The sequence below is a fragment of the Actinomadura mexicana genome (assembly GCF_900188105.1).
GTDB classification, from domain to species: domain Bacteria; phylum Actinomycetota; class Actinomycetes; order Streptosporangiales; family Streptosporangiaceae; genus Spirillospora; species Spirillospora mexicana.
In genome coordinates, this window is record NZ_FZNP01000030.1 from 1 (window position 1) to 47,957 (window position 47,957).

Annotated in this window: 47 protein-coding genes, 1 tRNA gene and 3 pseudogenes; 23 read left to right on the forward strand and 28 right to left on the reverse strand. The window is 71.3% G+C overall.

Annotation, left to right across the window (positions count from 1 at the left end; translation table 11 throughout):
* From CHC11_RS38850 to CHC11_RS38895, 10 genes are all read right to left on the reverse strand, one after another.
* A partial coding sequence (locus CHC11_RS38850) for a right-handed parallel beta-helix repeat-containing protein (RefSeq protein ID WP_179279229.1) occupies positions 1 to 1,336 on the reverse strand: 1,336 nt, incomplete at its 3' end.
* A gap of 106 nt (positions 1,337 to 1,442) precedes the next feature.
* A complete protein-coding gene (locus CHC11_RS38855; RefSeq protein ID WP_089316910.1) occupies positions 1,443 to 2,060 on the reverse strand; it encodes an alpha-ketoglutarate-dependent dioxygenase AlkB in 618 nt (205 codons plus the stop codon).
* Between the two features lie 60 nt (positions 2,061 to 2,120).
* Positions 2,121 to 4,055, reverse strand: coding sequence for an ABC1 kinase family protein (locus tag CHC11_RS38860; RefSeq protein ID WP_089316911.1), 1,935 nt, complete (start codon positions 4,053 to 4,055; stop codon positions 2,121 to 2,123).
* A 104-nt stretch (positions 4,056 to 4,159) separates the two neighbouring features.
* Positions 4,160 to 5,026 (reverse strand): helix-turn-helix domain-containing protein, encoded by an 867-nt coding sequence (locus CHC11_RS38865; protein WP_245920292.1) that lies wholly within the window; start codon positions 5,024 to 5,026, stop codon positions 4,160 to 4,162.
* 164 nt (positions 5,027 to 5,190) lie between these two features.
* Positions 5,191 to 6,228 (reverse strand): XRE family transcriptional regulator, encoded by a 1,038-nt coding sequence (locus CHC11_RS38870; protein WP_089316913.1) that lies wholly within the window; start codon positions 6,226 to 6,228, stop codon positions 5,191 to 5,193.
* A 16-nt stretch (positions 6,229 to 6,244) separates the two neighbouring features.
* Entirely contained in the window at positions 6,245 to 6,886 is a 642-nt protein-coding gene (locus CHC11_RS38875; protein WP_089316914.1) for a hypothetical protein, read from the reverse strand.
* 28 nt (positions 6,887 to 6,914) lie between these two features.
* Positions 6,915 to 7,247, reverse strand: a complete 333-nt coding sequence (locus tag CHC11_RS38880; protein ID WP_342750037.1) for a transporter substrate-binding domain-containing protein — start codon at positions 7,245 to 7,247, stop codon at positions 6,915 to 6,917.
* A 102-nt stretch (positions 7,248 to 7,349) separates the two neighbouring features.
* Complete coding sequence (locus CHC11_RS38885; RefSeq protein WP_089316916.1) at positions 7,350 to 8,024, reverse strand: hypothetical protein; 675 nt, start codon at positions 8,022 to 8,024, stop codon at positions 7,350 to 7,352.
* 130 nt (positions 8,025 to 8,154) lie between these two features.
* Positions 8,155 to 8,490: a hypothetical protein gene (locus CHC11_RS38890; protein WP_143227471.1), complete on the reverse strand. Its 336-nt coding sequence runs from the start codon at positions 8,488 to 8,490 to the stop codon at positions 8,155 to 8,157.
* 150 nt (positions 8,491 to 8,640) lie between these two features.
* The gene (locus CHC11_RS38895) at positions 8,641 to 10,275 is read right to left on the reverse strand and encodes an NAD(P)/FAD-dependent oxidoreductase (RefSeq protein ID WP_089316918.1); all 1,635 of its coding nucleotides are present in this window, start codon (positions 10,273 to 10,275) and stop codon (positions 8,641 to 8,643) included.
* A 321-nt stretch (positions 10,276 to 10,596) separates the two neighbouring features.
* Here CHC11_RS38895 and CHC11_RS38900 point away from each other — a divergent pair, with 321 nt between their 5' ends.
* The 4 genes from CHC11_RS38900 (at position 10,597) to CHC11_RS38915 (ending at position 14,324) form a co-directional block, all read left to right on the forward strand.
* Complete coding sequence (locus CHC11_RS38900) at positions 10,597 to 11,055, forward strand: nuclear transport factor 2 family protein (RefSeq protein WP_089316919.1); 459 nt, start codon at positions 10,597 to 10,599, stop codon at positions 11,053 to 11,055.
* Between the two features lie 92 nt (positions 11,056 to 11,147).
* Positions 11,148 to 12,368 carry a hypothetical protein gene (locus CHC11_RS38905; RefSeq protein ID WP_089316920.1) on the forward strand — a complete coding sequence of 407 codons (1,221 nt, stop codon included), beginning with the start codon at positions 11,148 to 11,150 and terminating at the stop codon, positions 12,366 to 12,368.
* A complete protein-coding gene (locus CHC11_RS38910) occupies positions 12,368 to 13,153 on the forward strand; it encodes an SDR family oxidoreductase (protein WP_089316921.1) in 786 nt (261 codons plus the stop codon). Before CHC11_RS38905 ends, CHC11_RS38910 begins: the two co-directional genes overlap by 1 nt.
* A 13-nt stretch (positions 13,154 to 13,166) precedes the next feature.
* Positions 13,167 to 14,324, forward strand: a complete 1,158-nt coding sequence (locus CHC11_RS38915; protein WP_089316922.1) for a sulfotransferase family protein — start codon at positions 13,167 to 13,169, stop codon at positions 14,322 to 14,324.
* Between the two features lie 38 nt (positions 14,325 to 14,362).
* Here the strand turns inward: CHC11_RS38915 and CHC11_RS38920 are convergent, their stop codons facing one another.
* Positions 14,363 to 15,784, reverse strand: a complete 1,422-nt coding sequence (locus CHC11_RS38920) for a DHA2 family efflux MFS transporter permease subunit (RefSeq protein WP_089316923.1) — start codon at positions 15,782 to 15,784, stop codon at positions 14,363 to 14,365.
* Positions 15,785 to 15,916: 132 nt separating this feature from the next.
* Between CHC11_RS38920 and CHC11_RS38925 the strand changes: the two genes are divergently transcribed.
* The 4 genes from CHC11_RS38925 (at position 15,917) to CHC11_RS38940 (ending at position 19,469) form a co-directional block, all read left to right on the forward strand.
* Positions 15,917 to 16,900: a sigma-70 family RNA polymerase sigma factor gene (locus tag CHC11_RS38925; protein WP_089316924.1), complete on the forward strand. Its 984-nt coding sequence runs from the start codon at positions 15,917 to 15,919 to the stop codon at positions 16,898 to 16,900.
* A 99-nt stretch (positions 16,901 to 16,999) separates the two neighbouring features.
* Positions 17,000 to 17,776: a class I SAM-dependent methyltransferase gene (locus CHC11_RS38930; protein WP_089316925.1), complete on the forward strand. Its 777-nt coding sequence runs from the start codon at positions 17,000 to 17,002 to the stop codon at positions 17,774 to 17,776.
* 124 nt (positions 17,777 to 17,900) lie between these two features.
* The gene (locus tag CHC11_RS38935) at positions 17,901 to 18,452 is read left to right on the forward strand and encodes a copper chaperone PCu(A)C (protein WP_089316926.1); all 552 of its coding nucleotides are present in this window, start codon (positions 17,901 to 17,903) and stop codon (positions 18,450 to 18,452) included.
* A 135-nt stretch (positions 18,453 to 18,587) separates the two neighbouring features.
* Complete coding sequence (locus tag CHC11_RS38940) at positions 18,588 to 19,469, forward strand: diacylglycerol/lipid kinase family protein (protein ID WP_143227472.1); 882 nt, start codon at positions 18,588 to 18,590, stop codon at positions 19,467 to 19,469.
* A 34-nt stretch (positions 19,470 to 19,503) separates the two neighbouring features.
* On the opposite strand, the gene CHC11_RS38945 is transcribed toward CHC11_RS38940, so the two are convergent.
* The 3 genes from CHC11_RS38945 to CHC11_RS38955 all read right to left on the reverse strand — a co-directional run bounded on the left by CHC11_RS38945 (position 19,504) and on the right by CHC11_RS38955 (position 21,894).
* Positions 19,504 to 20,352, reverse strand: a complete 849-nt coding sequence (locus CHC11_RS38945; RefSeq protein WP_218826441.1) for a class II glutamine amidotransferase — start codon at positions 20,350 to 20,352, stop codon at positions 19,504 to 19,506.
* Between the two features lie 229 nt (positions 20,353 to 20,581).
* Positions 20,582 to 21,139 (reverse strand): snapalysin family zinc-dependent metalloprotease, encoded by a 558-nt coding sequence (locus CHC11_RS38950; RefSeq protein WP_089316929.1) that lies wholly within the window; start codon positions 21,137 to 21,139, stop codon positions 20,582 to 20,584.
* Positions 21,140 to 21,171: 32 nt separating this feature from the next.
* Complete coding sequence (locus CHC11_RS38955; RefSeq protein ID WP_089316930.1) at positions 21,172 to 21,894, reverse strand: S1 family peptidase; 723 nt, start codon at positions 21,892 to 21,894, stop codon at positions 21,172 to 21,174.
* Positions 21,895 to 22,600: 706 nt separating this feature from the next.
* Between CHC11_RS38955 and CHC11_RS38960 the strand changes: the two genes are divergently transcribed.
* The gene (locus CHC11_RS38960; protein WP_179279230.1) at positions 22,601 to 23,467 is read left to right on the forward strand and encodes an isocitrate lyase/PEP mutase family protein; all 867 of its coding nucleotides are present in this window, start codon (positions 22,601 to 22,603) and stop codon (positions 23,465 to 23,467) included.
* A gap of 139 nt (positions 23,468 to 23,606) precedes the next feature.
* Positions 23,607 to 23,882: a hypothetical protein gene (locus CHC11_RS41850; protein WP_089316932.1), complete on the forward strand. Its 276-nt coding sequence runs from the start codon at positions 23,607 to 23,609 to the stop codon at positions 23,880 to 23,882.
* A 17-nt stretch (positions 23,883 to 23,899) separates the two neighbouring features.
* Here CHC11_RS41850 and CHC11_RS38970 read toward each other — a convergent pair whose 3' ends face one another.
* Positions 23,900 to 24,475: a hypothetical protein gene (locus CHC11_RS38970; RefSeq protein ID WP_089316933.1), complete on the reverse strand. Its 576-nt coding sequence runs from the start codon at positions 24,473 to 24,475 to the stop codon at positions 23,900 to 23,902.
* 154 nt (positions 24,476 to 24,629) lie between these two features.
* Between CHC11_RS38970 and CHC11_RS38975 the strand changes: the two genes are divergently transcribed.
* The 5 genes from CHC11_RS38975 (at position 24,630) to CHC11_RS38995 (ending at position 28,395) form a co-directional block, all read left to right on the forward strand.
* Complete coding sequence (locus CHC11_RS38975; protein ID WP_245920293.1) at positions 24,630 to 25,796, forward strand: sensor histidine kinase; 1,167 nt, start codon at positions 24,630 to 24,632, stop codon at positions 25,794 to 25,796.
* Positions 25,793 to 26,395 carry a response regulator transcription factor gene (locus CHC11_RS38980; protein ID WP_089316935.1) on the forward strand — a complete coding sequence of 201 codons (603 nt, stop codon included), beginning with the start codon at positions 25,793 to 25,795 and terminating at the stop codon, positions 26,393 to 26,395. Before CHC11_RS38975 ends, CHC11_RS38980 begins: the two co-directional genes overlap by 4 nt.
* A gap of 417 nt (positions 26,396 to 26,812) precedes the next feature.
* A complete protein-coding gene (locus CHC11_RS38985) occupies positions 26,813 to 27,478 on the forward strand; it encodes a response regulator (protein ID WP_089316936.1) in 666 nt (221 codons plus the stop codon).
* A gap of 106 nt (positions 27,479 to 27,584) precedes the next feature.
* Complete coding sequence (locus CHC11_RS38990) at positions 27,585 to 27,806, forward strand: DUF7489 domain-containing protein (protein WP_089316937.1); 222 nt, start codon at positions 27,585 to 27,587, stop codon at positions 27,804 to 27,806.
* Positions 27,807 to 27,864: 58 nt separating this feature from the next.
* Positions 27,865 to 28,395, forward strand: coding sequence for a dihydrofolate reductase family protein (locus tag CHC11_RS38995; protein WP_089316938.1), 531 nt, complete (start codon positions 27,865 to 27,867; stop codon positions 28,393 to 28,395).
* On the opposite strand, the gene CHC11_RS39000 is transcribed toward CHC11_RS38995, so the two are convergent.
* The 5 genes from CHC11_RS39000 to CHC11_RS39020 form a co-directional block, all read right to left on the reverse strand.
* Positions 28,383 to 29,132, reverse strand: a complete 750-nt coding sequence (locus CHC11_RS39000) for a YwaF family protein (RefSeq protein WP_089316939.1) — start codon at positions 29,130 to 29,132, stop codon at positions 28,383 to 28,385. The genes CHC11_RS38995 and CHC11_RS39000 overlap by 13 nt on opposite strands.
* A gap of 49 nt (positions 29,133 to 29,181) precedes the next feature.
* Complete coding sequence (gene ppk2 / locus CHC11_RS39005; protein ID WP_089316940.1) at positions 29,182 to 29,982, reverse strand: polyphosphate kinase 2; 801 nt, start codon at positions 29,980 to 29,982, stop codon at positions 29,182 to 29,184.
* A gap of 118 nt (positions 29,983 to 30,100) precedes the next feature.
* Positions 30,101 to 30,772: a shikimate kinase gene (locus CHC11_RS39010; RefSeq protein WP_089316941.1), complete on the reverse strand. Its 672-nt coding sequence runs from the start codon at positions 30,770 to 30,772 to the stop codon at positions 30,101 to 30,103.
* Between the two features lie 174 nt (positions 30,773 to 30,946).
* Positions 30,947 to 32,458, reverse strand: coding sequence for an RtcB family protein (locus CHC11_RS39015; RefSeq protein ID WP_179279231.1), 1,512 nt, complete (start codon positions 32,456 to 32,458; stop codon positions 30,947 to 30,949).
* 285 nt (positions 32,459 to 32,743) lie between these two features.
* Entirely contained in the window at positions 32,744 to 33,661 is a 918-nt protein-coding gene (locus CHC11_RS39020) for a hypothetical protein (protein ID WP_179279232.1), read from the reverse strand.
* 396 nt (positions 33,662 to 34,057) lie between these two features.
* Here CHC11_RS39020 and CHC11_RS43150 point away from each other — a divergent pair.
* Positions 34,058 to 34,336: pseudogene (locus CHC11_RS43150) on the forward strand (transposase); the annotation flags it as partial.
* Positions 34,337 to 34,920: 584 nt separating this feature from the next.
* On the opposite strand, the gene CHC11_RS39030 reads toward CHC11_RS43150, so the two are convergent.
* Complete coding sequence (locus tag CHC11_RS39030) at positions 34,921 to 35,646, reverse strand: Crp/Fnr family transcriptional regulator (protein WP_089316945.1); 726 nt, start codon at positions 35,644 to 35,646, stop codon at positions 34,921 to 34,923.
* A 753-nt stretch (positions 35,647 to 36,399) separates the two neighbouring features.
* Positions 36,400 to 37,029 carry a DUF2637 domain-containing protein gene (locus tag CHC11_RS39035; RefSeq protein WP_245920294.1) on the reverse strand — a complete coding sequence of 210 codons (630 nt, stop codon included), beginning with the start codon at positions 37,027 to 37,029 and terminating at the stop codon, positions 36,400 to 36,402.
* Between CHC11_RS39035 and CHC11_RS41855 the strand changes: the two genes are divergently transcribed.
* The 3 genes and pseudogenes from CHC11_RS41855 to CHC11_RS44025 form a co-directional block, all read left to right on the forward strand.
* On the forward strand, positions 37,010 to 37,312 hold the full coding sequence (locus CHC11_RS41855; RefSeq protein WP_179279228.1) for a hypothetical protein: 303 nt from the start codon (positions 37,010 to 37,012) through the stop codon (positions 37,310 to 37,312). The genes CHC11_RS39035 and CHC11_RS41855 overlap by 20 nt on opposite strands.
* Positions 37,313 to 37,323: 11 nt before the next feature.
* Positions 37,324 to 37,590, forward strand: a pseudogene (locus CHC11_RS44020) (recombinase family protein); the annotation flags it as partial.
* A gap of 173 nt (positions 37,591 to 37,763) precedes the next feature.
* Positions 37,764 to 37,811, forward strand: a pseudogene (locus tag CHC11_RS44025) (hypothetical protein); the annotation flags it as partial.
* Between the two features lie 605 nt (positions 37,812 to 38,416).
* Here CHC11_RS44025 and CHC11_RS39045 read toward each other — a convergent pair.
* A tRNA-Glu gene (locus tag CHC11_RS39045) sits at positions 38,417 to 38,489 on the reverse strand.
* A gap of 71 nt (positions 38,490 to 38,560) precedes the next feature.
* Complete coding sequence (locus CHC11_RS39050) at positions 38,561 to 40,213, reverse strand: metallophosphoesterase family protein (protein WP_245920296.1); 1,653 nt, start codon at positions 40,211 to 40,213, stop codon at positions 38,561 to 38,563.
* Positions 40,214 to 40,236: 23 nt separating this feature from the next.
* Between CHC11_RS39050 and CHC11_RS39055 the strand changes: the two genes are divergently transcribed.
* The gene (locus CHC11_RS39055; protein WP_425427384.1) at positions 40,237 to 40,587 is read left to right on the forward strand and encodes a metallopeptidase family protein; all 351 of its coding nucleotides are present in this window, start codon (positions 40,237 to 40,239) and stop codon (positions 40,585 to 40,587) included.
* Positions 40,588 to 40,682: 95 nt separating this feature from the next.
* Positions 40,683 to 42,011, forward strand: coding sequence for an MFS transporter (locus CHC11_RS39060; protein ID WP_089316946.1), 1,329 nt, complete (start codon positions 40,683 to 40,685; stop codon positions 42,009 to 42,011).
* On the opposite strand, the gene CHC11_RS39065 is transcribed toward CHC11_RS39060, so the two are convergent.
* Positions 42,008 to 42,322: a PspC domain-containing protein gene (locus CHC11_RS39065; RefSeq protein WP_089316947.1), complete on the reverse strand. Its 315-nt coding sequence runs from the start codon at positions 42,320 to 42,322 to the stop codon at positions 42,008 to 42,010. The genes CHC11_RS39060 and CHC11_RS39065 overlap by 4 nt on opposite strands.
* 138 nt (positions 42,323 to 42,460) lie before the next feature.
* On the opposite strand from CHC11_RS39065, the gene CHC11_RS39070 reads away from it, so the two are divergent.
* Positions 42,461 to 43,612 carry an acyl-CoA dehydrogenase family protein gene (locus tag CHC11_RS39070; RefSeq protein WP_089316948.1) on the forward strand — a complete coding sequence of 384 codons (1,152 nt, stop codon included), beginning with the start codon at positions 42,461 to 42,463 and terminating at the stop codon, positions 43,610 to 43,612.
* A 97-nt stretch (positions 43,613 to 43,709) separates the two neighbouring features.
* A complete protein-coding gene (locus tag CHC11_RS39075; RefSeq protein ID WP_089316949.1) occupies positions 43,710 to 44,732 on the forward strand; it encodes an aspartate-semialdehyde dehydrogenase in 1,023 nt (340 codons plus the stop codon).
* On the opposite strand, the gene CHC11_RS39080 is transcribed toward CHC11_RS39075, so the two are convergent.
* The 3 genes from CHC11_RS39080 to CHC11_RS43160 all read right to left on the reverse strand — a co-directional run.
* Complete coding sequence (locus CHC11_RS39080) at positions 44,729 to 44,941, reverse strand: DUF2277 domain-containing protein (RefSeq protein WP_089316950.1); 213 nt, start codon at positions 44,939 to 44,941, stop codon at positions 44,729 to 44,731. The genes CHC11_RS39075 and CHC11_RS39080 overlap by 4 nt on opposite strands.
* A 332-nt stretch (positions 44,942 to 45,273) precedes the next feature.
* The gene (locus CHC11_RS39085) at positions 45,274 to 46,794 is read right to left on the reverse strand and encodes a M28 family peptidase (protein WP_218826444.1); all 1,521 of its coding nucleotides are present in this window, start codon (positions 46,792 to 46,794) and stop codon (positions 45,274 to 45,276) included.
* A 71-nt stretch (positions 46,795 to 46,865) separates the two neighbouring features.
* The coding region (locus tag CHC11_RS43160) for a M4 family metallopeptidase (protein WP_245920297.1) at positions 46,866 to 47,957 on the reverse strand (1,092 nt) is incomplete at its 5' end.

Sequence of the window (47,957 nt, forward strand, 5' to 3'; positions counted from 1 at the left end):
TCAACTTACGGATCTCGCGCTTGACCCCGGCCAGCCCGACCATCGCCTCCAACCGCGCGAGCAGCACGTCCGCCGAAGCCCCACCGGACCCCTCCCCGGTCGCCGGCGCCGCCGCGGGCTTCTTCGCGGCCTCGGGTTCTGGCTTCGCCTCGGGCGCTTCCGCGGGCGTCGGCTCGGTGACCTGCGTGGTCGTCCCGCCGCGCGGCCTGCCGTCCAGCCTGTCCGGCCTCTGGTTGCGCTCGCTGACCAGGTCGGTCACGTCCATTTCCGCGCCGTCGCCGGCGATGACGCCCGCGCCGCGGTTGTCCACCACCGTGCAGGTGCGGAGGGTGAGCCGGCCGCCCCCCTCCACGCTCACCCCGGCGAGCCCGCTGCCGCTGATCGTCGTCCCGTCCAGCACGACGCGGGCGCCGGAGCCGAGCCCCGCACCGATCTTCTCCGCACCGGTGATCCGGCCCCGGACGACCGTGACGTCCGCGTGCGCGACGAGGGACAGGCCGTTGGTGCCCGCCCCCTTGATCTCGCAGTCCTCCAGCAGCGCGACGCCCTTCTCGACGACCACGCCGGTCCGCTGCGGCGACTCCATCCTGACCCGCCGCGCGGTGAGCGTGCCGCCGGTCGCCACCCACAGCGCGTCGGCGCCCGCGTCCTCGATCAGGCAGTCCTCCGCGACCGCCCTGCCCTTCTCCAGGACGATCAGGGACGACTGGCCCGAGCCGTGGAACGCGCAGTTGCGGACCGCCGCGTCCGCGCGGTCGTCCACCCGGATCCCGGCGCTCGTCGGGCCGCTGATCGTGCACTGCTCGATCAGCGGGCGCGACCCCTCGGTCACCCAGATGCCGTGGCCGCCCGCGTCGCTGATCCGGCACTCCCGGAGGGTCACCGTGCTGCCGCTGCGGATCGCGATCGCGTTGCCTTCCGTCCCGCCGACCGCGGTGCCCTCCATGACCCCGGACGAGGCGCTGTACACGACCGCGCCGTCCTGCACCTGGCAGTCCTTCAGCGCCAGCTGCGCGCCGCGGGACGCGCGCACGGCCAGGTCGGAGCGGGTCGTGAACTCGCAGTGCTCCGCGAGGACGCTGCCTTCCGCGAGTTCGAGCGCGAGGCCCTCGGCGCTCCAGTTGCGGACGATGAGTCCCTGAAGCGTCACCTTCCCGGTGACCTCGACCGTCGCGTCCGTGGCGCCGTCCAGCGTGACCGAGCCCGGTCCGCCCACGGCCGTCATGACGAAGTCGCCCGTACTGCGGAACCCGGTGTTGGGATACAACCCCGGCTCGATCAGGATGTGCCGCCCGGCCGCGGCGTACGGCAGCGGCGCTTGAAGTGCCTCAAGCACCGTCCGATACGCCCGGGGGGAGGAGTGTGACACGACCAGACGCTGCAACGGGCCTCCTCACGAATCACCGTTCATGGTGCCATGAGGTGAGGTGTGCCCGCCTCGCTCAGCGGACCCCGCGCGGTCTGAACTGGACGCTGATCCGGGGGCCCGCCACGCGGGCGCTCTTCGGGATCGCGTGCTCCCATGTCCGCTGGCAGCTCCCGCCCATGACGATGAGGTCGCCGTGCCCGAGGTCGCGGCGGATCGCCGGCCCGCCGCCGCGCGGGCGGAGCAGCAGGCTCCTCGGGGTGCCGACCGACAGGATCGCCACCATCGTGTCGTGCGTGGCGCCGCGCCCGATGGTGTCGCCGTGCCACGCCACACTGTCGCGCCCGTCCCGGTAGAGGCAGAGACCGGCCGTCCGGAACGGCTCGCCGAGTTCCTCGGCGTAATGCTCGTCGAGCGCCGCCTTCGCCTCGTCCAGGACGGGATCGGGCAGGGCGGCCTCCTCGTCGTAGAACGCCAGGAGGCGCGGGACGTCCACCACCTTGTCGTACATGCGCCGCCGCTCGGCGCGCCACGGGACGGACGTGAGCAACCGCTCGAACAGCGCGTCCGCGTTGGGAATCCATCCGGGCAGGACGTCCACCCAGGCGCCGTGCTCCAGCAGCGTCCGCCGCGCCGCGCGCAGAGACCGCGGACCGCTCTCGTCCGTGCCGTCCAGCAACGACCCTTGGAACATCCCCCCACTGTATCCAGCGAGTCAAACACATGTTCGATCACGGCGGTCCGCGGGACCGGGTCAGCGGCGGAAGATCACCGTCAGGACGCGCAGCGAGAGGACCGAGCAGACGACCAGGCCGCAGTAGCCGAAGAACTGGAAGAGGGGCACGTCCCGGGTCATCGCGGGGCCGTCCTTCAGGCCCAGCAGCATCACCGCCATCACCCCGGCGGTCGACGCGAGGATGGTGAGCAGGACCTGCTGGAGGAGGCCGGTGACCGTGCGGCGGTCCGACTCGTCGGCGAACAGGCGGACGTTCAGGCTGAGGCGGCCCGCCTCCGCCGCGGCGGTGATGCGGTCCAGGCGGTGGGGGAGGCGGCGCAGCATCGGCAGCAGGTTGAGCAGTTCGTCGTTCGCGGCCTTGCGCAGCGAGCCGGGCTGGAGCCGTTCCCGCAGGTAGGACTCGCCGAACGCGTGCGCCTCGGCGACGATGCCGAAGCCGGGCGCGAGCTCGCTCAGGCCGCCCTCCAGCGTCGCGAGCGCCCGGAACACCGCCGCGATCTCGGCCGGGACGGCCAGGTCGAACCTCGCGACCAGGCGGAACAGGTCGGTGAACAGCGCCATGTCCGGATTGGTCCCCGGACCGAGGTGGCGGGCCATGAAGGCGCCGAGCGCGCGGGCGAGGCCCTGCTCGTCCAGTTCGTCCGGGCGGGCCACGACCTCCAGGAACGCGTCCGTCACCGCGACCGCGTCGCCCCGGTTCATGGCGATGAGCATGCGCTGGAGGCAGCCGCGCAGTTCGGTGTCGAGCCGTCCGACGGAGCCGAAGTCGATCAGGCCGAGGCGGCCGTCGTCGAGCAGGAGGATGTTGCCGGGGTGCGGGTCGGCGTGGAAGACGCCGTCCAGGACGATCTGGCGCAGCACCGTGTCGAGGAGGGTGCGCGCGAGGGCGGTCCGGTCCCGGCCGGCGGAGTCGATGCGCGGGCCGGCCTTGCGGAGCGCGACGCCGTCCAGGTGCTGCATGACGAGGACGCGGCTCGTGCAGAGGTCGTCGTGGGGACGGGGGATGACGACGTCGCCGTTGCGGGCGGTGGCCGCGACCGAGGCCATGTTGCGGGCCTCGACGCGGAAGTCGAGTTCCTCGCGCAGCGCGGCCGCGAAGCCGTGCGCGAGGTCGACGACGCCGAACGACCTGGCCCATCCGGCGCGGTCGTGGAGCGTCCGGGCCAGGCGGCCCACGATGTCGAGGTCGCGCTCGACCACCGCGCGGACGCCCGGCCGCTGGATCTTGACGACGACGTCCTCGCCGGACCGGAGGGTGGCCCGGTGCACCTGCGCGATGGACGCGGCGGCGAGGGGCGTCCGGTCGAAGGCGGCGAAGACGTCGTCCGGGTCGCCGAGCTCCTCGCGAAGGGCGCGCTCGATCTGCGGCCACGGGACGGGGGCGGCGCCGTCCTGGAGCCGCCCCAGTTCCTGGACGAACTCCGGCGGCAGGACGTCCCGCCGTGTCGACAGGACCTGGCCGAGCTTCACGAACACGACGCCGCCCTGTTCGAGTGCGTGCGTGAACGAGCGCGCGGTGTGTGCGCTCGGGCGGGCGCGGCCGCGCAGGTAGGGCCCGAGGCCGTGGCGCAGGAAGATGAACGAGATGCGCCGGTAGCGGCGGGTGCGCGCGAGCCGCGACCGCGCGTTGCCGAACCAGTGGAGCGGGGACGGCACCGTCCCGGTGGGGACGAACGCCTGCCACAGCACCAGGATCGTCATCGAGACGAGGAGGGCGCACGCGAAGCCGAGGCAGACGAAGAGCGCCAGCGGCCCGGGATCCTGGTTCGCGCTCAGGTCGCCGATCAGCGTGCTGATGATCGGGCTCGCTCCCGCCTGCCCGACCGCGCCCGCCACGAGCGTCCGGAACAGGGGGAACCGGGCGTCGAGCAGTCTCCTCGCCCCGTACGCCATGACCCAGGTGTTGATCGCCGTTCCGATGAGGAAAGCGATGACCGTCGCTGAACTGCCCATCTCTGCCGCCCGCGGAATCGTCCTGCTACGTCCCGGGGGACGCTACGGAGCGCTGGGGCGGCGATCTTCCCGCCGGAGGGGGAGCCGCTCGTCCTGACGGGGGATCAGAACTCGCCGAGCAGATCCCTGAGGAAGGTCGTGGTGCGGGCGGGGCGGGCCGCGCGGATGCCCAGCAGGTCCATGATCTTCTGGTAGCGGACGGCCTCCTGGCCCTCGGGGTAGCGGGCGCCGGTCAGCTGCTCCAGGTAGACCATGTCCTCCAGGTCGTGCTCGGCGAACCGCACGATCGTGATCGGCCCGCCCAGCGCCAGGTGCCCGCCCGCCGCGAACGGCAGGACCTGCACCTTCACGTTGGCCATGCCCTCCGACACCGCGATCAGGTGCTCGACCTGGCCGCGCATCGTCCCCGGCCCCCCGATCGGCCTCCGCAGCGCCGCCTCGTCGATCACCGCCCACAGCGTGGTCGCCCCGGTCGCGCGGTGCAGGACCTCCTGCCGCCGCATCCGGAGGGCGAGGCGCCGTTCGAGGCCGTCATAGGCCGCGTCGTGGTGTTCCAGGCCGATGACGGCGCGCGCGTAGTCGTGCGTTTGCAGAAGGCCGGGGATGTATTGCACCTCGTATGTGCGAATTGTCGCCGCCGACTGTTCCAGGCCGAGATACTGCTCGAACCAGCCCGGCACGATATCGCCATGGCCCTGCCACCAGCCGGGCTCCCTGGCCTCCCGGACGAGTTGGACGAAGCCATTCCGCTCGTCCTCGGCCTCGACGCCGTAGAGGGTGAGCAGGTCGAGGACGTCGCGGACCTTGAAGCCGTGCCGTCCGAGCTCCAGCCTGCTCATCTTGGACGCCGAGCCGCGGATCACCTCGCCGGCCTCCGCCCGGCTGAGACCGCTCTCCTCGCGCATCCGCCTCAACCGCGCTCCGAGCTGCATGCGCAACGCGGTGGGACTCGCCAGCCGATTGTCAAGCACCAGGTCTCCAGCGTTCCGTACGTGGTCCGGCAACTATCTCGGAGGGTCTCACAGGCAATGCTGAACGCGCAGGAAACCCCTCGACAGAGATACGTATCCGGCGCAGCCGCTTTACAAATCCCGCCATTGTGTTGAACTCGCGGGCGGGAGCGTTCCAGCAGCGGTCACCGCCGCGGGACGAGCAGGTCCAGATCGGCGCGCGTGACCCGGGCGTCTCCGGCGATCCGGTCGCGATCCGTGCCCGCGCCCTCCACGACCTCCAGCGCGCGGGTCAGCATCGTCGGCTGCTCCAGCGGACGGGCCGGGCCCGGCTCCTGGCGCCGCCAGCCGCGCGAGCTCAGCGCGCTCATCGCGTTGCGGTAGACGGACTCCGTCATGATCCCGAGCGTGCGGGCCCGGTAGAGCAGCGCCGCCATGCTGACGCCCCAGGACGCCTTCAGCTCCGCCAGCCGGTCCCAGTCGGGGCCCGCGGGCAGCTCGCCGGCGATGTCGGCCTCCGGCATGAGGAACTCCGCCGCGAACCGGTGCGCCTGGTCCTCGACGATCTTCTCGCCGGGCTCGGCGTCGGCGTGCATCACCAGGTGCCCCAGCTCGTGGGCCGCGTCGAACCGGTTGCGCCAGTAGTCGCCCTTGGCGGGGTTGAAGAACACCATGGGCCTCGGGTGGAGGCCGACGCTGAACGCGTCCACCCGCTCGGCCGCCCGCGGCAGCACGAGGACGATCACGCCGTGGGACTCCAGCAGCCGGACGACGTGCGGCACCGGCCCGGCCCGCTCGACCAGCGCCTTCCTGGTCAGCCTGGCCGCCTCGGCGGGCCCGGGGCCGGCGATCTCCTCCGGCGAGACCGGGTACTCGGGGAGGTCGACCTCGGGCAGGTCGACGAGCCGTTCGAGGACGGCGACGACGTCGGTGGCGATCCGCCCGTAGGCGAGCGCCTGGTCACGCTCGATCTGCGTCGTCGACCGGAGCGACCGGAAATGGGCCCCGTCCATGGAGACCGGGCTGCGGCCGCTCTGGAAGAACGCGACGGGCACGCCCAGCGCGATCGCCAGCCGCCGCACCGTCGGCTCCTCGGGCCTCTGCACGCCCGCCTCGTACTGCCCGATCGCCTTCGGCGTCGTCCCCACGGCCTGCGCGAGCTGGTTCTTGCGCAGGCCCCTGAGCCGCCGGGCGAGCGTCAGCCGCTCGCAGTCGAACAGCACCCCGCGCCACCTTCTGCTAGGCCGTCTTCGTCTCCCCGCGGAGCCGCATCGGGACGTCGTCCTCCCGGTCGTCCCACAGCGGCATCGTCCGCTCGACGAGCTTACGACGTGGATCGGGCCCGATGGTGTCGTCCAGGGGTCTGACCCAGTGCCAGGCGGTGCCGCCGTCGGCGTTCCACCGGGGGCGGCCCAGGAAGAGCTCCATCTCCAGCGGCGCCTCGGTGGCGCTGTGCGCGAGCACCAGCGTCACGACCCCGGGCGTGTCGCGGGCCTCGATGCCCAGCGGGAGGACGAGCTGCGGGTCCTCGACGTAGGTCTGCCGGGCCACGGCCTGCTTGGTGGGGCTGTCGCGGTCCCACCGGATGCCCCTGACGTTCCCGAACTCGTGGCGCTTGAGAAGGACGCGGTACGGCCCGTACCGCCAGCCGGGGGAGCCGTTCAGGTCGTCGCGGACGACCTGCGGTTCTGCCTCGAAGACCCGGTCGATCTGCGACGCGAGCGCGTCGAAGGCGCCGACCCCGTACGTCCGCTCCGTGAAGCCCGCCGCCCGGCTCAGCCCGCCGAAGACGGCCAGCGTCGCCTCGCGGTGGGCCTCCCGCAGGGCGTGCAGGAAGCCCGCCGCCAAGAGCTCGTCCCAAGCGTCCCTGTCCTCAGCCACGTCCCGACCATAGCCAGAGCCGCCGACATTACGAGCAGCCCTCGAACTCGGGGACCTCGCGGACGAGCGCGAGCCCGCTCTCGCCGAACCACTTGTCCAGCAGGCGGCCGGCCGTCCCGTCCTCGTACATCGTCGTGATGGCCCGGTTCACCGCCTCGCACCCGTCCGCGTCGTCCTTGCGCATCCCGACCCCGTACCGCTCGTCGGAGAAAGGCGCGTTGACGATTCTCCGGTCCGGGGCCGCGAACCCGGCGAGGACCAGGTCGCCGGTGGAGATGGCCTCCACGGCCCCGGACCGCGGCTTCGCCGCGCAGTCGCTGTAGGACGAGCCCGGGACGAGCCTTGCCTTGACCCCGACCACGATGACGTCCTGGCTGTTGCCGCCCGCGCCCAAGTCGCCAAATGGCCTGATGGCCGCCGAGGCGGTATGCCTTCGGCGGCCATCGGGCCCGTTTCTCGGAAGTCAGCCGTGGACTCGGTGCGTGCCCTGCGCCAGGCGGCCGGTGGCGACTCGCTTACCCCGGAGCGTGACGACGCCCATCATGAGGAGCCAGTAGCTGAGAATGGCGCCCAGGGAGGCGGTGGTGCCCCAGCCGTTGGCGGCGTAGAAGAACGACGGCTCGTTGCCGAAGAAGAGCGAGGGAATGAAGGCGAAGTTGACCGCGGCCAGCACGTAGGCGGACCTCCCGGTCCAGCGCGGCAGCGCGCCGGTCTTCGTCACCGCGTACCCCAGTGCGACCAGGAAGAACCCCAGCAGCATGCGACCGATGGACCCGTACAGGATGTAGGTCCCGCTGACAGAGATGGTCGGGTCGATCGGCCGGTCGGCGGCGATGACGGCCCCGGCCTCAAGCCCGCTGGAGATGAGGGTGACGAGAACGTAGGAGATCCCGGCGGCGAAGGCGAAGTTCCCTGCCCATTCGTACCGCGGGTCGACGCTCTTGACGAACTCGCGGAAACCCGTCACGAAGAGGAGCAGGAATCCGAGGGCCAGGATTCCGAGGAGAAGGCGGGAGAGGACGTTGGAGTCCGGCGGCGGGCCCGAGTAGACGAAGTACAGCGGGACCTCGACGATGAGGGCGACGGCGGCGGCGAGGCCCGTCCATCCGGTGAAGCGCCGGGCGAGAACTGTGTCCACGAGACTGCCTTTCTCAGGGGGCGAGTGCGAATCTGCGTCTGCGGAACACTTTGCCGGGCGGGGCACGGCCTGTCCGTGGGCGTGCCCCCCATATCGCGGTAGGGGTATGCCTACCTTCTGGGCGCCCGCCTCACTTCGCCTTGCGGCTCCTCCGCTCCCGGCTGCTCTTCACGGGCGCGGCCTTTCCGTCGGCGACGAGCCGCTCGTGCTGCTGCCATCCCTGCAGCCACTTCCACCCGGAGCCGAGCGCCGCGGTCATCGCGGCCACCATGAACGTCGTCACCTGCGTCTCATCGAGGTGAGCCCCGGGCACGAGCTGCGCCACGACTCCGGCGAGCCAGCCCGCCGCCACGGCGAACACGGGCGTGAACAACGCGACTCCGCGTCCGAGCCAGGACGCCTCCCCGCCCCGCCTTTCGGCGATCTCAGCCGTTTCCGACGGGACGTCCTCAACCGAACTGTCCACCACAGGACCACTCTCCATGACGAGCGGAAGGACGCCCCGCCGCCGCGCCCTCCAAGCGAATCCGACCGCCTCAGAGTGCCGCGCCGAACGCGCGTCCGTCCCCGGAACCCGCCAACATCCCCGAAACCCACCGATACCGGCGTGGGCGGCTCAGAGCGCCAGGTATTCGTGGACCGAGCGGACGGCCGTGGCGCCCTCGCCGACCGCCGAGGCGACCCGCTTGATCGAGTCCTTCCGCACGTCTCCCGCGGCGAAGACGCCGGGCATGCTCGTCTCCAGCGGCATCGGGTCCCGGTCGAGGGGCCAGCGGGGCGGGTCCTCGTCGTAGATCTCGCGCCCCGTGAGCAGGTAGCCGTGCTCGTCGCCGGCGATGCCGTCCGGGAGCCACCGCGTGTGCGGCTCCCCTCCGATCATGATGAAGAGCGCGGCGGCCGGCACGCGCTCGGTGGTGCCCGCGGCCCGGTCGGCGAGCGTCAGGAACCGCAGGCGTTCGCCGCCGCCGCACCCGACCACCTCGGTCCGCCGGCGGACGACGATGTTCGGCGTCGACTCGATGGCGCGCACCAGGTAGGTCGACGCCGACTTCGCCAGGCCGTCGCCCCGGACGACCAGCGTGACCGTGCGAGCGTGCTTGGCCAGGTGCAGCGCGCCCTGGCCCGCCGAGTTCGCGGCGCCCACGATGAAGACGTCCTGGCCCCGCATCGCGCGGCTCTCGCCCACGGCCATGCCGTAGAACACGCCGGCGCCGACGAGGGCCTCCAGGCCGGGGACGCCGAGCCGCCGCCAGTCGACGCCCGTGGAGATCAACACCGCGCGGGCGCTGACCTCGGAGCCGTCCACCATGCGGACCACCCGCCGGTCGCCGCGGCTCTCGAGGCCGACCGCCTGCTGGGCGAAGACGATGTGCGCGCCCATCAGCCACGCCTGCTCGCAGGTCCGCTCCATCAGGTAGCCGCCGGCGATGCCGTGGGGGAATCCCGGATAGTTCCTGATCATCGGGCTCGTCCCGGCCTGCCCGCCCGAGAAGGCCCGCTCCAGCAGCACGGTGTCGAGTCCCTCGGACGCCGCGTACACGGCCGCCGTCAGCCCGGCCGACCCGGCGCCGACGATGGCGACGTCGCAGACCTCCAGGTCGTTCACGACGCTGACACCGATCGCGCGCGCGAGATCGGGGATCTGCGGGTCCACGTACGCCCGGCCGTCGTAGCGGACCACCACCGGCAGCCGTGACGCGTCGACGCCGGCCTCCCGCAGCAGCCGCCGCCCGGTCTCCCCGCCGGGCGGGTGGACCACGAACGGCAGGTTGAAGCGCGCCATCACGTCGCGCAGCCGCAGCATCCGGGGGTCGTCCAGTTCGGCGACGACGCGGAACAGTTCGAACGTCGGTTCCTGCTCCTCCGTCCACGAGGACAGGAACTCGCTCACCGCGCGGTGCATCGTCTCGTCGTTCGTCCACGGCCGGACGAGGTGGTAGTCGGCGTACCCGAGGGCGAGCGCCTGGACGGCCGGGCTGGTCGAGGTGTAATCGCGGTCCACCATCAGCACGCGCCTGGCATTGGGATAGATCTCATGCGCGCGCGGAAGGACGTCGCCGCAGGCGTCGTCCACCATCAGCAGTGCGACGGCTTCCTTCGCGCGCGCCATCTCCCTCAGCGCGTCGCATGCTTCCTCGGGCGAACCCGCGCCCTGCACGGTGAACGCCTCGCCGAGCCGTCGCGTGAGGTCGGTGAGCAGTACACGCCGCGAACCAGCGTCGTGATCTACCACGAGTATGACCGGTGCCATCACCTCTACCAGCGTAATCGCCGCCGGCGGGCCGGCACGGCGCCCGTGGGCGGCCGGCCGCGGGGCGACCTTCGGAGACCGGGGTCCGCCCCCAGGGACACCGGTGCCCGTATCCCTTACCGGGCACTGGAATCCGGGCGCTCGGGACTTGGCGGACCCTGCCCGGTCCGCCGGCGCCGGTCCGGCGGGTACCGGTCGACGGGGCCCGACCTTTTGCCCGAAGTTTGGTCCGGCCGGAGAGGCGCGCCTCTTCCCGCCGGCCCGGCCCACTGGGTAGAACGTGTTCTTGTGTTTTCCGGGTGGAGCCAGCAGGCTGGGCGCATGGATCTGGTTGCGCTGGAAGAGATTCGGCGGCTCAAGTACCGGTACCTGCGGTGCGTCGACCTGAAGCTGTGGGACGAGTTCGCCGACGTGTTCACCGAGGACGCGGTGGCGGAGTACGACACTCCCGTGCTCGGAAGAACGCTCAGGCTGGAGGGGCGGGACGCGATCGTCGAGTACATGCGGTCCAACCTCGGCCCGGACAAGATCAGCGCCCATACGGCCGGATGCCCGGAGATCGACCTCGACGGGGACCGGGCGACGGGGATCTGGTCGCTGGACGACACGATCATCCTCCCGGGGGACCGGCTGCTCATCCGGGGCGCCGCCTTCTACCACGACGTCTACCGGCGGGACGGCGACGGATGGCGGGTCGAGAGGACCGGGCACCGGCGGACCTACGAGTACATGGTGTCGCTGGACGACGCGCCGAGCCTGAAGTTCACCACCTCCCATTGAGCGGGACCCGGGCGTTGCCCCCTCCTTAGAACGCGTTCTAATCTGCGTTCCGCCAGAGCACGGCCTCGCGCCCGCGATCCGAGGAGAGCCCGGTGGCCACCGACCCAGCCGAAGGCAGCACCGACCGCCCGGGCGCCGCGACGCGCTCGTTCGCCGACGCGGTCGTGGAGGCGGAGCGGATCATCCGCGCCGCGCCGCACGTCGAGACCGACCAGGACCTCGCCGAGGGCCTCGACTACCTGGCGGGCAGCATCAAGGCGTCGCTGCACATGGTGGGCGCCTACCAGCAGGACTATCCGTTCTTCGCGTCGTCCACCGGGCCGTACACCAAGCTCGGCCTCGACAATCCCGACACGCTGTACTTCCACGCCTACATTCGGGACGACGCCGAATACGTCGTGACCGGCCGCCGGGGCACGACCGCCGACCTCAGCTTCCAGATCATGAACGGCGACTACTCGCCGGCGAAGTCGCCCGACAGCCTCACCGCGTTCGACGACCGCGAGCTGGACGTCGCGAAGGACGGCACGTTCCAGCTGCGGTTCGGCCCGCCGAAGGAGGGCGCCGGGCCCGGGTACGTCGCGCTCGCCCCCGGCTCCGCGATGCTCATCGTGCGCGAGGTCTTCAGCGACTGGGAGAGCGAGCGACCGGGGGAGATCCGCATTCACCGGGCGGACACGCTCGGGACCTCTCCGCTGCCCGTCCCGTCCGAGCGGATGGCCAGGCGGTACGAGATAGCGGGCAGGATGCTGGTGTCCCGGATCCGCACCTTCCTGGCCTTCCCCGAATGGCACTACCTGCAGCTGCCGGTCAACACGATGACCGAGCCGCGGCCCACGCCCGGCGGGCTGGCGACGCAGTTCTCGTCCGTCGGCCACTACGACCTGGACGACGACGAGGTGATGATCATCACCGCCCCGGCCGCCGACCGTGAGGTGGCGCCCTACCAGGGCTTCCAGCTCGGAAGCATGTGGTACGTCTCGCTCGACTACATCAACCACCAGACGAGCCTCACCGCCGATCAGGCCCGCGTGGACGAGGACGGCATGATCCGGTACGTCGTCAGCGAGCGCGACCCCGGGCTCGCCAACTGGATCGAGCGGACCGGGCACCGCCGCGGCTACCTGCAGTTCCGCTGGCAGCACCTCACCCGGGACCTCAAGCCGGAGGACGGGCCGAGCGTCGAGGTCGTGCCGCTGGAGGACCTGCCGCGCGTCCTGCCCTTCCACGAGGCCCAGCGCGTCGGGAAGCGGGAATGGACGGAGCGGATCGCCGCCCGCCAGACCGCCGTCGCGAAGAGGATGCTCGGCTGATGGGCGCGGGACTGCTGGACGGCAAGGTCGTCGTCGTCTCCGGCGTGGGCCCGGGGCTCGGCCGGGGGCTCGCGCTCCAGTGCGCCGGGGCGGGGGCCGACGTCGTGCTCGCCGCGCGCAACGAGGAGCGGCTCGCCGAGGTCGCCAAGGAGGTCGAGGAACTCGGACGGCGGGCCGCGACCGTCCCGACCGACATCCGGGACGCGGCGGCCTGCGAGCGGCTGGCCGAGGCCGCGCGGGAGGCGTTCGGCCGGGTGGACGGCCTGGTCAACAACGCCTTCGCCACCCCGCCGCTGACCGATCTGACGAAGGTCGACCTCGACGCGGTGCGGGCGGGCTTCGAGACCAACGTCCTCGCCGCGCTCCACCTGACCAGGGTGTTCGTCCCGGCGCTGGAGGAGTCCCGCGGCTCCGTCGTCATGATCAACTCGGCGGTGCTGCGGCATTCCCGGCGGACGTTCGGCGCCTACAAGATGGCCAAGGCGGCGCTGCTGGCGATGGCGCAGAACCTGGCCACCGAGCTCGGGCCGCGCGGGATCCGCGTCAACACGATCGCGCCCGGTTACATCTGGGCGCCCAACCTCAAGTGGTACTTCCACCACCTCGCCGAGAAGCGCGGCGTGACGGCGCAGCAGGTCTACGACGAGAACGCCGCGACGACGGACCTGCGGAAGCTGCCCGAGCCCGACGAGGTCGCCGACGCCGCCGTGTTCATGCTGTCGCCGCTGGCCCGCGCCGTCACCGGCCAGTGCCTGGACGTCAACTCCGGCGAGTGGCACCACTAGGGAGGGCGGACCGATGACGAACGGTCGCGACAGCGTGGGGACCGTCGAGGACCTGCACGCCTCGGCCAGGAAGATCACCGGAACGGACGACTTCGGCGGCGACGAGTACCTCGACGGCCTGGAGGTGCTGCTGGAGTCGCTGGCAGGGGACGCCGGCCTCACCCCGCTCGGCAACAGGGCGCAGCGCGGGATGCTGCGCGGCGCCCTGGCCGCCCGGCAGTTCTCCGAGACGGCCTGGCGGCGGCACCCCGGACACGCGGACGTCGCCGTCGAGCGGCCGATCTTCGTGACCGGCCTTCCCCGCACCGGGACCACGGCGCTGCACCGGCTGCTGACCGCCGACCCCGCGCACCAGGGACTCGACCTGTGGCTGGCCGAGGTGCCGCAGCCGCGCCCGCCGCGCGAGACCTGGGCCGACGATCCGGTCTTCCAGGCGATCGACGCCGGGTACCGGCGGCACCACGTGGAGAACCCCGAGTTCATGGGCGTCCACTACATCTCGGCGGACTCGGTCGAGGAGTGCTGGCAGCTGCTCCGCCAGAGCATGCTGTCGATCTCGTTCGAGTGCCTGGCGCACCTGCCGGCCTACTCTTCCTGGCTCGCCGGGCAGGACTGGACGGACGCCTACCGCAGGCACCGGCGCAACCTCCAGCTCATCGGTATGAACGACCCCGGCCGGCGCTGGGTGCTGAAGAACCCCAGCCACCTGTTCGCGCTGGACGCGCTGCTGGAGGTCTACCCCGACGCGCTGATCGTCCAGACGCACCGCGCGCCGCGCACCGCGATGGCGTCCATGTGCAGCCTCGCCGCGCACGTCACCGCCGGCTGGTCGGACGTGTTCACCGGCGCCACGATCGGCCGCGACCAGCTCGACCTGTGGAGCCGGGGCCTCGACCGGTTCCGCGCCGAACGGGAGCGGCACGACCCCGCGCGGTTCGCGGACGTCCACTACGACGACTTCGTCCGCGACCCGGTCGGCACGGTCGAGTCCGTCTACGCGCGGTTCGGGCTGCCGCTCACCGACGACGCCCGCGCCGCCATGACGAGGCTCCACGGCGAGAGCTCCACCGGCGCCGCGAAACCCGCCCACCGGTACTCGCTCGCGGACTTCGGCCTCACCCCGGAGCAGGTCGACGAGCGCTTCGCCGACTACGCCGCCGGACTCCGGTGATCCGCGAACCCGCCTGACGGCGCGGGCGTCTCCGCGTCTCAGCGGGTCGGCTCGGGCGCGCGCCGCGGAACCGGCGGCGCCGGAGACGTCCGGGCCGCCCGGTCCGGTCCGGGCATGAGCAGGCCGGCCAGGGCTCCGGCCAGCGACAGCGCGCCCGTGAGGGTGAGCGCGGGTCCGAAGCCGTCGGAGAAGGTCTCCGCGGTCCCGTAGCCGCCCTCGGCGGTGAACACGGCGGCGGCGACCGCCACACCGAGCACCGCGGCGAGCTGCCGCAGGGCGTTGAAGACGCCGGACGCCTTGCCGATCTCCCGCGCCGCGACGGAGTTGATGACCGCGGTCTGCGCGGCGGGCATCGCCATGCTGATCCCCGCCCCCGCGATGACCATGGGCGCGATCAGCTCCGGATAGGCCGTCGAAGGCCCGGCGGTGAGGCCGATCCATCCCATCCCGACGCCCTGCATGGCCAGTCCGGCGGCGGTGAGGGGCCGGGCCCCGACCCGGTTCACCAGCGCCCCCGCGGCGGGTGCCACCACGGTCACGGTCGCCGTCCACGGAACGAGCTGGAGCCCGGCGGTCATCGGCCCGGCGCCGAGGACCGTCTGGAGGAACTGGGCCATGAAGAACAGCGAGCCGTACAGCGCCGCGTACATGAGGAGCCCGGCGGCGTTGCCCGCGGAGAAGCCGCGCGAGCGCAGCAGCCGCATCGGCACCATCGGCTCCCGGACGCGCAGCTCCCAGGCGACGAAGGCCGCCAGCAGCAGGGCCCCGGCCGCGAGCGCGCCCTCCACCTCGACGGCGTCCCAGCCGGAGCCGCCGGCGCGGATCAGGCCCCAGACCAGCCCGAGCGCGCCGCCCGTCACCAGCAGGACGCCGCCGAGGTCGAAGGAGGCCCCGCCGCCCCGGCTCTCCGGGACGTACCTGAGCACCAGCGGGACGACCGCCAGCCCGATCGGCACGTTGAGCCAGAAAATCCACTGCCAGGCCAGCCCATCGGTGACGATCCCGCCGACAACGGGCCCGGCCACCACCGCCAGACCGGTGATCCCGGCGAAGACGCCGAGGGCCCGGGCGCGCCGCTCGGGCGGGAACCCGGCGCTCAGCAGCGCCATCGCCAGCGGCATCACCAGCGCGGACCCGCACCCCTGGACGGCGCGGGCGGCGATCAGCCAGCCGATGCCGGGCGCCGCCGCGCAGGCCGCCGAGGCCGCCGTGAACAGGCCGAGCCCGCTCACGAACATCCGCCGGCGCCCGAAGCGGTCGCCCAGTGCGGCGCCGGTCATCAGCAGGACGGCGAAACTGAGGCCGTAGGCGTTCACGGTCCATTCGAGCTGTTCCATGGTGGCGGCCAGGTCAAGCCGGATCCTGGCCAGCGCGGTCGTCACCACCGTCGCGTCCAGCGCCACCATCAGCGACGCCGTCGCGGTCAGGCCGAGCAGCCTGCCGCTTGTCCTCTGCGCCATGCGCGTTCCCTCCGGGTCGTTGGGCGAGGTTCGCCATCGCCTGTACAAACCGGCCGCGCTGGCGGTATTCAGCGGGCGGAAGCCGACGATTCCGGCCCCGGCCTCCGGTCAGTACATGGGGAGGTGCGTCCTGTGAAGACCGATGAGAGAGATGCCCGGCCCGAGGAGTTCGGACGGTTGACGGACCCGTACCGGCGGGAGCTGCTGGCCTACTGCTACCGGATGCTCGGTTCCGTCCACGACGCCGAGGACCTGGTCCAGGAGGTGTACCTGCGCGCGTGGCGGTCGTATGCGGCCTTCGACGGCCGGGCGTCGCTGCGCACGTGGCTGTACCGGATCGCGACGAACGCCTGCCTGAACGCCCTGGAGCACAGCAGCCGGCGGGTGCTGCCGTCCGGTCTCGCGTCGCCGGCCGACGGCGTGCCGCCGCCCGGGTCGCGCGCCCCGGAGGTGCCCTGGCTGGAGCCCCTGCCCGACCGGCTCGTCGGCGGCGCGCCGCGGGACCCGGCGGCGGTCGTCGCCGAGCGGGCCGGCCTGCGGCTGGCGCTGATCGCGGCGTTGCAGTACCTGCCGGCCAGGCAGCGGGCCGTGCTGGTCCTGCGGGACGTGCTCGGATGGCCCGCCGCCGAGGTCGCCGGAATGCTCGGGATGACCGGTGCGGGGGTCAACAGCACGCTGCTGCGCGCCCGGTCCCGCCTGGAGCGGCTCGTCCCCGCCAGCGACGAGATCACCGAGCCGGACGAGCCGGGACGCCGCGAGCTGCTCGACCGGTTCGCCAGGGCCTTCGAGACGGTCGACATCCCCGCGCTCACCCGGCTGCTCACCGAGCAGGCGGCCTGGGAGATGCCGCCCGTCCCGCACTGGTTCAGCGGCCGGGAGGCCATCGGCCGGCTGCTCGCCGCCCGGCTGCCCTCCGGCCGCGACCACAACCTGCTCGTGCCCGTCCACGCCAACGGCCAGCCCGCCTTCGCCGCCTACCTGCGCGGCGAGGACGGCGTTCTGCACGCGCATTCCATCATGGTCATCACCCCCACTCATTCCGGAATCGCACACATTTCGAGTTTTATGGACCCGGCCCTTTTCGACGACTTCGACCTTCCCCGGGTCCCCATGTGATCGTGCCCGCTCCGTCCGCCGCCTCCCGCTTTTACGGGACGCGGCGGACGGGTAGGTCACGGGGCGATAACCGCAGGTGCTCTTTGGGGGACGAGCCCGATGACGAAAGCACTGCCGCCCACCAGCCGGAATCGTGCGAGCCTGGCGTACCGGCTGCGGTACGCCGCCCAGAACCCGGAGAAGATCGGCACATATATGTTACGAGTGGCGCGAGATCTGAGATTCCGGGCCTCCAGCCGTGATCACGTCGCCTATTACCGGGCCGTCATGAAGGCGGACGCGGCCAGGAGCCCGGAAGCCGCCGTCGGCAGCCCGACCCGCGAACGCTGGCTCGCCCTCGGCCAGCTTCAGTTCGACTACCTGCTCCGGCACGGTCTCAAGCCGGACGACCGCCTCCTGGAGATCGGCTGCGGCAACCTGCGCGCCGGCTGGCGGTTCATCGACTACCTCGACGCCGGCAACTACCACGGCATCGACATCTCGCCCGACATCCTGCTCGCCGCGCAGCACACCCTCGTCCGCAACGACCTCCGCGAGAAACTGCCGCACCTGACGCTGGTCGGCGACCTGAAACTGCGCTTCCTCCCGGCGCGGCATTTCACGGTGGTCCACGCGCACAGCGTCTTCAGCCACTCGCCGCTGGAGGTCATCGACGAATGCCTCGCGAACGTGGGGCGCGTCCTGGCCCCCGGCGGATTCTTCGACTTCACCTTCGACCGCACCGAGGGAACCGAGCACCACGTCCTGCGCGAGGACTTCTACTACCGCACCGAGACCCTGACGTCCCTGGCCGAAAGGCACGGCTTCACCGCCCGCCTCATGGACGACTGGGAGGAGCTCCCGCACGGCCAATCCAAGATCCGGGTGACCCGGTGAGGTGGCCCGGGAGCCGCGGCGCCGCCCGTGCGGAGGTTCCCGCGGCTTTACGTCCGCGAGGGTTTGCTCCGCTCCGCCCCGAGGGATCTTCGGCAGGTCGGGGTGACGTCAGATCGGGGAGACGATGAACTTCGCTCGGACCGCGCGCGCCGTGCTCGCCACGGCCGCGCCGGTGCTGCTGGCGAGCGCGCTCCTGGCCGGTTGCGGCGACGACCCCACCGGGACGGACGTGTCGCCCGCGGCCGGGGTGGCCGGGCAGGTCGGGCAGGTCGGCATCCGCAACCTCTTCGTCCTCGGCGGCGAGGAGGGGCGGGCGATCGCGCGGGGCGGATCGGCGCCCGTCTACCTCACCATGGTCAACTCGCCCAGCGACGTCGAGAGCCTCAACGCGTCCGGGAGCCCGGCCCCCCGCACCGGGACCGACACGCTGACGTCGGTCTCCTCGCCCCAGGCCGCGTCCGCCGAGATCGTCGGCGGGACCATCAGCCTCCCGGCGGGCCGGGACGTCCAGATCGGACCCGCGCCGAAGATCATCTTGCGCGGGCTCAGGAAGCCCCTGCAGTCCGGCGAGCTCGTCCCGCTCACCCTGCGTTTCCAGCACGCCGGCAGCGGGTCCCTGAACGCCCCGATCCAGGCCCGCCAGGGCGACCTGCAGAGCTTCTCCCCGGCGCCCTGACGCCGTGACCCGTCCGACACCCCGCGCCCCGCATCATCCGGGCGCGGAAGGGAAGGCAGAAGCGGTGTGGGATCCCCCCAGGCCTCCGTCGCCGAGCAACGCCCCCGGAGGCTCCGCACGGCCGATCTGAGGACCATGATTCTCTTCACCAACGCCAAGGCCGGCACGCACGACGCCCAGACCTTGGACAGGGTCGCCGCGCTGCTCCGGGACGCCGGGCGGGAGGTCACCGTCTGCCCGTGCGTCGCGCCCGACGACCTCGACGAGGCGCTGGACAGGGACCGCAAGGCGGTCGTCGTGGCCGCAGGCGGGGACGGTTCCATCAACCGCCTGGTCAGCACCCTGCACCGGCGCGGCGAGCTCGACCGGGCGGTCGGGCTGCTGCCGATGGGCACCGGAAACGACCTCGCCCGCAACCTCGGCATCCCGCTCGACCCCGACGAGGCCGTCCGCCTCCTGCTGGACGGCGGGCACCGCGAGCTGGACCTGATCGTCGACGAGGACGACCGCGTCACGCTCAACGCCGTGCACGTGGGCATCGGCGCCTCGGCCGCGGAGAGCGCGACGCGCTTCAAGAAAAGGCTCAAGGCCGCCGCGTTCCCGCTGGGAGCGATCATCGCGGGCCTGCGCCACTCCGGATGGCGGCAGCGGGTCGAGGCGGACGGCGAACTCGTCGCCGAGGGCAAGTTCCTGATGGTCGCGCTCAGCAACGCGCCCGGCATCGCCGGCGGCTCCGCCCAGCTGGCGGCGGACGCGCATCCGGGGGACGGGAAGCTGGAACTGGTCGTCTCCGCCGCCACCGGCCCCTTCGCGCGCGTCGCCTACGCCCTGCGCCTGCGCGACGGCAGCCACCGCTACCGGGACGACGTCCTGCACACCACCGCCCGCAAGGTCACGATCAGCGGACAGGAGTTCCGGAGCAACAGCGACGGCGAGGTGTCCGGCCCCTACACAAGCCGTACCTGGACCCTGCACCCCGGTGCCTGGCGGCTGATCGCCCCGCCCAGGCCCGCCTGAGGGAGCCCCGCCGCCGGAACCGCCGCCGGAACGGTCAGGCGGTGGTCTCCTGGCGCGGCCGGACGGGTACGAGAGGGTGCAGTTCGTGCGTGCCGGGCCGCACGATCGCGTACGAGCTCTCCGGCACCTCCGTCCACGCGCCCTCCAGATGCTGGATCGGCTCGGACACGACGAACCGCGCGTCCGTCCCGAGCCGCTGGAGGACGTCCATCCCGGGATAGAGCCTGCGCAGCTGAGCGATGTCGGTGGAGTAGAACAGCGACCTCGTGCGCCCCAGGCTGGAGTAGCGGAACACCCAGATCGATTCACCCGCGCTCGTGGCCACCGTCATCTGCAGCGGATCGGGCACTCCGCGGCGCCGCCCGAGGTCCTCGACGAGGCCGACGGTGCGGGCGACGGCACCCGGCGGATCGTCCATCAGGCCGAACGTGAGCGCCAGGTAGAACAGGGCCTCGGAGTCGGTCGTGCCCTCGATCTCGGGGTAGAGCGACGGGTCGACCGCGAGCATGACGTCCCGCTTCAGCCTGGGGAAGTCCGCGATGGCCCCGTTGTGCATCCACAGCCACCGCCCGTGCCGGAACGGATGGCAGTTGCTGCGCTGCACCGCGGCGCCGGTCGAGGCCCTGACGTGCGCGAACAGCAGCCGGGAGCGGATCTCCCGGCTGATCTCGCGCAGGTTCGGGTCGTTCCAGGCGGGAAGGACGCTCTTGTACACGCCCGGGACCCGCCTCTCCCCGAACCAGCCGAGGCCGAAGCCGTCCCCGTTCGTGGTCTCCACTCCCAGCCGGGCGTGCAGGCTCTGGTTGATCAGGGAATGGGCCGGCCGGAAGAGCAGGGCCTCCGCCGGGGCGGGGTCCCCGGAGTAGGCCATCCACCTGCACATCGCCACCCACCTCGCATCGACTCGCCGCTGCGGCGACCGGGAGCCCGCCCCGAGATCCGGCCAGGACCAAACCCCCTTTTCTCCCTCCCTACCCGATGAGGCCCGCCGGCCACCCGCACGGGAGGACTCCCCGGGCCCCCGGCGCCCGGGGGCGGGCCCGGATGCGCGGCACCGCGGGCACGTGCTGCCGGTGTGCCCGCGGTGCGATGCGCTCAGGGAGAGGGAACGGTCAGAAGACGAAGCAGTCCGCGTACCGGGTCTCCCGGCTGGGCGCGGCGGGCACCAGACCGCCCGCGTTGCGGGTGACCTGGGCCGCTTCGGTCGAGTGCGGGGTGGTGCTCCGGCAGGACGTCGGCGAGCTGTGGCCGGACATCAGGTAGTCGCAGCGTCCGTTGCGGTTGTCGGGCAGGCCGAGGGCGTGGCCGAGCTCGTGCGCGGCGATCCTCGGCGGGTAGAAGCCGTCGGCGACCGCCTCGCGCCCCATGTAGATGGTGGCGCGGCCGAAGCCGTTCATGTAGGTGCGGGGCCAGCCGTTGTCGGCGTACACCTTGACGGTGGCCTGCGCACCGGTCGCGGCCCTGAGCTGGATCGCCGGCACGGCCGCGTTCCAGGCGGCGGCGCCCTGGTCGACGGCCGCCTTGAACTCCTGCGCGGCACTGGCGTCGTAGTAGATCGTGCGGACCGCGGCCGGGGCCGCGGCCGACGCCGGCTCGACGACCAGCGCGGGCGCCAGGAAGGACAGCCCGAGCGTGACGGCCAGCGCTGCCATGATCTTGCGAAGGGACATGGGGGACTCCTACGGGGGTGGGGGAGCGGGGGTCAGCGGCCTATCTGCTGGTTGATCCACGACAGGTACGGCGCGATGCCGGTGTAGAGCGTGGTGGTGGCGCACTCGCCCATGTTGTCGCCGGGCCCGTGGGTCTCGCCGACGAGCGTCCAGTTGCCGCGGGTGCCGACGACCGCCGGGCCACCGGAGTCGCCGTGGCAGGCCGAGTGCGTCCGGTCGCCCGAGACGCACACGTCGTTCGCGGTGCCGCCGCCGGCCGCGCACCGGCTGCCGGCCAGGACCGTCAGGTCGATCTCCTGGAGGACGGAGGCCGTCCTGCAGCTCGGCCAGCTCATGCAGCCGAAGCCGAGCAGCCGCACGGGGGTGCCCGCGGCGGGGTTGGACTGCGCCATCCTCACCGGAGCCGACTGGGCGGGGGCGGACAGGTGCATCAGCGTGAGGTCGGTACCGGACCGGGTGGTGCGCCGGTCGATCTGGCGGACCTCGCCACCGGAGTTCTTGTAGGTCGAACCGATCCGGGCCTGCGACGCCGCGCCGCAGTGGTTCGCCGTGACGATCCACTGGGCCGCGACCAGGCTGCCGCCGCAGCCGTTGCTCAGCGACACCATCCAGGAGTAGGTCTCGGTGGCGTTGTGGCCGCCGATGATCGGCACACCGCCCTCACCGGCGGGCTCGGCGGCGTTCGCGGACGTCACACCGCACATCGCGAGTGCGAGGGCGCAGGCGACCAGCGTCGCCTGCAGCAGTCTGCGCATGACGGTTCTCCAATCGGGAGGTTCATGCCGCCGGGGCCGTCCTGCTCCGCGCACGGAGCGGGTGGCGCGACCCGGAACGGCGGGTTCGCTCGGAGTGCGAAGGCCCGTCCCGGGCCCTCCGGTGCGGCCGTCGTCTTTCACGGCCCTCGACTTTGTGAATGGTCGGGCATGGCGATGGTGAGCCATGTGGTCCTGGGAGCTGCTCATCATCGGCTCCGTCGCGGAGCACCGCCCCGCAAAAGGGGGTCCTGTCCATGCGCCGGCGTTGGTTTTTTCGCGGGGACCACAGCTACGGGAGAGTAGTTGAGGGAAACGGGCCCCCTCTAGCAGGTGAAAAGCACTAGATATTCAATGTGTATTTCGAAAGGCTTAGAAAGCCGTCGGTTCCAGCGCGTGCACCTGGTGTTCACCGAGCGCGCCCCCTCGGCTGCGGGGGCTGGAAGCCTGATCCGGCCGGCGCGGTCAAGCGCACTTCCGTTGACGGTCGCGGTGAGTAAAAGAACAATTCCCTACATTGCCTTTCAAGGCGGACCGAATCCTTTGCCTTTTTACTCCCTCTCTCCGCCTTCTCTACCCGCATTTTGCTTTGTGCATGGGTAACTATTCACGACACGGAATACCGACTGCCGAGTGCTCGCCACAAAATGTGGTGTTCCGTATTAGTCGGTCAAGTCGCCCGCGCCCAACACGACGAAAGGAGAGAAGGTTGAATTACGGAGAAGAGCTGCGACGCGAGATCATGTCGGAAGGGACCACCCCGCTGATCGGGGTTTTCGACATGTTCTCGGCCTCCGTCGCCGCGCAGCACTACAACGGACTGTTCGTGTCCGGCTTCGGCTTCGCGGCCTCGCACTACGGCCTTCCTGATATCGGCTTCATCGCCTGGCCCGACATCGTCGCGTTCGTGCAGCGGCTGCGACTCGCCTTCCCCCGGCGGCACCTGCTCGTGGACATCGACGACGGCTACGTGGATCCCGAGGTCGCCTGCCACGTGATCGAGCAACTGGAGCTGATCGGCGCCTCCGGCGTGATCCTGGAGGACCAGCAGCGGCCGCGGCGCTGCGGGCACGTGGAAGGCAAGCGGATCCTGCCGCTGCAGGACTACCTCGACAAGCTCGACATGGTCCTGCGGACCCGGCGCGATCTCGTCGTGGTCGCCCGCACCGACGCCGGCGAGGAGGACGAGGTCCTGGCCCGCGCCGAGGCGCTGGCGCGGACCGACGCGGACGTCGTCCTGGTCGACGGCGTCCGGAGCGTCGAGCAGATCCGCCGGGTCCGGACGGTGATCGGCGACAAGCCGCTGCTGTTCAACCAGATCGCGGGCGGCAAGTCGCCGCGCATCTCGCTGCCGGAGCTGACCGAGCTCGGGGTGAAGGTCGCGATCTACAGCACCCCGTGCCTGTTCGCCGCCCAGAGCGCCATGGAGGAGGCGATCGTCCGGCTCAAGCGCGACGACGGCCGCCTGCCCGAGCACACCGCGGGCAGCGTCGGGGTCCGGGAGTCGCTGGCCCTGCTGGAGCGCAACATCAGCCGCAACCACTCCAAGCCGGAACTGGCGGGCCTCCTCGCCTGACCCCTCCGGCGGCCGATGGCGGCACGTCACCAGAAGCAGAGGGCCCATGCGCACCATCTCCGCGACGCTGACGCGGCCGCCGACCCCTACATCGCGGCGATTCTCTGTTCCGTGGGGATCGCCGCGATGTTCCCGGCCCATGGCGCCTTCGCCGGGGGCCTGCACCACGCGGGCACGGTCGCGATCACACTGCTGTTCTTCCTCTACGGCCTACAACAGCGGCGACGGCGCCGGAAACGACAGCCGGCTGGAGATAGACCGCTTCCTCAACGTCGCCAAGGGCGACGGCAGCCCCGGAAGCGACATCCTCAACGAGGTGGGCGGCGCGTCCGGCGGCATGTCCCCGGGCTCCTCGAACGGCTCCCTGACCGGCACCTCCACCGACCTGGCCCCCGCGGAATCCGACGACGAGTAGCCGGGCCGCCGCCATGGTCAGAGCAGGAAGACGAGCATGGCGGCGACCGCCACGTCGATCACGCCGCAGGCTTCGGCGTAGGAGCGGGAGACGACCTTGTCGAGCTTCAGGTGGACGGCGTCCCACACTCCGTGCAGGAGCCAGCCGGCCGCCACCAGGTAGCGGCCGAGGTCGGGGTCCACCGCCAGGCCCACGAGGGCGATCGCACCGAAGCCGAGCATCCCCGCGGCCTGCGCCCCGAAGGTCGCCCGCCCGTCCGGCGTCCCGGCCACGGCGCCCCAGACGAGCAGCACCAGAGCGGTGGCCACGATGACGGCCGACAGCGGGACCACGTCCAGCAGGTCGATCGCGACGATGGCCACGACCAGGGACCCGACGGCGGGCCAGGACGCCCCGCGCCGGCCGATCCGGTCGAGGATCAGGTACTCCAGGGGCAGCAGGAGCATCAGCTCGCCGAACCCGGACACCGCCTCGTCCAGATCGCCGAGACCGCCGCCCAGGATGAGCGCCGCGGCGGCGAGGGCCACCGCCGTGGGCCAGCGTCGCAGCAGCGCGCGGCCCCGGCCGCGGTGCGCGATCTCCTGTTCTTGCACGGTGTTCCTCCTCGGGTGGGCGACGCCTCCACCCTGGGGCAGGGCGGATGTCCCCGGTAGTGACGGACCACCACGTGCGCGGATGACATCTGTCATGCGGATACCGGACAAACGACACCCTGCCCGGGAGGCCGTCCGCTGGAACAATGACGGCGTGCGCACAGGAGCCGACGAGACGGGGCTGGCGGGGTTCCGCCGCTACACCTGGTGGGCGGTGCCTGGCACCAACGTGGGCGTCCTGATCCTCTTCACCGGCGAATGGATCCTGGACGGCGACGTGCCGATCCAGCCGCGCGCCTTCAGCGCCGCCGCGCTGGCGGTCGAGGCCGCGGCGGTCGTGGCCCTGCTGAACGCGCGGCTGTCGGCCGGTTCGCGGCCCCGTCCGCCCGCCGGCTGGCCGGCCGCCGGAGCGCTGGCCGCGCTCGTCCTCGCCGTCTGCCCCCTGGCCGTGCGCAACTACGGGCTGTGGCCGATCGCACCCGCGATCATGACGGCGGTCGCCGCGACCTACCTGGACCGCCGGCGCCGGCGCCGGCTGGTCGCCGGCGCGGTCCTGGCAGCGGCGCTGCCCGGCGGCGCCGTCAGCCTCCTGAGCGGGGACGGCGACCTGGCGTACGCCGCGCTGTTCCCACCCGGAATCACCGCGTTCGTCGTCTGGGCCATGCTCGGCCCCCTGTGGGCCTGGGACATCGCGGGACGGCTGGAGGAGGCGCGCCGCCTGTCGGCCGAACTCGCCGTCAAGGACGAGCGCCTCCGGTTCGCCGCCGACCTGCACGACATCCAGGGCCACCACCTGCAGGTCATCGCCCTGAAGAGCGAACTGGCCGCCCGGCTCGCCGGGACCGACCCGTCGCGGGCCGCCACCGAGATGCAGGACGTCCGGCAACTGGCGGCCGACGCGCTCCGCGACACCCGCGCGGTGGTCCTCGGCTACCGCCGCACCAGCCTGGACGACGAGATCGCCAACGCCACCCGGATCCTCGCCTCCGCCGGCATCGACGCCCGCACGACCGCGGAGCCCGCCGCCATCGGCGACACCGCCCGCCACCTTCTGGGCCTGGTGATGAGGGAGGCGACCACCAACCTCCTCCGCCACAGCCGGGCGCGCCTTGCCTTCGTCGACTACCGCGTCACCGGCGGAGTCGCCCGCCTCCGGGTGGGCAACGACGGCGCGTCCGAGCCCGGCGACGCCCCCGGCACCGGCCTGCACGCCCTCGCCGACCGCTTGCGGGCCGCGGGCGGCGACCTCACCTGGACCCGCGACGCCGACCGCTTCGAACTCACGGCGTCACTGCCCGCCGGGAACGGCGAGGACCGATGATCCGACTTTTGATCGCCGACGACGAGGACCTGCTCCGCAGCGCCCTGGCCTCCCTCCTCGCGCTGGAGGACGACCTCGCGGTGGTCGCCGAGGCGTCCACCTCCACCGACGCGGTCCGCCTGGCCCGCGAGCACACTCCGGACATCGCGGTCCTGGACCTGGAGATGCCGCCCGCCGACGGCCTGCGCGCCGCCGAGGAGATCAGGGCCGAACTGCCGACCCAGATCGTCCTGGTCACCCGGCACGCCCGTCCCGCCGTCCTGCGCCGCGCCCTGGCCGCCGGCGTTCGCGGCTTCGTCCCGAAGACGACCTCCGCGTCCAGGCTCGCGGAGATCATCCGCGACGTCGCCGCCGGCCGCCGCTACGTCGACCCCGACATCGCCGCGGCCGCCCTCACCGAGGACGACTGCCCCCTCACCGACCGCGAACTGGAGGTCCTGCGCGCCGCCCGCACCGGAGCCTCGGTCAACGAGATCGCGGCCCAGGTCCACCTGGCCCCCGGCACGGTCCGCAACTACCTCTCCACCGCGATGACCAAGCTCCAGGCCCCCACCCGCCACGCCGCCGCCCACCGGGCCTGGCAGCAGGGCTGGATCTGACGCACGGTTCGATCGCCCGGGCCGTGGACGTTCCGCGTCGACCGGCACCACCCGCGCATCCCGGCCGGCCCCCGGTCCGCTCCCCGGCACCTACGTCTGCGGGTGGGGACGGGATGGTCGGCTATTGGAGCGCCTTCGCCCGCTCCGGCGACCCGAACCACCGGGGGCGCGCCGCGCTGGCGGCCCGGCACCGCGCCGCTGAGCCTCGCGCCGGGAGCGATCCGGACCGTGGGCGCCGCGGCGGAGCACCACTGCGGGTTCTGGAGGACGACGGCCCGGTGACCGCGGCACCGCTCCCGGCGGCGAGACCCCGCCGGGGCGCGCGTGCGCGCTGCGATGATGGGCGGACCGCCGGCGGCGGGACCCGACCCGGCCGGGGGTCCGGGGCCGTGCCCGGCCCGCCCCGAGGGAGCCGCCATGACGATCAAGGTGCTCGTCGCCGACGACCAGGACCTGGTCCGGGCCGGGTTCTGCATGATCATCGACGCCCGTGAGGATCTGGAGGTCGTCGGCGAGGCGGGCGACGGCGAGCAGGCCGTCCGGGAGGCCGCCCGGCTGCGCCCCGACGTCGTCCTGATGGACGTGCGGATGCCCGGTACCGACGGCATCGCCGCCACCCGGCGGATCACCGCCGCGGCGGACCCGCCCAAGGTCATCATCCTGACCACGTTCGACCTGGACGAGCCGCTCTACGCCGCGCTGCGGGCCGGGGCGAGCGGCTTCCTGCTCAAGGACGTGCGCCCGCCGGAACTGGCCGACGCCGTCAGGGTGGTCTCCCGGGGCGAGGCGCTGCTCGCCCCGACCGTGACGCGCCGGCTCCTCGACCGGTTCGTGGCCGTCCAGCCGGCCGAACCCGTCCGGCCCGGACGGCTGTCGGAACTGACGGACCGCGAGGCGGAGGTGCTCGCGCTGGTCGCCCGGGCCGCCTCCAACGCCGAGATCGCCGGATATCTGTCCCTCGCCGAGGCGACCGTGAAGACCCACGTCTCGTCCGTCCTGCGCAAGCTCGGCGCCCGCGACCGCGTGCACGCCGTCGTGATGGCCTACGACCTCGGTATCGTCCGCCCCCGCCCCTCACCCTGAAGTCGCATCCGCAGAACCCCTCGCGCGGCCGAGGCCCCGCGGGACCGCGGCGCCCTAGCCTGATCACAGGAAGTGAGAACGTCATCACGAAGGGCAGGCGGGTTTCATGTTCAGGTCACGGCGGGTGCACGAGGACGAAGCGTGGGAAGGCGTCGTCGCCGGCAAGTCCCGCAACATGCCGGACGGGTCGAATCTCTACCACTACCTCAAGGTCACCTTCACCGACGGCAAGACCGGGAAGGTCCGCGTCGAAGGGCCCCTCTGGGAGTCGGTGACCCCCGGCGACCGGATCGTCAAGCGGGCCGGATCCGACCCCGTCAAGAAGTAGCGGCAGCGGGCTCCGCGCCGCCTCGGCCGTCCCCACGATCGATCACCGGAGGAACCGGATGCGCAAGGTCGTGCTCTACCACCTGATGTCGCTGGACGGGGTCGCCCACGAGGACGGCGACTGGCTCGCCGACGACGGTCCCCAACTGGTCGACTACCTCGAACGGGTCATCGCCGCACAGGACGACGTCCTGCTGGGGCGCGGAACGTACGACTACTGGGTCGGGCAGTGGCCCGGGTCGGACTTCCAGCCGTTCGCCGACTTCATCAACGGCACCCACAAGCACGTCGCCACCTCCAGCGCGTTCAGTAGGGAATGGGCGAACTCCACCCGAGTCACCACCGACGTCCACGACTACGTCACCGCCATGAAGCAGGAGCCCGGCGGCGACATCGGGCTCCACGGCAGCATCGAACTGGCCCGCTCGCTGCTGCGGGCCCGACTCGTCGACGAGTTGCGCCTGGTCGTCGCCCCGTCCGTGGTCGGACACGGCAGGCGGGTGTTCGACGGAGATCGCGTCCAGTCGTGGAGGCTGGCCGAAGTCGAGCGGGGCAAGAACGGCACGCTGTTCCTGGACTACAGCCGCTGACGGGACGCCCCGGCGGACCGGCCCGTGCGGGTCCACGGCCAGGTGATCAGAGCCCAGCCGAGCAGGATGGCCACCGCCTCGACCAGCACGTACCAGGGCCAGGGGCCCATCACGTCCAGGACGGAACCGGTGCCGGGCTTGGCGTTGAGGTACCCGTAGTTCGTCCCGGCGCTCAGGTTGAAGACGAACGTGGCGACGGCCCACGCCAGGGTGACGGCGACCGCGAACCCGTAGTCGCCCCAGCCCGGCCGCATCCCGAGCCCCCAGGTCAGGTACACCGCGGACCACACGATCATCAGGTGCATCCCGAAGAAGCCCAGATAGTCGATACCGGGGTAGTCCGCGCCGTTGAGCGCCGGGGTGAGCAGGGCCTGCACCGACAGGGTGAGGCCCCAGAAGTACGTCAGCGCGAACCATCGCCGGCCGAGTGTCCACAGCGCGCCGACCGAGGCCGGCCAGGCCACGTCGCACAGCTGGAGAGGCAGCGAGCCTCCGATCCGCCACTGCCCGGGGAGCAGCGCGTGGACCTGCGTGCCGATCATCACGTACACGATCGCCAGCGCGTACGCCCTGCCGAAGCCCCGCGCCTGGCCGCCGAACCCCGCGCCCGGCTCCGCCTCCGCCCGCTGGGCGCGGCCGACGAGCACGAGGCCGGCGCAGCCGACCGCGAACAGCCCGAGCGCCGCCCAGTGCGAGGGCCCGTACGCGGTGAAGCGGCCGGCGACGGTCAGCGGCATGCGGCGATGCCCACCGGACCGGCGGAGGCTCGCCGCACGCGGACCGCCGTCATCGGAGCAGGGCCGAGTGGTCGGGGACGTAGGTCTGCATGTCGCGCGGCGGCCGCTCGTAGCCCTTCGGCGGCGGCCGCTCGGGGAGCCGCGGCCGCGGCGGCTCCACCGTGCGGTAGGGGATCGTCGACAGCAGGTGAGCGATCATGTTGATCCGTGCGCGCCGCTTGTCGTCGCTGTCCACGACGTACCAGGGCGCTTCGGGAATGTCGGTGTGCACGAACATCTCGTCCTTGGCGCGGGAGTAGTCCTCCCAGCGGGTGATGGACTCCATGTCCATCGGCGACAGTTTCCACCGCCGCATCGGGTCGGCCAGGCGGCCGCGGAAACGGCGCTCCTGCTCGGCGTCGCTCACGGAGAACCAGTACTTGCGCAGGAGGAGCCCGTCCTCGACCAGCAGCCGCTCGAAGATGGGGCACTGGTGCAGGAAGCGCGTGTACTCCTGCTTGGAGCAGAAGCCCATGACGCGCTCGACGCCCGCCCGGTTGTACCAGGAACGGTCGAACAGGACGATCTCCCCGGCGGCGGGCAGATGCTCGGCGTAGCGCTGGAAGTACCACTGGGTGCGCTCGCGGTCGGTCGGGACGGGCAGCGCGACGATCCGGGCGACGCGGGGATTGAGGTGCTCGGTGACCCGCTTGATCGTGCTGCCCTTGCCGGCGGCGTCCCGTCCCTCGAACACCACGACGACGCGGGCGCCTTCGCTGCGCACCCACTCCTGGAGATTCACCAACTCCGACTGGAGGCGGGCCAGCTCCGGCTCGTACACGCGCCGGGGCAGCCGCTTGACCTTGCTCATGGGGAGGTTCCTACCCAGGGGGACGCCCTGTCCGCCGTCCCGCATGCGGCGCGTGCCCCGGCGGGAAGGTGCCCACCACACCCGCCCGGCCCCGCCATGCGTCCGACGCCGTGGCCACCTATCGCTCAAGGCCGAACGCCGCGGAGACCCGCCGGGCGAGGTCTTCCTCGGTGACCGCGGGGTCCACCCTGAGCCCGGTCAGGTCCAGGTCCCGGGTCTGCTCGGTGAGCCGGTCGGTGAACATCGCGTCGCGCTGGAGCAGGTTCCGCAACGCTTGCCGCGGGTCACCGGTCTTGGCGATGAACCCCCACGCCGTGCCGCCGCGGCCGTCGAAGACCGCCTGGCGAAACCCGGGGGTGGGCAGCAGCCACACGGCGTGGTCCGTCTCGGTGAGCAGGGGCCGGACGAGCTCGGGCAGCAGCCGGAACCCCTCGGCCAGCACCGGCCGGTCGGCGGGAAGGGCGAGAAGGTCCTCGACGATCAGATCGAACCCCTCGCCCCGGTACCAGTGGAAGGTGTCGAGCATCTCGCGGGGGCTTCTGGCCACCCACCGCTCATCCATGTCCATGGCCGCGAACCCGCGCAGGTAAGGAGCCCGTTCCCCTGGCATGCGGCGCGCGTGGTCGGGCATCACCGCGTCGGTGTCGTACAGATGCATCCCGTACCGGTGGGCGATGTGCCGGGCGATGGTGGACTTTCCTGCCCCGCTGCCGCCGCCGATCCAGAAGACGTGCCGTAGACGCTCCCGTGCGACGTCGGGGTGAGCCCCTTCGGTCAAGGCGGAGTCCATTCGTCGGCTCCTCGCGAGTGCCTATCGGCAGTCCCACCGCTGCTGCGGCGTTCGGCAATCTGGCAGAGGCCAGCGTACTGACGGGCGATCCTGCTCCAGGGGTACCCGCTGACGCGCGTTGCCGTCCGGAACTGGGCTCCTGGTGCCGCCCGGACGGCCGGGCCGCCCGGCGGGTCATCCCTTGACGGTCAGTAGCGGCCGCAGCTCGACCACCGGGTCCGCGACGCCGGCCCGTCCGAGGCTGGTCACGACGGGGCCGATGTCCTTGTACACCCACGGCGCCTCCTGCTTGAGGTCGCGCCGCCAAGCGGCCATGACGTCCGCGCGGCGGGTGACCGCGGGGTCGCGGTGGTCGAGGGGCGTGACCACGCGGAACTCGGCGAGGAACGCGTCGAGTTCCGCGTCGCCGGCCCGGGACGCGGCTCCACGCGGAACGCGGCGGCCGGCGCCGTGGCACGCGCTCGCCAGCGTCCGCGGGTTGCCGTGCCCGCGCAGCACGTGGCTGGCCGCCCCCATCGACCCGGGCACGATCACCGGCTCGCCCCACATCCCGTACGGCCCACCCGCCATCTCCGCGTACCCGCCCGCAGGCGTGGCGCCCTTGCGGTGCACCACCGACCCGTCGTCGTGCCGCCACAGCAAATTGTGGGGGGCGTCGTAGACCAGGTCGCCGGTGAGGTCACCGCACTCCGCGGCGAGCCCCTGGCGCATCATGAGCGAGAGGAAGAACCGGTTGCCGACCGCGAAGTTCGCGGCATTGCCGAACGCGTCGAGATAGCGCCGCAGCGCCCGCTCGTTCCGCTCCCCGGAGAGGATCGGAAGGATCTTGTTGTCCGGCATCGGGACGGACGCCGGCCACGCCTTCCGCGCCTGCTCCAGGCCGTCGGAGTTCGCCTGGTGCCCCAGCGACAGTGAGCCGCTGTGCACCATCAGCACGACCTGGCCGAGCTCGAACCCCCAGGCGTAGGCGGCCTGCCGGTCGTGGACCGACGCGACGTACTGCAGCTCGGCGAAGTGGTTGCCGCCGCCGACGCTGCCGATGATGCTGTCGTAGCTGGTGCCGCCCGCACTGTCGATCCAGTCGCGGAACGGCTCGGCGGTCGTGGTCGGGTACCGCTCGCCGTGGATCCGGCCCGGCCGCCCGTCCTCGGGCCGGTGCTGCGACCAGATTCCGTTCGCCGGATCCCCCGGGACCCCGAGCAGGCCGGGCAGCCCGTCGCGGAGCAGGGCCTCCCGCTGGACCCCCGACAGCGCGATCCGCCGGCCGCCCTCGAAGAACAGGTGGCGCAGGCGGCCTTCCAGGGCGTCCAGCCGGGGACGGACCTGGTCGACGGTGAGCGAGGTCGTCTCCAGGCGCATGCCGCAGTTGATGTCGTTGCCGACCGCCTGCGGGATCAGCGCACCGCTGGTCCGCAGCACGGTGCCGATCGGGATCCCGGCACCTTTGTGGAGGTCCGGGGTGAGCGCGACGCGGTCGATACTCGCGCCCTCGTGCCCGGTCGCGTCGGCGAGCCGCGCCAGTGTGTCGGCGGTCTGGAGCACGGTGAGGACCTCCTCGACCGCGCTGGGCTCTATCGGCACGTCGGCACCGGCGCAGATGTCGACGGGGATGTCCCACCGGTTGGGGAGACGGAGCCAGTCGTCGTGGTCACGAACGAGGCGCGGGTCTTGCGGGAGCGCGGTCATGGGCTCTTCCTTGGTGGCTGCTGGATTTCGGGCATGGCTCACACACGTGATCGTCCATAGAGCGGACGCACGGGACATCGCTCGGTAGGCGATGGAATCCCCGGGGTTCAGCAGCCGCGAGGTGCAACGAACACTAGCCGTGGCCCGGCGGCCCGGCCAACCGAATATGTCCACGGCCCGCGTCCCGGGATCGCCCTGCTCCTCGGGCCGGTGTGACCGACTTCTCCGGGGCCGCTCCCGGCGGCATGCGAACGGCGGGGAGGGGTGAACCTCCCCGCCGCCGGGTCAGCCAGAGTCGGTCTTCCGGCTCTGGATCAGCGCCGCCCCGCAGGAGGCGACGAGGATCAGGCCGACCGCCGCCAGCCCCAGAAGGCCGGGGGCGGTCTGCGCCACGACCATCCCCAGGAAGGTCCCGAGGAGGGTCCGCAGCGGTAGGAGCATCACGGTGGTCGACGTGCGCAGGCCCATGCCGTAGGCCTTCACCATGACGACTCCGCTGAGAAGCGCGAGGAACATTCCGCTGCCCGCGCAGACCAGCAGATACGGCCAGCGGCCACTGGTCATGCCCGTCCAGCCGCCCTCGAGCGCCCACGCGCCCACTCCGAGAACGGCGATGGCGGGAATGCCGGCCAGGGTGTTGATCTTGCCGCCGACATTCTTGTCCAACGCGTTCAGTTTCTCGTGGACATAGGCGTAGGTGGCCGCAGTGATGATCATGCATCCCAGGGGCAGCACCCAGTTCGGAACGGGGTGCCCGAGGACGTGGATCTCAGGGATCGCATCGGTGAAGGTCCCTCCGCCTTCGCCGCCGGTCGTGTCGGTCGCCAGGGCCCAGATGCCGAGCATGCCCAGGATCGGCCACATGGCGGTCGAGTATCTCCCGTTCCTGGCGTCCTGCACGGCAGTGGAACCGACCATGAAGATGGCGCTGAACAAGAATGAGAGCGGCTGCAGGAGCTGCAACTGAACCCACCTGAGGCTGTACTGGTAGGTCATGTTGTTCGCCCCCAGGCACAAGCCCATCAGGAGGGCCGGCCCCCATAGGGACCAGCGACTTCGCAGCGACGGTCGGAAGAAGAACCAGAAGACCGGCGTTCCGAAGAGCATGGCGACGCAAGCCGCCGTCATCGGGCCCACGTTCCTGGTCACGCCCAGGAGCACCAGGACGAAGCCGTTGACGACGCCCGCGGTGTTCGCGGCCATGACCATCGTGAGCACTTTTTTGTCCGCGGCGCGGAGATCGCTTAACAGCGTCCCCCGGTACCTGCGGGCGCCTGCGAGGAACTCTCGCGGGCGCCAACTTTTCCTTTTCACGGGACCCCCTTGTTTGTTGGGGCGCACAAAGGGATCCCGAGAACGTGAGTCCCGGCCCTTGCTGCGCCCGCTTCCGCTGGACGACTGAAGAGCCGGGAGGCTTTTCAGTTATAGGTTGCGCCGCAATCTTACCAGAACGGCGCCGGGAAATACAGGGTCGGCGATCCATTTCGATCGCTGTTACGGGTATCCGCTATGGATCGCCCGATTGGAGCCTTGGAACAGCGCGACCGGATATGGCCGCGGCCTCGAATTCCCGTATCCGCCCCCTTTCTCGGAATCTAGGACCGCATCCGCTGCGCCAAGGACATCGGCCTGCGCAACCTGCCCCTGCACAGCGCCGCGGCCAACCAGGTCTGGCTCGAACTCGTAACGCTCGCCGCGGACCTGACCGCCTGGGCCCAGATGCTCGCCTTCGCTGACCATCCGGCCCGCCGCTGGGAACCCAAACGCCTGCGACTGCGGATCTTCTCGGCCGCCGGGCGCCTGGTCCGCGGCGGCAGGCGCCTCCGGCTCCGGCTGGCCCGGCACTGGCCCTGGAGCGGCCTGATCGCCTCGGGGCTAACCCCGGTGTTACCCGGTGCGCCCTCCGTAGGGGGCGCACCGGGCTTGTGTGGGCCCGTAAAGCGGTACCACCATCCCCCGGCTACCAGGACGCCAGTGACTGCTGAGCCTTGAGGAAAGCCACCGGCGTAGCCAACACCAAGAAAGCTGCAACAACGACAGGAGAGGCACACCGAGAACCGCATGGGTCCTACATTCGTGACCGGCATGACGACGCCCCACCAGCGGCGCCGCGGGGGGAGAGGCGAAGATGCTCGCCGGCCTCGACGAGGGAAAACAGTGCCGCACAGCTCGGCGCCGTCGCCGAGGCCCGCGTCAGCGCGAGCTGGTGGGACGAGCCGGTCACTGGCATCGACCCACGAGGGCCTGGACCCACGAGGGCCTGGACCGTCGAGGTGCTGTGGCGCGCCCGCGACACTGCCCGGCGTGTGTTGACCTACCACAGCCATCCCGCTCCACGCCGCCCCGTTCCCCCAAAGCTTCGCCGTGGCCTTCATCGAGGCTGTTTGACGTCCGAAAGGAGCACTCCGGACAGGTCGGCTACCGTCCTCGGAGATCGCTGTGCATCGTTGTCCAAGGGGTGATCAGGTATCAGCCAGGTAGATGCCGGTGTTCTCGCTCCGGGTTTGATCACGGAGTGCCTGAAGGTCGTAGACGATGACTCGGCGTCGCCCTGTCTCGATCCAACCGTGTCGGCGCAGCGTGCTCAGCGCCTTACTGACCGCTTCTCTGGATGCGCCGACCCAGCCGGCGAGTTCTTCCTGTGAGAGGTTGAGAGTGATCCGAATACCATCGGACTTCATTGCTGTTGGGTCCTCGTAGGGGGCACCGAAGCGCTCGGCCAACTCGACCAGACGCGCAGCAACGCGGCTAGTGGCGTCGAACCTGCCCAGCTCGACTCGTTGGCTGTCGGCCTCTCGCCACAGTCGACAAAGTGTTCGCAGGATCACGACCGATACCCGGCCATTCGCCTGCAGGAAATCCATGAACGAAGCCCGGCTGAGGATGATCGCCCGGGCTGTCTCGAGCGCGGCCACACTCGCGGAGTGCGGCTTTTCGTCGATGGCGGCCACTTCACCGATCAGGGCTCCGGGTCCTCGAACAGCAAGTAGCACCTGGCCGCCCTGCTCGATGAAGGAGTATGCCTTGACTCTGCCTTCGAGTAGAACGGCAACCGCGGTCGAGGACTCTCCCTCCATGCAGAGCAACTCACCGCGCTCGTACCTACGTTCTCGACCGCGGGCGGTGAGGTCATCGCGTTCCACGGTGGTGAGCTCGGCCAGAAAGGAACCTGGTTCGAGCTTGGTCATGGCGCCTGTTCCGGCAAGGGATGACCAGCTATGACGTCATCGTCTCCATGCGGGGGCGTGATCATGCTCCCAGGGGCGCCGAGACAGCTTGAGCGTCGGCAGTGGCGCCGCTGATCACGCCGATTGCGCCGATCGATCTTGCTGGCCAGCCGTTTGGCGCGCATATCAGTCCAAAAGCTTAGCCGGTCCTTAGAATTTTGCGGCATTACCGCCTTCGCGAACCGGCTACAGGCGACCACGAACATGGTGAGTCCGCCGATCACCGTGCTCAGTGCGATGAGCCAGTTGGGGACGCCGTCGGGCAGAAGAGACCCGAACACCGCCGGGTCACCACAAGGGACCGGGCGAGAAGCCGGCTACCCAACGCGCAGTGAACAGTACATTTGGCGACATAGGGCCTCCTCGCGATCAACCCAGCCTGAAAAGCCCAGCAGTGCATGAGGAATCGCGACCCAGATGAAGCACAGTGGAAGCGGACCGCATCAGCCTCCGACGACCGGACGAACGGTCCGACTGTAAGGCAACGTACGATGGAGTGGGAAGACCCAAATGAAGGCACAAAAAGGTAGGGCCTTCAGGCTTCCACCTCTGAAGATCCCTACCTTGTGCGGCAGTGTCCAGGCTGGGTTGGCGCGAACAAGCTGCTGACCTGCAGCATCCAGCACCAGACGGCCTCTGTCTGTGAAGAAATACCAGAACGGCTCCAGCAAGCACCATGCGCAGCGCCATCGTCCAGACAAGAATGAACTGTACCTACGGCCAAGCGGCAAGCCTCAGGCTGAACTCGGCTCCTCGCTTGCGACGCTGATCTGCTTGATCTTGTGCCGATCGATGCCGTGCTTGCCGGCCGAGGTATCGCTGCGGCAGTGCCCACCCCGGCCCATTCAGGCTCGCCAGGTACTCGGCCAGCATGGTTTGCGCCGGCGTCTGCTCCACTTCGGTGCAGATCGGCTCGGCCCGTTCCGTTCCGGTACGTACGCCTTCCGCGGATGCTGGAGACGAGGGTGCATGGCGGGTGAGGGTCATCAGCAACTCGAACGAGCCGACCAACGCCAGGGCGGGCCAGGCGCTGACCAGCGCGCCGATGGGCCCGTGTTCAGCGCCGTGCGCCACGTTGGCGCCCACCGTGGCGCAGATCCCCGCAGCCAGGCTCCACACGGCCAGCGCCGGTACGGGCCGGTCGCGACGGGTGGCGTCCAGGATCACCATGGATGCCGCCCAGATGAGCCCGTCCACGGTGAAGGGGACCAGCTGAGCCGTCGCACCGGTCTCGCCGTGGGAGCGGACCAGGTCGAGCATGTGCGCGTAGGAGATGAGCGCGGCGACGACGGCGACCGCCACCACTGCCAGCGCCGTGGTCGCCTTGATCAGTCGATCGGTCACCCAGATCGAGAACACCCTGGAGAAGCTCGGCATCCCGCTGTGGGCGTCCGACGAACCGATCAACCTCAACGGGAAACGCTCCTCCCAGGTCCTCACACGGCGGGTGAAGCAGGGGGTGGCCGAGTGGTACGTCCTGGAGATGCTGGAGAAGTCCTGGGGTGGGTTCGAGATCCACACCGAGCAGGGCTTCAAGGCGGGCGGCCTCCGTACGGTTACCTGGCCCAGAAGGTCCCTCATCCGGTCGCCGCCCGCCGCGAACAGGGCGCGACCAAGCACGTCCTGATCCCCGATCCAGTGCGCGGGCCGGTCGTCCAGACGATCTTCGAGATCCGCATCGCCGAACGCCTCGGTTGTGAGGCGATCGCCGACCGGTTGAACGTCGATCTGGAGCGGTACCCGGCGCCTGTCGCCACGGCGAAGACCCGCACCGTGGGCAGATGGACCTACTCCTCAGTTCGAGACGTCCTGTCCAATCCCAAGTACACCGGCTACATGGTGTGGAACCGAAAGGCGACCTCCTCGACGGGGGGAAGGCACAACCCGCCCGAGGCGTGGGTGTGGTCCAGCGAACCCACCCACCCGAATCTCGTCAGCGTCAAGACCTTCGTCGAAGCACAGCAAGTCGCACTGGTCCGGAGACGGTCTCGCAGCCGCCCGGCCGAACCGATGCCGAAGACACCGAACACCCGTGCGTCCTGCGGTCCTACATCACCTGTGCCGACTGCGAACGCCGGATGTTCGGCAAGAACGATCGGGGGCGGCTGTACTACGTCTGCAGCCCGAAACGCTCTCACCTGCCTGAAGGGCATCCCGCGGTCGTGCGGATCCGTGAAGAGCCTCTCATCGCGGGGCTGAACGACTTCTTCAATCGGGAGATCTTCGGTGCCCATCGCCGGGAGCGTCTTGAGACGCTGCTCGTCCGGCTGGACGATCGACACCTCCGTGAACACGAAGCGCATGTCGCAGCCCTGGAAACCAAGATCGCGGACCTCGGCCGTCGCCGGGCGCGGGTGCTGGATCCGCTCGAACAACTGGATGATCCCAGCCAGGCGTTCGCCCAGAACATCAACGAACGCGCCGCTCAGATCGCCGCCGACCTGGAAGCCGCACAAGCCAAGCTACGAGAAGTCCGGAGTACGGCGCCCCCGCGCCCCTACCCTGAACTGCTGGATCTGCTCCCGGCCGGAGCGATCGATCTGGGGCGGGTTCCGTTGCCGGTGCTGCGGCGGCTGCTGGACGTGTTCCGGCTGTGGATGCGCTACGACCGGAAGACCGGCCTCATGGACTGCGAAGTCACGATCACGTCCGAGATCGTCGGCACCCAGCACGACGCGGCGGCTGCGGCGATCGGGACCTCCGAAACGGGATCGCGCGCCGGTCTACGGCGTACCCCCTACCGGATTCGAACCGGCGCTACCGCCTTGAAAGGGCGGCGTCCTAGGCCGCTAGACGAAGGGGGCCCGTTGTGGCGGAGATGGGCGCCACTCGACTCGCCAAGTCTAGAGGACGCGGCGGGGCGGCGCGCAAACGGTTACCTCGGGGAGGGGGAGCGGGACGGGGTGGCGGTGGAGGACGGGGTGGGGGACGGGGTGCGGGACGGCCAGTCGGACGGGAACTCCGAGGGGAACGGGGACGTCGGGGACGCGGGTGGGGACGCGGCCGGCGGCTGGAGCCTGAGGGTGCGGTCCGGGGCGGGTTCGAGGTGGCGCTCGATCTGGGCGGAGGTGAGGCCGAGGCCGCCGAGGCGGAGGTCGTCCCAGCCCTGGAGGCGGTGGCTGGCGCGGCTGAAGTAGAGGACGGACAGCTCGATGGGGGTGGGCTCCTCGTGTTCGAGGCCGCGGAGGCCGGCGCCGCCGGTGGAGCCCTGGACGAAGAGGCGGGTGCCGGTGGGCAGGAGCTTGGTCGAGCGGGCGTGGGCGTGGCCCGCGAGGACCATGGGGGCGACGCCGGAGAAGCCCTCGCCCTCGGTGGGGTCGTGGGTGACGACGAGGTCGGGGAGTCTGCCCGCCTTGCGGAGTCCGTCGGCGTGCCGGAGGCCCTCGGCGCGGAGCTGGTCGCCGCCGACGTAGTCGTCGCGGGTGCTCTTGTCGGGGGTGAAGCGGGGGTCGCCGAGCCCGTAGATGCGCAGGCCCGCGACCTCGCGGGTCGCGCCGTCCAGGACGATGGCGTTCTTCTCCCGCTCGACGGCCTTCTGGGTCGCCCTGGAATCGTGGTTGCCGCGGACGTAGACGTAGGGGACCTTCAGGGCGGAGATCTCGTCGGCGAACTTGTCCTCGGGCTTGCTGCCGTGGTCCATCAGGTCGCCGCTGTCGACGATGACGTCGACCTTGAACTGGGTGCTGACGGACTTGATCACGTTCCAGGCGGCGGGGTTGAGGTGGATGTCGGAGACGTGCAGGACGCGGATGGTGGAGGGGTCGGGCTCGTAGGTGGGCAGGGTGGAGGTGGTGGCGTACAGCTCGGAGATGTTGCCGACGAGGCGGGCGAGCTGGGCGCGGTAGGCGGAGAAGCGCTCGACGATGCTGCGGGCGTCGCCGACGACCTGGGGGGCGTTGGCGAGCAGGCCGGTGTAGCGGGGCTCGGCGATGGACTGGGGGTTGAACGTCCCCCACGTGATGAGGGTGACGGCGACGAGGCCGCCGGCGGCGGAGCCCAGGCCGAGCAGGGCGCGCCGCCAGGAGCGGAAGAGGGCGAGGGACGCGACGAAGCTCGTGGCCAGGCCGATGAGGACGGCGCGCAGGAGGAGCTCGGCGAGGCCGTGCCGGAGCTGGCCGGCGATCTGGTCGGTGAGGCGGTCGAGTTCGGTCTCGTCCTCGATCAGCTTCTTGGCCTGGTCGGGGCGCAGGTCGGTGAGGCGGGCCTCCAGGGAGACGGGTCCCCCGTGGGTGTCGAGCCGGAGGGAGCCGAGCGGGGGCAGCTTTAGCGTCGTCCCCCCGTGGAGGGACGGGTGCAGGGTGAGCTGGACGTCGGCGGGCCCGACGGGGGTGACGTAGCTGCCGCCGGCGAGGAGGCCGAGGTAGCCGCCGGCGAGGCCGACGATGACGACGAGGGAGAACCGCGTCCAGCGGCTGGTGAGGACGGGCCGGGCGCGGCGGGTGACGGGCGAGCAGGCGGCGCGGGCGCGCGCGGCCTGTGCGCGCGCGGCGGCGAGAGCCTGGGTCGACGCGGCGCGGACCTTGGGCACGTGTTCCCCTTCTGTCGAGCAGAATGATCGGTGTGATGGAGTTGTCGCGAGAGGCGTTCGAGGACCTCGTGGCGGAGGCTCTCGACAGTGTGCCGCCCGAGCTGATCGCCCACATGCGCAATGTCGTCATCGTCGTGGAGGACGATGCGCCGGAGCGCGGCCTTCTCGGCCTGTACCAGGGCATCCCCCTCACCGAGCGGGGCGACTGGTACGGGGCCGTCCTGCCCGATCACATTTCGATCTACCGCCACGAGATCCTCCGGATCTGCGACACCGCGGAGGACGTGGTGGAAGAAGTCCGGATAACAGTCGTACACGAGATCGCGCACCACTTCGGGATCGACGACGAGCGGCTGCACGAACTCGGATATTGATCCGGGAAATGCGCACTGTAGGTCACGCGACTGCCACGCAGCGTGAGTTAATAGGGGAGGGCGCCCGGCACCGGGCGGGCTGAACTGGAGCGTGCGTGGCGGGAAGGCAGACCGGCCGGCATCGTCGTCCGCCGGGTGAGCAGGCGACCTACCGCGAGGTGTTCGCGGTGGGGGAGTTCCGCGCTCTCTGGCTCGCGCAGGCCCTGTCGTTCGTCGGCGACCAGCTCGCGCAGGTCGCTCTCGCGGTGCTCGTGTACGACCACACCCGGTCGACGCTGCTCACGGCGCTGATGTACGCGCTGACCTACCTCCCGCCGATCGTGGGCGGGCCGGTGCTGTCCGGGCTGGCCGACCTGTTCCCGCGCCGGACGGTCATGGTCGTCTGCGACGTCCTGCGGGCCGGGCTGGTGGCGGTGATGGCGCTCGTGCCGATGCCGGTCGCGGGGCTCGCGGGGCTGGTGTTCCTGACGGTGCTCCTGGGGACGCCGTTCTCCGCCGCCCGCGCCGCCGTCATGCCGGACGTGCTCGAAGGCGACCGCTATGTGGCGGGGTCGGCGATAGCGAGCGTCACCCAGCAGATCACACAGGTGCTGGGCTTCCTCGTGGGCGGCGCGGCCGTCGCCGTCGTCGGTACCTACGAGGCCCTCGGACTGGACGCGCTGACGTTCGGCGCGTCCGCCGTCGTCCTGATCGGCGGGCTGCGGCGGCGGCCCGCGCAGCGGCGCAGGGAGCCCCAGTCGCTCGGGCTGTGGCGCGGGACGCGCGACGGCGTGCGGCTCGTGTTCGGCGACCCGGTGCTGCGGTCGCTGGTGCTGTTCGCGTGGCTGTGCGCGTTCTACGTGATCCCCGAGGGCCTGGCCGTCCCGTACGCGGCGACGTTCGGGGGCGGCGCGGTGACGGCCGGGCTGCTGCTGGCGGCGATGCCGGCGGGGATGGTGGTGGGCTCGCTGCTGTTCAGCCGGTTCGTCCGTCCGGCGAGCCGGCTGCACGTCATGGGGTGGATGTCGATGCTCGCGTGCCTGCCGCTGATCGGCGCGGGCGCGCATCCGCCGCTGTGGTGCGTCGTGGCGCTGTGGGCGCTGTCGGGCGTCGGCGGCGCCTACCAGCTCGCCGCCAACACCGCCTTCGTGGGGGCGGTGCCGGCGTCGGGACGGGGGCAGGCGTTCGGGCTGGCCCAGTCCGGCATCCTCGCCGGGCAGGGCGTCGGCATCCTCGTCGGCGGCGCCGCGGCCCAGGTGCTCGGGCCGGAGACGGTGGTGGCGCTCGCCGGCGTCGTCGGCCTGTCGGCCGCCGCGATACTGACCCTGGGCTGGAACCAGGTCCGCGGCGGCGTCATCGCGGGGGCGCGGGAGCATGTCGAACCCGTCGTCGTCACCCCCTCCGCCGGGGGCGGCGACGAGCTGTCCGGCATCCCGGCGTCCTAGACGTGGGTGCGGTTCTTGTTGACCGCGTCCTTCCCCTTCTGCATCGCGTCCTGGACCTTCGGCGAGTCGCTCGCCTTCTTGAACAGGTCCTCGGCGACCGACTTCTGGGCGCCCTCCTCGGGGATGAGCAGCCACGCGATCGCGTAGAGCGCGATGCCGGCGCCGCCGAAGACCGTGAAGATCGCCAGGCCGATCCGGAGCAGGTTGGGGTCTACGCCGAGGAACCGGCCGGCGCCGGAGCACACGCCGGCGATCATGCGTCCCTCGCTCGTGCGGCGGAGTTGCTTGCCCGTGGTCTTGTCCATGTCCATGCCTCGATCATGCCCAGCGAAAGGTAACTCTGACATCCGGATTCGCCCTGATTCGTCCCTGATTGGACCCTTGCCCCGTCAGGGTCGGGCCCCCGACGTACCCTCGTCGCGGACGGCCCCGGACGGAGGAGACCCCGCATGGACGTGCTGCGCGTAGACGACCGCCTCACCGGCGAGGAGCGGATGGTCCGCGACACCGTGCGCGCCTTCACGGCGGAGAAGGTGGCCCCTCACCTGGCGTCCTGGTTCGAGGACGGGACGTTCCCCGCGCGCGAGCTGGCGCCCGAGCTCGGCAGACTGGGCCTGCTCGGCATGCATCTGGAGGGCTACGGCTGCGCCGGGACGAGCGCCGTCGCCTACGGGGTGGCGTGCCGGGAGCTGGAGGCGGCCGACTCGGGGCTGCGCAGCTTCGTTTCCGTCCAGGGGTCCCTGGCGATGGCGGCGATCCACAAGTACGGGTCGGAGGACCAGAAGAACGAGTGGCTGCCGAGGATGGCCGCAGGGGAGGCGATCGGCTGCTTCGGGCTGACCGAGCCCGACCGCGGCTCCGACCCCGGCGACATGCTCACCCGCGCCGCGCGGGACGGCGCCGACTGGGTGCTGGACGGCGCCAAGATGTGGATCACCAACGGGTCGATCGCCGACGTCGCCGTGGTGTGGGCGCGCACCGACGACGGCATCCGCGGCTTCCTCGTCCCCAGGGGCACCCCGGGGTTCACGACGAGCGACATCCACCGGAAGCTGTCCCTGCGGGCGTCGGTCACCTCCGAGCTGGTGCTGGACGGTGTGCGGCTGCCCGAGTCGGCGATGCTGCCCGGCGTGCGGGGCCTGAAGGGCCCGCTCGGCTGCCTCTCGGAGGCCCGGTACGGGATCCTGTGGGGCGCCGTCGGGGCCGGGCGGTCCTGCTACGAGGCGGCCGTCGGCTACGCCAGGACCCGCGAGCAGTTCGGCAGGCCGATCGGGTCGTTCCAGCTCACGCAGGAGAAGCTCGCCTGGATGGAGGTCGCCCTCGGTCAGGCCGGCCTCGTCGCCCTGCACATCGGGCGGCTCAAGGACGAGGGGAACGTGACCCCGCAGCAGGTCTCGTTCGGCAAGCTCGCGAACGTCCGCGCCGCGCTGGACGTCGCCCGCGAGGCCCGGACCGTCCTCGGCGCCAACGGGATCACCCTCGAATACCCGGTCATCCGGCACATGAACAACCTGGAGAGCGTCCTGACCTACGAGGGCACCCAGGAGGTTCACCTGCTGACCCTGGGGAAGGCCGTCACCGGTCTGGACGCCTTCCGTTAAGCATTGCTTGAACCCTCCGCGTAGGGTTATTCACTGGACGTTCTGCATCCGACCTGGGCAGACTCGCCAGGTCGGACGATCTACACGAGGGAGCGGCATGAGAGTCGGCATCGTCGGGGCCACCGGACAGGTCGGGGCCAAGATGCTCGAGATCCTGGCCGAACGAGGATTTCCGGTCGACGAGCTGCGGCTCTTCGCCTCGGCGCGCTCCGCGGGCCGCAGGCTTCCGTGGAACGGCACCGAGATCACGGTCGAGGACGCGACGGCCGCCGACTACACCGGCCTCGACATCGTGCTGTTCTCGGCGGGCAAGACCACGTCCAGGGAGCTGGCCCCGAAGGTCGCCGCCGCCGGCGCCGTCGTGATCGACAACTCCTCGGGCTGGCGGATGGACCCGGACGTCCCGCTGGTCGTCGCGGAGGTCAACCCGCACGCCGCGACGCAGCGCCCCAAGGGCATCATCGCCAACCCGAACTGCACCACGATGGCCGCGATGCCGGTGCTGCGCCCCCTGCACGCCGAGGCCGGGCTGACCGCCCTCGTCGTCTCCACCTACCAGGCCGTCTCCGGCAGCGGCCTCGCCGGCGTCGCCGAGCTGCACGACCAGGCATCCAAGATCGTCCAGACGGCCGACCGGCTGACCCACTCCGGGACGGCCGTGGACTTCCCCGAGCCGTCGGTCTACGTGCGCCCGATCGCGTTCAACGTGCTCCCCATGGCGGGCTCGATCGTCGACGACGGCCTCGCCGAGACCGACGAGGAGCAGAAGCTCCGCAACGAGAGCCGCAAGATCCTGGAGCTCCCGGACCTGAAGGTGTCGGGCACCTGCGTGCGCGTCCCCGTCTTCACCGGCCACTCCCTGCAGGTCAACGCCCGCTTCGAGCGGCCGCTCAGCCCCGAGCGCGCGAGCGAGCTGCTGGCGGGCGCTCCCGGCGTCGTCCTCTCGGACGTGCCGACGCCGCTCCAGGCCGCCGGCCAGGACCCCACCTACGTGGGCCGCATCCGCCGCGACGAGACGGTCGAGAACGGCCTCGCCCTGTTCTGCTCCGGCGACAACCTCCGCAAGGGCGCGGCCCTCAACACGGTCCAGATCGCCGAGCTGATCGCCGCCGAGGGCTAACCGCGCCCCCGCACCTCCAGCGACCCGAGAAGGGCGGCGGTGCTCCGCGCGATCTCCTCCACGGCCCGATCGAACGCCTCCGCGTTATGCGAGGCGGGCGCCCGGAACCCGGAGATCTTCCGCACATACTGGAGCGCCGCCGCCCGCACGTCCTCATCAGTGACGTCGTCGGAGTACGGCGGTCGAAGCGTCTTGATACTGCGGCACATGTTCCTAGCATCGCACTCCTCCTTCGGGCACGGGCCCTCCATCGTCGTGAGGGTGGTGCGGCTGCGCTGAGGCGAACCAGAAAACGCCCCCTCTGGCACAGCCAGAGGGGGCGTTCGGGCGGGGGGCGGGCCCCGTCTCTTCTCGCGGTGCACGGATCGGCCGAGATCGTCCCGTGCGGTCGCCGGTGAACGGCCCTTGGGGGGTGGGGGGTCGGGCTGTTCACGAGTGGATCGCGGCGGGTGGCGGGGTGTCAACGAATCCATCCGCCACTGGATTTTCAGTTGTGTGAACGGTGCCGTGGAAAACTCTGAAACCGGCTCCCGGCCTGCGGTTACTTGGTGATCTTGAGGTTGTCGAGGCCGGCCTCGACGAGGCTGCCTGTCCCGGCGTCGGCGGCTTCGGCGACGATGCGGACGGTCTGGCCGGCGTAGGCGGAGACGTCCGCGGTCTGCGTCTGCCAGGAGCCGGCGCGGTTGGACGCCGCGCCGGTCTGGTTGAGGACGGTCGTGGAGCCGTTCGGCCCGACGACCCGCACGCGCAGGTAGTCGCCGGTGGAGCTGTTGTTCAGGTGGGCGAGGTTCCAGGAGAACGACAGGGTCTTCGAGCCGGCCGGCAGCGCGATCGCGGGCGACTGGACGGTGGTGGTGCCGCCGTCCAGGTCGTTGCTCCCGGCGTCGGTTCCGGCGGCCGCGCCCGTCACGAGGGCGCCGCTGCCGCTCGCGGCGGCGAGTTGGAGGTTGGTGCCGGAGTAGCTGGTCGGCTGGGGGGTGCCGCGCTCCCAGCGGCCCGCGGTGGCGGTGTCGCCGCCGTTCGGGTCGGTCGTCCAGCCGGTGCCCGATTCGAGGTCGTCGGTGAAGACGGTGTCGCCGGGCGGTTCCGTGGTGCCGCCGTCGCCGCCGAGCGTCCAGACGGCGTGGGCGATGGCGTCGGAGTTGCGGTCGAGCGCGGTGTCGTCGATGTTGGCCGAGGTGTCGCAGGACGAGTGGTAGCAGCGGTCGAACGCGACGCCGGCCTGGCCGCCCCACAGCTGCGCCTGCTGGGTCGTCTTGCGTCCCTCGGCGCCGGTGAACAGGCCGCCGGCGGCGATCCCGTACCGGATGAACGGGCCGTAGTCGGAGCGGCCGTCGAACGCGGTGTCCTGGACGGGCACGTTGATCGACTGGAAGTAGGCGCGCAGCGTCTGCTCGATCTGGGCGGAGCCGGCGGGGCCGCCGCTGCCGCTGGAGCCGTCGCCGTCGTAGGCGAAGTAGCCGGGGTTGGGGGAGCCGACCATGTCGAAGTTCAGGTAGCTCTTGATCTTCGACCGCTCGGTGGAGGCGAGGCTGTCGACGTAGTTGGTCGAGCCGACGAGGCCGAGTTCCTCGGCGCCCCACCACCCGAACCGCAGGTGCCGCTTGGGCGCGTACTTCTCGCGGGCGATGGTGAGGGCGATCTCCAGGTTCGCGGCGGAGCCGGAGCCGTTGTCGTTGATGCCGGGCCCGGCCGTGACGCTGTCGAGGTGCGCGCCGGTCATGAGGACGTTGCCCGTGTCGCCGCCGGGCCAGTCGGCGATGAGGTTGTAGCCGGTGGCGCCGTTGTAGGTGAACGACTGGACGCTGGTCTGGTAGCCGGCGGCGTCCAGCTTGCCCTTCACGTAGTCGATCGAGGCGCGGAAGCCGGTGCGTCCGTGGGCGCGGTTGCCGCCGTTGGCGGTGGCGATGCTCTGCAGCTGGGACAGGTGCGCCTTGACGTTGGCGAGCGGGATGTCGGGCGCGGCCGGCGTGGCAGGGGCGGCCGACGCGCCGGACGGGGCGAGCAGGGCCGACGCCGCAAGGGCCGCCGCGCCCAAGGTCGCGATGATGCGCGATCTCACGCGTTCCTCCAGGTGGGGCGCGGCCCGCGACGGGGGAGCGGGCCCCGTCACGGGCCGCGGGCGGGGGGCGGTCAGGCCCTGGTGATGGAGACGTTGTCGATGCCGGCCTCGACGAGGCTGCCGGTGCCGTTGTCGGCGGCGTCGACGAGGATGCGGACGGACTGGCCGGCGTAGGCGGACAGGTCGTACGTCGCCGTCTGCCACGCGCCGGCCTTGTTGGCCGCGGCGCCGCTCTGGTTCAGCACGGTGCTCGACCCGTTCGCGCCGATGACGCGGACGCGCAGGTAGTCGTCGGTCGAGCTGTTGTTGAGGTAGGCGAGGTTCCAGGAGAACCTCAGCGACAGGGTGCCGCTCGGCAGGCTGATCGCCGGCGACTGGACGCTGGTGGTGCCGCCGTCGAGGTCGTAGGTGCCCGCGTCGGTTCCGGCGGCCGCGCCCGTCACGAGGGCGCCGCTGCCGCTCGCGGCGGCGAGTTGCAGGTTGGTGCCGGAGTAGCTGGTCGGCTGGGGGGTGCCGCGCTCCCAGCGGCCCGCGGTGGCGGTGTCGCCGCCGGTCGGGTCGGTCGTCCAGCCCTGCGCGGACTCGAAGTCGTCGGAGTAGACGGTGCCGGGCTGGCCCTGCCCGACGGTCAGCGTGTAGGTGGCGGTGCGGTCGACGGACGCGCCGTCGGCGAGGACGGTCAGCCTGTAGGTGCCGTCAGCGGTCCCGGCCGGGACCCTGACGGTCATGGTGGACGACTGGCCCGAGGTGATCGTGGCCGGGGAGAACGTCGCGGTCGGGCCGGACGGGCTGCTCGTCGCCGACAGCGAGACCTGCTGGGCGCTGCCGCCGGTGGTCTGGGTGCCGACCGTGGCGGTCGCCGTCCCGCCCGCCTGGGCGCTGCCCGAGCCGGGGCTCAGCGTGACCGTGAAGTCGTTCTGCTGGGTGCCGCAGGACGCCTCGCCGCTCTGCGCGGGGACGCTGATCGCGCTCCACGCCGCCTTCACCGCGTTGCACTCGGTGGCCGAGCCGGGGAACAGCTGGAGCGCCGCGTTGACCGTCTCGACGCGGGCGCGGGCGTGGCTCCAGCTCGTCACCTTGCGGCTCAGGCCGCCCATGAAGATCTGGCCGGCCTTCTGGATGCCGATGCCGGTGACGGTGGAGCCGTTGCAGGTCGGGCTGGT

Coding starts and splice junctions, on each gene's coding strand:
- CHC11_RS39075 (WP_089316949.1), top strand. CDS start 43,710: ATGAGAGTCGGCATCGTCGGGGCCACCGGACAGGTCGGGGCCAAGATG.
- CHC11_RS39055 (WP_425427384.1), top strand. CDS start 40,237: ATGATCGGTGTGATGGAGTTGTCGCGAGAGGCGTTCGAGGACCTCGTG.
- CHC11_RS38895 (WP_089316918.1), bottom strand. CDS start 10,275: ATGGCACCGGTCATACTCGTGGTAGATCACGACGCTGGTTCGCGGCGT.
- CHC11_RS38860 (WP_089316911.1), bottom strand. CDS start 4,055: ATGGGCAGTTCAGCGACGGTCATCGCTTTCCTCATCGGAACGGCGATC.
- CHC11_RS39070 (WP_089316948.1), top strand. CDS start 42,461: ATGGACGTGCTGCGCGTAGACGACCGCCTCACCGGCGAGGAGCGGATG.
- CHC11_RS38950 (WP_089316929.1), bottom strand. CDS start 21,139: ATGTCCCTTCGCAAGATCATGGCAGCGCTGGCCGTCACGCTCGGGCTG.
- CHC11_RS38855 (WP_089316910.1), bottom strand. CDS start 2,060: ATGTTCCAAGGGTCGTTGCTGGACGGCACGGACGAGAGCGGTCCGCGG.
- CHC11_RS39080 (WP_089316950.1), bottom strand. CDS start 44,941: ATGTGCCGCAGTATCAAGACGCTTCGACCGCCGTACTCCGACGACGTC.
- CHC11_RS38980 (WP_089316935.1), top strand. CDS start 25,793: ATGATCCGACTTTTGATCGCCGACGACGAGGACCTGCTCCGCAGCGCC.
- CHC11_RS38915 (WP_089316922.1), top strand. CDS start 13,167: ATGACGAACGGTCGCGACAGCGTGGGGACCGTCGAGGACCTGCACGCC.
- CHC11_RS39015 (WP_179279231.1), bottom strand. CDS start 32,458: ATGACCGCGCTCCCGCAAGACCCGCGCCTCGTTCGTGACCACGACGAC.
- CHC11_RS39065 (WP_089316947.1), bottom strand. CDS start 42,322: ATGGACATGGACAAGACCACGGGCAAGCAACTCCGCCGCACGAGCGAG.
- CHC11_RS41850 (WP_089316932.1), top strand. CDS start 23,607: ATGGCGCCTTCGCCGGGGGCCTGCACCACGCGGGCACGGTCGCGATCA.
- CHC11_RS38940 (WP_143227472.1), top strand. CDS start 18,588: ATGATTCTCTTCACCAACGCCAAGGCCGGCACGCACGACGCCCAGACC.
- ppk2 (WP_089316940.1), bottom strand. CDS start 29,982: ATGAGCAAGGTCAAGCGGCTGCCCCGGCGCGTGTACGAGCCGGAGCTG.
- CHC11_RS39030 (WP_089316945.1), bottom strand. CDS start 35,646: ATGACCAAGCTCGAACCAGGTTCCTTTCTGGCCGAGCTCACCACCGTG.
- CHC11_RS38935 (WP_089316926.1), top strand. CDS start 17,901: ATGAACTTCGCTCGGACCGCGCGCGCCGTGCTCGCCACGGCCGCGCCG.
- CHC11_RS38910 (WP_089316921.1), top strand. CDS start 12,368: ATGGGCGCGGGACTGCTGGACGGCAAGGTCGTCGTCGTCTCCGGCGTG.
- CHC11_RS39010 (WP_089316941.1), bottom strand. CDS start 30,772: ATGGACTCCGCCTTGACCGAAGGGGCTCACCCCGACGTCGCACGGGAG.
- CHC11_RS38930 (WP_089316925.1), top strand. CDS start 17,000: ATGACGAAAGCACTGCCGCCCACCAGCCGGAATCGTGCGAGCCTGGCG.
- CHC11_RS38985 (WP_089316936.1), top strand. CDS start 26,813: ATGACGATCAAGGTGCTCGTCGCCGACGACCAGGACCTGGTCCGGGCC.
- CHC11_RS38945 (WP_218826441.1), bottom strand. CDS start 20,352: ATGTGCAGGTGGATGGCCTACTCCGGGGACCCCGCCCCGGCGGAGGCC.
- CHC11_RS38955 (WP_089316930.1), bottom strand. CDS start 21,894: ATGCGCAGACTGCTGCAGGCGACGCTGGTCGCCTGCGCCCTCGCACTC.
- CHC11_RS38990 (WP_089316937.1), top strand. CDS start 27,585: ATGTTCAGGTCACGGCGGGTGCACGAGGACGAAGCGTGGGAAGGCGTC.
- CHC11_RS39000 (WP_089316939.1), bottom strand. CDS start 29,132: ATGCCGCTGACCGTCGCCGGCCGCTTCACCGCGTACGGGCCCTCGCAC.
- CHC11_RS39020 (WP_179279232.1), bottom strand. CDS start 33,661: ATGGCCGCGAACACCGCGGGCGTCGTCAACGGCTTCGTCCTGGTGCTC.
- CHC11_RS38900 (WP_089316919.1), top strand. CDS start 10,597: ATGGATCTGGTTGCGCTGGAAGAGATTCGGCGGCTCAAGTACCGGTAC.
- CHC11_RS38995 (WP_089316938.1), top strand. CDS start 27,865: ATGCGCAAGGTCGTGCTCTACCACCTGATGTCGCTGGACGGGGTCGCC.
- CHC11_RS38920 (WP_089316923.1), bottom strand. CDS start 15,784: ATGGCGCAGAGGACAAGCGGCAGGCTGCTCGGCCTGACCGCGACGGCG.